At 54.7% G+C, this 53,937-nt stretch carries 47 protein-coding genes, 5 tRNA genes and 1 other RNA gene (1 of these 53 only partly in view); 28 read left to right on the top strand and 25 right to left on the bottom strand.

The genetic code is table 11. The features are described 5' to 3' along the window. On the bottom strand, window positions 1–588 hold the 5' end (the start) of the coding sequence (locus tag D0Y96_RS15830) for an ABC transporter permease (RefSeq protein WP_117301793.1). 666 nt of this gene lie to the left of the window's left edge; the window shows 588 of its 1,254 coding nt (coding positions 1–588); the start codon lies at window positions 586–588; the stop codon falls past the left edge of the window. Window positions 589–597: 9 nt separating this feature from the next. Next, entirely contained in the window at window positions 598–1,824 is a 1,227-nt protein-coding gene (locus D0Y96_RS15835; RefSeq protein ID WP_117301795.1) for an ABC transporter permease, read from the bottom strand. A 207-nt stretch (window positions 1,825–2,031) separates the two neighbouring features. Here D0Y96_RS15835 and ispE point away from each other — a divergent pair, with 207 nt between their 5' ends. The 10 genes from ispE to D0Y96_RS20800 all read left to right on the top strand — a co-directional run bounded on the left by ispE (window position 2,032) and on the right by D0Y96_RS20800 (window position 10,644). Further along, window positions 2,032–3,102, top strand: coding sequence for a 4-(cytidine 5'-diphospho)-2-C-methyl-D-erythritol kinase (ispE, locus tag D0Y96_RS15840; RefSeq protein WP_117301798.1), 1,071 nt, complete (start codon window positions 2,032–2,034; stop codon window positions 3,100–3,102). Window positions 3,103–3,144: 42 nt separating this feature from the next. Further along, window positions 3,145–3,218, top strand: a tRNA-Gln gene (locus D0Y96_RS15845). Window positions 3,219–3,407: 189 nt separating this feature from the next. Then, the gene (locus D0Y96_RS15850) at window positions 3,408–4,415 is read left to right on the top strand and encodes a ribose-phosphate diphosphokinase (protein ID WP_434090780.1); all 1,008 of its coding nucleotides are present in this window, start codon (window positions 3,408–3,410) and stop codon (window positions 4,413–4,415) included. A gap of 183 nt (window positions 4,416–4,598) precedes the next feature. After that, the gene (locus D0Y96_RS15855) at window positions 4,599–5,279 is read left to right on the top strand and encodes a 50S ribosomal protein L25 (RefSeq protein WP_117301803.1); all 681 of its coding nucleotides are present in this window, start codon (window positions 4,599–4,601) and stop codon (window positions 5,277–5,279) included. Between the two features lie 33 nt (window positions 5,280–5,312). Further along, complete coding sequence (gene pth, locus D0Y96_RS15860) at window positions 5,313–5,915, top strand: aminoacyl-tRNA hydrolase (RefSeq protein WP_117301967.1); 603 nt, start codon at window positions 5,313–5,315, stop codon at window positions 5,913–5,915. 83 nt (window positions 5,916–5,998) lie between these two features. Next, entirely contained in the window at window positions 5,999–6,421 is a 423-nt protein-coding gene (rpsF, locus tag D0Y96_RS15865; RefSeq protein WP_117301805.1) for a 30S ribosomal protein S6, read from the top strand. An 84-nt stretch (window positions 6,422–6,505) separates the two neighbouring features. After that, window positions 6,506–6,856, top strand: coding sequence for a 30S ribosomal protein S18 (gene rpsR / locus D0Y96_RS15870; protein ID WP_117301969.1), 351 nt, complete (start codon window positions 6,506–6,508; stop codon window positions 6,854–6,856). Between the two features lie 100 nt (window positions 6,857–6,956). After that, complete coding sequence (gene rplI / locus D0Y96_RS15875; protein ID WP_117301971.1) at window positions 6,957–7,415, top strand: 50S ribosomal protein L9; 459 nt, start codon at window positions 6,957–6,959, stop codon at window positions 7,413–7,415. A 353-nt stretch (window positions 7,416–7,768) separates the two neighbouring features. Next, window positions 7,769–8,434, top strand: a complete 666-nt coding sequence (locus D0Y96_RS15880) for a thioredoxin domain-containing protein (RefSeq protein WP_117301808.1) — start codon at window positions 7,769–7,771, stop codon at window positions 8,432–8,434. A 101-nt stretch (window positions 8,435–8,535) separates the two neighbouring features. Further along, a complete protein-coding gene (locus D0Y96_RS20800) occupies window positions 8,536–10,644 on the top strand; it encodes a tetratricopeptide repeat protein (RefSeq protein WP_158562429.1) in 2,109 nt (702 codons plus the stop codon). A 266-nt stretch (window positions 10,645–10,910) separates the two neighbouring features. Here D0Y96_RS20800 and D0Y96_RS15890 read toward each other — a convergent pair whose 3' ends face one another. From D0Y96_RS15890 to D0Y96_RS15900, 3 genes are all read right to left on the bottom strand, one after another. Then, window positions 10,911–11,711: a WG repeat-containing protein gene (locus D0Y96_RS15890; protein ID WP_158562430.1), complete on the bottom strand. Its 801-nt coding sequence runs from the start codon at window positions 11,709–11,711 to the stop codon at window positions 10,911–10,913. A gap of 104 nt (window positions 11,712–11,815) precedes the next feature. Then, window positions 11,816–12,745 carry a WG repeat-containing protein gene (locus tag D0Y96_RS15895; protein WP_117301816.1) on the bottom strand — a complete coding sequence of 310 codons (930 nt, stop codon included), beginning with the start codon at window positions 12,743–12,745 and terminating at the stop codon, window positions 11,816–11,818. Between the two features lie 129 nt (window positions 12,746–12,874). Next, window positions 12,875–15,865, bottom strand: coding sequence for a TonB-dependent receptor (locus tag D0Y96_RS15900; RefSeq protein ID WP_117301819.1), 2,991 nt, complete (start codon window positions 15,863–15,865; stop codon window positions 12,875–12,877). A 265-nt stretch (window positions 15,866–16,130) separates the two neighbouring features. Between D0Y96_RS15900 and D0Y96_RS15905 the strand changes: the two genes are divergently transcribed. Together D0Y96_RS15905 and D0Y96_RS15910 are read left to right on the top strand one after the other, a co-directional pair. Next, on the top strand, window positions 16,131–16,799 hold the full coding sequence (locus tag D0Y96_RS15905) for a response regulator transcription factor (protein WP_158562431.1): 669 nt from the start codon (window positions 16,131–16,133) through the stop codon (window positions 16,797–16,799). Window positions 16,800–16,993: 194 nt separating this feature from the next. Next, window positions 16,994–18,199, top strand: a complete 1,206-nt coding sequence (locus D0Y96_RS15910; RefSeq protein WP_158562432.1) for a sensor histidine kinase — start codon at window positions 16,994–16,996, stop codon at window positions 18,197–18,199. A 292-nt stretch (window positions 18,200–18,491) separates the two neighbouring features. On the opposite strand, the gene ssrA is transcribed toward D0Y96_RS15910, so the two are convergent. Together ssrA and D0Y96_RS15920 are read right to left on the bottom strand one after the other, a co-directional pair. Next, window positions 18,492–18,841, bottom strand: a transfer-messenger RNA (tmRNA) gene (ssrA, locus tag D0Y96_RS15915). A 141-nt stretch (window positions 18,842–18,982) separates the two neighbouring features. After that, on the bottom strand, window positions 18,983–19,429 hold the full coding sequence (locus tag D0Y96_RS15920) for a CYCXC family (seleno)protein (protein WP_117301826.1): 447 nt from the start codon (window positions 19,427–19,429) through the stop codon (window positions 18,983–18,985). A 974-nt stretch (window positions 19,430–20,403) separates the two neighbouring features. Here D0Y96_RS15920 and D0Y96_RS15925 point away from each other — a divergent pair. Then, window positions 20,404–22,650: a hypothetical protein gene (locus D0Y96_RS15925; protein ID WP_147325096.1), complete on the top strand. Its 2,247-nt coding sequence runs from the start codon at window positions 20,404–20,406 to the stop codon at window positions 22,648–22,650. Window positions 22,651–22,812: 162 nt separating this feature from the next. Continuing rightward, on the top strand, window positions 22,813–23,664 hold the full coding sequence (locus tag D0Y96_RS15930) for a class I SAM-dependent methyltransferase (RefSeq protein ID WP_117301834.1): 852 nt from the start codon (window positions 22,813–22,815) through the stop codon (window positions 23,662–23,664). 114 nt (window positions 23,665–23,778) lie between these two features. Here the strand turns inward: D0Y96_RS15930 and D0Y96_RS15935 are convergent, their stop codons facing one another. Further along, on the bottom strand, window positions 23,779–24,711 hold the full coding sequence (locus tag D0Y96_RS15935; protein WP_117301836.1) for a hypothetical protein: 933 nt from the start codon (window positions 24,709–24,711) through the stop codon (window positions 23,779–23,781). Window positions 24,712–24,945: 234 nt separating this feature from the next. Between D0Y96_RS15935 and D0Y96_RS15940 the strand changes: the two genes are divergently transcribed. Genes D0Y96_RS15940 through D0Y96_RS15950 form a run of 3 tightly spaced genes read left to right on the top strand, consistent with a single transcriptional unit; the run spans window position 24,946 to window position 28,246 of the window. Beyond that, window positions 24,946–25,323 (top strand): hypothetical protein, encoded by a 378-nt coding sequence (locus tag D0Y96_RS15940; RefSeq protein WP_147325097.1) that lies wholly within the window; start codon window positions 24,946–24,948, stop codon window positions 25,321–25,323. Next, complete coding sequence (locus D0Y96_RS15945; protein ID WP_117301841.1) at window positions 25,320–26,705, top strand: class I SAM-dependent methyltransferase; 1,386 nt, start codon at window positions 25,320–25,322, stop codon at window positions 26,703–26,705. Before D0Y96_RS15940 ends, D0Y96_RS15945 begins: the two co-directional genes overlap by 4 nt. Further along, a complete protein-coding gene (locus tag D0Y96_RS15950) occupies window positions 26,702–28,246 on the top strand; it encodes a sulfatase-like hydrolase/transferase (RefSeq protein ID WP_117301844.1) in 1,545 nt (514 codons plus the stop codon). The genes D0Y96_RS15945 and D0Y96_RS15950 overlap by 4 nt, the downstream gene beginning before the upstream one ends. Window positions 28,247–28,267: 21 nt before the next feature. On the opposite strand, the gene D0Y96_RS15955 is transcribed toward D0Y96_RS15950, so the two are convergent. The 8 genes from D0Y96_RS15955 to D0Y96_RS15990 form a co-directional block, all read right to left on the bottom strand. Then, a complete protein-coding gene (locus D0Y96_RS15955; RefSeq protein ID WP_117301846.1) occupies window positions 28,268–29,767 on the bottom strand; it encodes a GH39 family glycosyl hydrolase in 1,500 nt (499 codons plus the stop codon). A gap of 127 nt (window positions 29,768–29,894) precedes the next feature. Continuing rightward, window positions 29,895–30,809: an acyl-CoA desaturase gene (locus D0Y96_RS15960; protein ID WP_117301849.1), complete on the bottom strand. Its 915-nt coding sequence runs from the start codon at window positions 30,807–30,809 to the stop codon at window positions 29,895–29,897. Between the two features lie 87 nt (window positions 30,810–30,896). Next, window positions 30,897–31,925, bottom strand: a complete 1,029-nt coding sequence (locus tag D0Y96_RS15965; RefSeq protein ID WP_117301851.1) for a PIN/TRAM domain-containing protein — start codon at window positions 31,923–31,925, stop codon at window positions 30,897–30,899. 164 nt (window positions 31,926–32,089) lie between these two features. Next, the gene (locus D0Y96_RS15970; RefSeq protein WP_158562433.1) at window positions 32,090–32,569 is read right to left on the bottom strand and encodes a nuclear transport factor 2 family protein; all 480 of its coding nucleotides are present in this window, start codon (window positions 32,567–32,569) and stop codon (window positions 32,090–32,092) included. Between the two features lie 101 nt (window positions 32,570–32,670). Further along, complete coding sequence (moeB, locus tag D0Y96_RS15975) at window positions 32,671–33,852, bottom strand: molybdopterin-synthase adenylyltransferase MoeB (RefSeq protein WP_117301855.1); 1,182 nt, start codon at window positions 33,850–33,852, stop codon at window positions 32,671–32,673. Window positions 33,853–34,036: 184 nt separating this feature from the next. Next, the gene (locus tag D0Y96_RS15980; RefSeq protein ID WP_117301857.1) at window positions 34,037–34,330 is read right to left on the bottom strand and encodes a ubiquitin-like small modifier protein 1; all 294 of its coding nucleotides are present in this window, start codon (window positions 34,328–34,330) and stop codon (window positions 34,037–34,039) included. A 76-nt stretch (window positions 34,331–34,406) separates the two neighbouring features. After that, the gene (locus D0Y96_RS15985) at window positions 34,407–34,859 is read right to left on the bottom strand and encodes a M67 family metallopeptidase (RefSeq protein ID WP_117301859.1); all 453 of its coding nucleotides are present in this window, start codon (window positions 34,857–34,859) and stop codon (window positions 34,407–34,409) included. Window positions 34,860–34,924: 65 nt separating this feature from the next. After that, entirely contained in the window at window positions 34,925–35,869 is a 945-nt protein-coding gene (locus D0Y96_RS15990) for a PLP-dependent cysteine synthase family protein (protein ID WP_117301861.1), read from the bottom strand. 123 nt (window positions 35,870–35,992) lie between these two features. On the opposite strand from D0Y96_RS15990, the gene D0Y96_RS15995 reads away from it, so the two are divergent. After that, the gene (locus D0Y96_RS15995; RefSeq protein ID WP_199480377.1) at window positions 35,993–36,445 is read left to right on the top strand and encodes a hypothetical protein; all 453 of its coding nucleotides are present in this window, start codon (window positions 35,993–35,995) and stop codon (window positions 36,443–36,445) included. Between the two features lie 47 nt (window positions 36,446–36,492). Beyond that, window positions 36,493–37,134 (top strand): hypothetical protein, encoded by a 642-nt coding sequence (locus D0Y96_RS16000; protein ID WP_147325098.1) that lies wholly within the window; start codon window positions 36,493–36,495, stop codon window positions 37,132–37,134. Between the two features lie 28 nt (window positions 37,135–37,162). Here D0Y96_RS16000 and D0Y96_RS16005 read toward each other — a convergent pair whose 3' ends face one another. From D0Y96_RS16005 to D0Y96_RS20480, 3 genes are all read right to left on the bottom strand, one after another. Beyond that, window positions 37,163–38,008, bottom strand: coding sequence for a carbohydrate-binding family 9-like protein (locus D0Y96_RS16005; protein ID WP_252263831.1), 846 nt, complete (start codon window positions 38,006–38,008; stop codon window positions 37,163–37,165). Window positions 38,009–38,133: 125 nt separating this feature from the next. Further along, on the bottom strand, window positions 38,134–39,018 hold the full coding sequence (gene rsmI / locus D0Y96_RS16010; RefSeq protein ID WP_117301868.1) for a 16S rRNA (cytidine(1402)-2'-O)-methyltransferase: 885 nt from the start codon (window positions 39,016–39,018) through the stop codon (window positions 38,134–38,136). 8 nt (window positions 39,019–39,026) lie between these two features. After that, complete coding sequence (locus D0Y96_RS20480; RefSeq protein ID WP_252263832.1) at window positions 39,027–39,743, bottom strand: CBS domain-containing protein; 717 nt, start codon at window positions 39,741–39,743, stop codon at window positions 39,027–39,029. Window positions 39,744–40,232: 489 nt separating this feature from the next. On the opposite strand from D0Y96_RS20480, the gene rsmD reads away from it, so the two are divergent. After that, entirely contained in the window at window positions 40,233–40,814 is a 582-nt protein-coding gene (rsmD, locus tag D0Y96_RS16020) for a 16S rRNA (guanine(966)-N(2))-methyltransferase RsmD (RefSeq protein ID WP_117301872.1), read from the top strand. Here the strand turns inward: rsmD and D0Y96_RS16025 are convergent. The 3 genes from D0Y96_RS16025 to thiL all read right to left on the bottom strand — a co-directional run bounded on the left by D0Y96_RS16025 (window position 40,778) and on the right by thiL (window position 44,088). Next, a complete protein-coding gene (locus tag D0Y96_RS16025; RefSeq protein WP_117301874.1) occupies window positions 40,778–41,359 on the bottom strand; it encodes a hypothetical protein in 582 nt (193 codons plus the stop codon). The genes rsmD and D0Y96_RS16025 overlap by 37 nt on opposite strands. Further along, window positions 41,356–42,858 (bottom strand): glutamate--tRNA ligase, encoded by a 1,503-nt coding sequence (gene gltX / locus D0Y96_RS16030; RefSeq protein ID WP_117301876.1) that lies wholly within the window; start codon window positions 42,856–42,858, stop codon window positions 41,356–41,358. The genes D0Y96_RS16025 and gltX overlap by 4 nt, the downstream gene beginning before the upstream one ends. Window positions 42,859–42,960: 102 nt before the next feature. After that, window positions 42,961–44,088 (bottom strand): thiamine-phosphate kinase, encoded by a 1,128-nt coding sequence (gene thiL / locus D0Y96_RS16035; RefSeq protein ID WP_117301878.1) that lies wholly within the window; start codon window positions 44,086–44,088, stop codon window positions 42,961–42,963. A gap of 274 nt (window positions 44,089–44,362) precedes the next feature. On the opposite strand from thiL, the gene D0Y96_RS16040 reads away from it, so the two are divergent. Then, window positions 44,363–45,319, top strand: coding sequence for a M23 family metallopeptidase (locus D0Y96_RS16040; RefSeq protein WP_117301880.1), 957 nt, complete (start codon window positions 44,363–44,365; stop codon window positions 45,317–45,319). A 22-nt stretch (window positions 45,320–45,341) separates the two neighbouring features. Here the strand turns inward: D0Y96_RS16040 and D0Y96_RS16045 are convergent, their stop codons facing one another. From D0Y96_RS16045 to D0Y96_RS16055, 3 genes are all read right to left on the bottom strand, one after another. Next, entirely contained in the window at window positions 45,342–46,148 is an 807-nt protein-coding gene (locus D0Y96_RS16045) for an FkbM family methyltransferase (protein WP_117301882.1), read from the bottom strand. A gap of 106 nt (window positions 46,149–46,254) precedes the next feature. Further along, a complete protein-coding gene (locus D0Y96_RS16050) occupies window positions 46,255–47,490 on the bottom strand; it encodes a PQQ-dependent sugar dehydrogenase (RefSeq protein WP_117301975.1) in 1,236 nt (411 codons plus the stop codon). Between the two features lie 187 nt (window positions 47,491–47,677). Next, the gene (locus D0Y96_RS16055; RefSeq protein WP_117301885.1) at window positions 47,678–48,682 is read right to left on the bottom strand and encodes a hypothetical protein; all 1,005 of its coding nucleotides are present in this window, start codon (window positions 48,680–48,682) and stop codon (window positions 47,678–47,680) included. A gap of 286 nt (window positions 48,683–48,968) precedes the next feature. On the opposite strand from D0Y96_RS16055, the gene D0Y96_RS16060 reads away from it, so the two are divergent. The 7 genes from D0Y96_RS16060 to D0Y96_RS16090 all read left to right on the top strand — a co-directional run bounded on the left by D0Y96_RS16060 (window position 48,969) and on the right by D0Y96_RS16090 (window position 53,788). Further along, window positions 48,969–52,394: a TonB-dependent receptor gene (locus D0Y96_RS16060; protein WP_199480393.1), complete on the top strand. Its 3,426-nt coding sequence runs from the start codon at window positions 48,969–48,971 to the stop codon at window positions 52,392–52,394. A gap of 213 nt (window positions 52,395–52,607) precedes the next feature. Continuing rightward, a tRNA-Thr gene (locus tag D0Y96_RS16065) sits at window positions 52,608–52,683 on the top strand. 182 nt (window positions 52,684–52,865) lie between these two features. Further along, window positions 52,866–52,953: transfer RNA gene (locus tag D0Y96_RS16070), tRNA-Tyr, on the top strand. Next, the gene (locus D0Y96_RS16075) at window positions 52,946–53,194 is read left to right on the top strand and encodes a hypothetical protein (RefSeq protein WP_252263833.1); all 249 of its coding nucleotides are present in this window, start codon (window positions 52,946–52,948) and stop codon (window positions 53,192–53,194) included. Before D0Y96_RS16070 ends, D0Y96_RS16075 begins: the two co-directional genes overlap by 8 nt. Window positions 53,195–53,205: 11 nt before the next feature. Next, a tRNA-Thr gene (locus D0Y96_RS16080) sits at window positions 53,206–53,281 on the top strand. A 68-nt stretch (window positions 53,282–53,349) separates the two neighbouring features. Continuing rightward, a tRNA-Gly gene (locus D0Y96_RS16085) sits at window positions 53,350–53,424 on the top strand. Window positions 53,425–53,476: 52 nt separating this feature from the next. Then, window positions 53,477–53,788 carry a hypothetical protein gene (locus tag D0Y96_RS16090; protein ID WP_117301891.1) on the top strand — a complete coding sequence of 104 codons (312 nt, stop codon included), beginning with the start codon at window positions 53,477–53,479 and terminating at the stop codon, window positions 53,786–53,788. The last annotated feature ends 149 nt before the right edge of the window (window positions 53,789–53,937 follow it).

The following is a 53,937-nucleotide window of genomic DNA, read 5'->3' on the forward strand; positions in this document are numbered from 1 at the left end:
TACCGTGAAGATGTCACCATCGATCTCGACTTCCTTGTTGATAGGGTTTTCGTTGTCAAAGAGTTGCTTTGCCGCGTCGTAGCCCAGAACCGTGACATTTGACCGTCGGAAGTCATCCGCTTCATTGAACATGCGCCCGGCAATCAGATCAAAATCATTGGTAATGTTGACCGTCGGCGAATCGCCTTCAAGAATCGTGTGCTGAATCTTGCGCCCCTTGTATTTCACCGCCACATTGCCGAGATTCAGATCGTAATTGGCATATTGAAGCGCAGGATTGACGGCGACGACATGCGGAAGGGTGCGCATGGCCTCCGCATCATCGAAAGTGAGTTGCTTTCGAGCCAGCATTTCAGTCGTCGGACGCACGCCAATGACGGGAAAGCGAAAGCACCAGAAAACATTCGTGCCAAAAGAGCGGGCCAGAGCCTCGACTCGATTATTGACGCCGTTAATCAGAGACGAAATGGTGATGACGGTAGCAACGCCAATGACAACACCAAGAATCGTAAGTCCGGAGCGTAGTTTATTGCTGCGCAGCGTTTCGAAGGCCATCCTGACCGACTCACGCGAATCGCTGATACTCATAATCTGCTCCTACATCTCCGAGCGCAGGGCCACAATCGGATCGAGCATGGCGGCCTTGCGTGCGGGATAGACTCCGAAGAAAATACCGACTCCGCCGGCTACGAAGAGCCCCAGCAGCACGGACCAAAGCTGAACAGAAGAGGGCCAGCCAATCGCATACGTAACGGCCTCGGCCACGCCTGCGCCACCGGCCACTCCAATCAGGCCGCCAACCAGAGACATCGTGGCTGATTCGATCAGAAACTGAAGCATCACATCGTTACGCCGCGCACCGAGCGCCTTGCGTACGCCAATCTCTCTCGTGCGCTCAGTAACCGAGACCAGCATGATGTTCATGATCACAACACCGCCAACCACCAGAGAGATCGAAGCAATTCCCACCACAACCGTGGCGAATGTCGTGGTCAGCTGTTTCCAGAGGCTAACGAAAGTGTCATTGGTCGAAATAGCAAAGCTGTCATCGGCGCCAGGCATATCGTGACGCCGGGCGCGCATCAGAGCGCGAACTTCATCGATGGCATTGTCCAGAGCCCCTGAAGCGGTACCTGCTTTCGCGTAGATGTCGACGCTCTGATGTTCGCCATGGGTGTGCATGTATGTGGAGAGAGGGATGTCCACATAATTGTCCTGGCTTTGTCCAAGCGTCTTGCCCATCCGCTCTCCGACACCAACGACGGTATAAATCTCGCCGTCAACCCGGATCTCTTTGCCTACAGGGTCGGTGTTGGGCAGCAGATTGTCCACAATGTCGTACCCGATAACTGCGACATGGGTGCCATGATCATCATCGGACGGAGTAAGCGACCGGCCCTGCACCACATTGAGGTTGGTCATCTCCGGCATGTTCGATGTCCAGCCGTTAATCGATGTGTTCGTGCTCGACTGCTTGCCGGATACGACTTTGCCCGTACTCGATATCTGTGCCCCAATAAGAATGCAGCGCGTGCAGGTTTGCTCGAGGTATTGATAGTCCTCGAAGGTAATATCTTTGCGTTTCTGATATTTCAGGTAGTCTTCCCCACTGAAAATGACGGAAGGCATCTTCGTCACAGTCAATGTGTCTGATCCGTATCCTGAAATCTTGGTGGCCACAAAACGATTCGCACCATTGACCAGAGTGATGACGGCGATGACAGACGCGACGCCGATCACAACGCCAATCAGCGTGAGTACCGTACGCAGCTTGTTGGCCCACAAAGACTGAAGCGCGAGCCTGACCGCTTCTTTGAATTCCATACGGTGAGACGCCTGATCCTCGGAGGATTAGTTTATCCGGTTCCCGCCTGGACAGTTTCGATTTGTTCTGACCGGCGGTTATCCGCTGCGGATTGATTCCGCAGATCAGGAATACGCATTCTGAGGATCGGCGGTTCCGCAGTAGCCGAGTCTTTCTGAACGGTGAAAGCAAATCGTATAAAGTCGAAGACAGACTGTTAACCTGCCATGTCTATTGTTCTTCGCTCATTCTCCAAGATCAATCTTGGTCTTGCCATAGGTCCCACCCGCAGTGATGGTTTTCATCAACTGGCAACGCTCTACCAGACAATTGACGCCCATGATCGGGTCAGGGTGGAAGCTGTTCCCGCCGACGCAACCCATATCGCTCTCACCTCCAGCGATGAACGTGTTCCCACCGATGCGCGCAATACAGCCTGGAAAATTGCCGCTCTTGCGCTGAAAGAGTGGAATATTTCGGCTAAGGTACACATTCATATAGAAAAACGGCTCCCGGTACAGGGAGGGCTTGGCGCCGGTTCTGCGAATGCAGTTGCCGCGCTTATTGGCCTCGAGCGTGAGCTGGCGGCACACGGTATCCCTCCTCTGCCGGGAGCGAAAAAGAGAGATATTGCTGCAGGTGTCGGCTCGGACGTTCCGCTCTTTCTGGTGGGCGGCTCTGTTCTCGGGATGGGTAGAGGAGAGATTGTCTCTCCCCTGACCGATTTTCCGGTCATGGAATGCGTTCTGGCTTTGCCGGAAATCGGCGTCTCCACTCCTGAAGCTTTTCGCAACTGGGACCGGCTTCATCCCGGTTCCACCGCGGCTACGGCCGCAGATAATCCTTCATTGACCACATCGAGCGGGTCCTCTAAACTGGATACGTTGAGTCAGACTCTCACGGTAACACTTGGTGAGTCACACTCCTCCGGTGTCTTCTCTTTGGAGGAAGACCTGGCCGGGGATACGGGATCTCCATCGAGTATTTTTGATGGAGGGAAGAATCCGCTTTCCGCGCTTGTCCGAACCGGGATTGAAAACGACTTCGAAGAAGTTGTCTTTCCTAAGTATCCCTTTCTCGGCGAAATCAGGCGCGTTCTTGCGTATTCTCTCCACCCGGAGCATGCGGCTCATTATGCTGCACTTTCTGGTTCCGGATCGGCCCTGTTTGGGCTTTACGAAACTTCGGAAGCTGCAGAAGCTGCGGAAGTCCGGCTGGCAGAATTAGGAGTTCGATCGTTACGGGCAAAGACTTTACCCCGTGATCGCTACTGGCGCACCATGATTACAGAAAGCTGAGAAGCTTCTCTGGGTAATCGTTTGGAGTGGAAGGTCAATTACTGGGCGATCGACTAACGGTAGGTCAAGTGCCTTTGGAGCACTTTGTCCAGGTTCGAATCCTGGTCGCCCAGCCAAAAGGCTGAAATTGCATTTGTGGGCCGGATAAACATATCCGACAGGCGCAGGCAGGAAAATACCGGCGATTGTTATCGCCGGATAACGAAGATGCAGGGCAACCAGGAAAACCAGCCTGGGAGGATCTTGTGAAGAATGAATCGGCGGAAGAGGTATCAGCAGAGCTGGCGAGCACAACTCACATACCGGTGGCGGACAGTAATGGCAGCCGTCCAAGGCAGGCAGCGGAGCGCAGGCGTTCCCGGGGATTGGCCGAAGACAAGCATTTCAGAATATTTTCCGGCAGCGCAAACCGCGCTTTGGCTCTTGAAATCTGTAAGCACATTGGTGTGCCGCTGGGTGAGACCCGAATGCAGCGTTTTGCGGATGGAGAGGTGTATTTCCAGCTGCTCGAAAATGTTCGCGGAGCAGATGTTTTTGTCGTGCAGCCTACCTGCAATCCGGTCGACCAGCATCTGGTGGAGTTGCTCATTATGATCGATGCGCTCAAGCGAGCTTCGGCCGGCAGAATCACGGTTGTCGTGCCCTACTACGGTTATGCTCGGCAGGATCGCAAGGATCGTCCACGTGTGGCGATTTCCTCCAAGCTCGTTGCCGACCTGTTAACCACGGCCGGGGCTAATCGCGCTTTGTTTATGGACCTGCATGCGGCACAGATTCAGGGTTTTTTTAATATTCCCGTGGATCATATGTTTGCAAGTCCCGTCATGGTGAGTTATTTCCGGGAATTGAATCTTCCAAATCTCACCGTCGTTTCGCCGGATGCAGGAGGAGTAGAGCGGGCACGTTTCTTCGCAACCAAAATGGGAGCCCCGCTGGCTATCGTGGACAAGCGCCGCACCGACATTAATGTAACTGAAGTGATGCACGTCATCGGTGATGTTAAGGGCCGCACCTGCCTCATCATTGATGACATTGTGGATACTGCCGGCACTCTGGTTAAGACAGTCGATGCACTGCTCGAACAGGGTGCAACAAAAGTATTTGCATGTGCTTCTCATCCGGTTTTGTCCGGTCCGGCAGTTGAACGCATTGCCAATTCCAGATTGGAGGAGTTGGTCGTGACTGACTCGATTCCTCTGGCCGAGGAAGCAGAGAAGACAGGGAAGATTAAAGTTCGTTCCGTATCAGGTTTGCTGGCAGCGACCATTGAGAGTATTCATATGGAAACCAGTGTCAGCTCCCTGTTCAACTGATGCGGAAGTAGTACGTTGACGTTGATAAATTTTGTTTAGGCTCGGGTAAGACCGGGAATCTCAAAACTGCGGTGCAAGCCGCAAATAACGGAACCACTGGTTCAGAAAAGGGAGCGGGAAACAGGAACAGGAGGATTGGTAAAGTACCTGTCTCTGCTATGCCGTGCCCGAAGGAAAAGACAAATGATTGCACAGGAAGTTGTAACGGCCACCCCTCGCGAAGGCAAATTTAACAAGAACGCAGCCCGCCGCGTACGGGTCGCTGGCAAAATACCGGCGGTTGTATATGGAGCTGCAGAGCCTTCAGTGGCGATAGCCGTCGACCCAAAGCAGATTCAGCGCATTTTGCATTCAGAGTCAGGTCACAACTCGATTTTTGACCTGGAAATTGCTGGCTCTCCAGCCAAAACAAAGGCAATGATTGTTGACTGGCAGTACGAGCCGATTAAGGGCACACTCATGCATATCGACCTGAAGCGTATTGCCCTCGATAAGGCAATTCGGGTGGAAGTGCCGATCCAGCTCACCGGAACGCCGGTAGGCGTCAAGACGCAGGGAGGCATTCTCGATCAAGTGCTTCGTGAGGTCGAGATTGAGTGCCTGCCCGGCGACATCCCCAGCCACATCGATGTGGATGTTTCGAATCTTGCATTCGGTGATGTGCTGCGCGTTGCAGATTTACCCCATACCGGAAGTTTGAAATTTGTCAGCGATGAGAACAGCACGGTGGCGCACGTTATTGCTGTTAAGGAAGAAGCGGCACCAGCTGCCGAGGCGGCAGCAGCTCCTGCTGAGCCCGAGGTAGTGAAGAAGGGTAAGCAGGAAACGGCTGAAGCGCCTGCTGATAAAGGCGGCAAAAAGTAAGTGCACGCCGGGATCGAAGAGAGCAGCCGGGATGTGTTTCTGGTGGTGGGGCTTGGTAATCCGGGAATTGAATACCAGTTCACCCCCCATAATGCTGGCTTTCTTGCGATCGATCGCATTGCCGGTGAGTACAGCGTGGCAGTAGCGAACCGCCGCTGCCGCGCTCTTACCGGAAAGGTGCGAATGGCGGGCCGTGAGGTCATTCTGGCGAAGCCGGAGACTTTTATGAACCTTAGCGGAGTTTCTGTTGGTGCCCTCGTCGACGAATTCGATGTGGATTCCTCAAGAAATCTGCTGGTGATGTACGACGAACTGGATTTACCGCTTGGGGCATTGCGCGTGAAGCAGCGCGGCAGTCCGGCGGGTCATAACGGAGCGAGGTCTGTTTCATCTGTTCTTGGTGGTGGTGACTGGCCTCGTATCCGGATTGGCGTGGGGCCGGAAGAAGGAGTACGGGAAGATGCTTTCCGACGCGGGAAAGATTATCTTCTGACGCCGATGAGTAAACGGGATCTGGCAGCGCTGGACTCGGTTCTTGATCGAACCGTGCAGGCAGTGCGGCTTGTTGTGGAGCAGGGTGTGAGTGTTGCCATGAATGAATTCAACCGCCGTGACCAGAATGGTCAGGTGGAGTAGTAAAGGGCAAGTTACAGGGCAGAAAATTCAGACTGACCAGAACTGCAGACAGCAGTTGTGGCGGCTACGAAAAGAGAAGCAAAATGGAACGTTTCTACGAAGTAATGTTTATCGTCCGTCCCGACATCGAGGATGAGGAGCTTGACAAGCTGATCGCGGGCCTGGAGCAGACAGTGGTAAATGGTGGCGGAGTGGTCCGCTCTACCGAAAAGCTGGGACGCCGCAAGCTCGCATATCTGGTTCGCAAGTTCAGTGATGGCAATTATGTGCTGCTCACGATCGATGCCGATGGCGCACTCGTTCATGAAGTTGAACGCCGTCTTCGCGTTTCAGAGCCGGTGATCAAGTTTATTACCGTGCGTATGGACGAGGAAGAAAAACGCATTGGCAAGATCAAGGCAATTCGCGCGACGCGCAGGAAGCTCAGCGCAATTGCTCCGGCAGCTCCGGTAGTAGACGCGGTGGAGAGCTCCCCGGTCGCCGAAGTAACTCCGGCCAGTGCTTAAAACATTGCAGGAATCTCCGGCGTGCAGCCGGACATGAAAATATATCTTCGCAATCAGATTGTTGCGAAAAAGGACAGGAATCACATGGCTGATGAAACAACGATACAACGTGCTCCCGAGGGTGGAGCTTCCTCTTCAGGTGCTGGACCTCGTACAGGTGGGCATGGTGGACCGCGCGCTGGTGGCCCCGGCAACGCTGGAGGGCAGGGCGGCCGCAAATTCTTCCGTCGGAAGAAGGTTTGTAAGTTCTGCACCGAGAAGATCGACGCGATTCCTTACCGTGATGTGCGTCTGCTTCAGCAGTTCGTCGCTGAGCGTGGCAAGATCGTACCTCGTCGACTGACTGGTGTCTGCACGACACATCAGCGCAGGCTCACGAAAGCGATCAAGCAGGCACGTAATATCGCTCTGCTTCCTTTCGCAGCACGTTACTAAACGCTGGGCGAAAAGAACCACGCATAACCGGGAGAAAGAGCTCAGGGTTTCTCGATTGCCTCAGAGCTCATCGTTCTTCCTCGATTTTTCGGAGATGCAAATGGAAGTCATTCTGAAAGAAGACGTATCAAATCTCGGTCATCGCGGCGACGTGGTGAAGGTCGCCGATGGGTACGGTCGCAATTATTTATTGCCAAAAAAACTTGCTCTGGAAGCCACAGCAGCGAATAAATCAGTTGTCGAGCAGATGAAAGAGTCTGCTGTTCGCAGGTCGGCAAAGGAGAAGGGGGAAGCGGAACAGCTTCTCACTCTGCTTAATGATGTTGCACTTGTGTTTGAACGGCGGGTAGGCGAGAATGAGCATCTTTTTGGCTCAGTTACCTCGTCCGATATTGCTCATCAGCTTGAAGAAAAGGGATTCAATATCGATCGCCGGAAGGTGCAACTCGATGAACCGTTGAAATCGGTGGGAGAGTTCCACATTCCGGTTAAACTTCATCGCGAAGTGACGGCGCATATCAAGGTTACCGTTAAAGGCGAAGAGAAAGCCGAAGCTTAGTAAGTAAAAGATCGGAAAATGCGGGGCGATGGACCATCGCTCCGCATTTTCATTTCCAACCCTCATCGTTCGTGCGCATTGATTCAAAGCGTGATTCGTATTTTCTGCTGCTCAAAGATGCCCTTTCAGGCACGTAAGATCAGCCTCCCGACTTTCCACAGGATTTCGCTGATGCACTGCTGCCCGTCCTCACAGATACTTCAAAAACCATGAAAATTGATTGTGAGCGTCCTTGGTCCACGCAAACGGCCATTTTTGCAAGGTGCGGCAGATATTTTGAGGAATGGCATCCCTTATAAGATTTGTTAACAAGTCGAAGGCATGCCGGGGTACTATGCTGTGGCGGGAAAATTATGCTTCAGAGCTTCCGCAAACCACAGTCGGAGATCGACTCGAGATCAGAAAAGTACTGCTCATTGCAGTATCTGAGTATGAAAAGATCTGTGTGGAAGCGAGCAGCATGGATCATCTTTGTTTCACTGTACTGCTCAGGATCTCCTGCGATCGCCGTCAATCAGTTCGGCGTAGACCTTAATGGTCGCCCCATAAACAATCTCATGTCTGCGGGCACGCATGCAGTTGTGTTGCTTTTCGTTGCATCAGATTGCCCCATCGCAAATCGATATATTCCGGAAATCAAGCGTCTGAATCGGGAACTCGGTACGGCCAGCGTACGTTTCTGGTGGGTCTATCCCAATCCCCAGGACACAATGAACGTGGTCCGGCAGCATCAGAAGCAATTCGGCATTCCGGGCGACGCGGTATTGGATATTCATCAGCAGCTAACCCACATGGCTCGTGCAACAATCACGCCGGAAGCAGCGGTATTTGTTCCTGACGGAGCAGGAATGCGCGAGGTATATCTCGGACGCATTGATGATCGATATCTGGCGCTGGATAAGGAACGTCCTCATGCATTGCAACATGATCTGGAGCGAGCCATTCAAGCCGCCCTGGGCCACGAACAGATACCCCAGCCGAACGGTCCACCAATCGGGTGTTCCATCGTACCTCGTTAATGGAAATGAAAGCTTTTCGATGCATATTCGTGGTGCTGATTTGCAGCGTACCGGCCATTATGCCGGTCGCGACTCAGGCAAATGACACAGCGGAAACGTCGGTGACCTGGAGCCGTCAAATTGCTCCCATCTTCTATAAAAACTGCACTTCGTGCCATCATCCAGGCGGAGCCGGACCATTCAGCCTGCTTCAATATCAGGATGCTCTTCGCCATGGTCTACAGATAGCTGCGGTAACTCGGTCTCGTTATATGCCCCCATGGCTTCCAGAGCCGGGTTATGGCGATTTCGTAGAGAATCGCCGACTTAGCGATAGTGATGTGATGCTGATACAAAAATGGGTGCGGTCTGGTATGTCTCCGGGATCTCTCCAGGAGGCTCCGGCGCCACCTCGCTATGTTTCAGACTGGGTGCTTGGGAAGCCCGATTTGATTCTGTCAATGGAGCGGCCATTCGTCCTGAATGCTTCGGGAGCAGATATCTTTCGCAACTTCATCTTCTCTTATCCATTGCGGCAAACGCATTTCATTCGGGCAATGGAAATTCGCCCTGGAGTACCGCAGGTCGTGCATCATGCGAATGTACTCATCGATCGTACTGCTTCATTCAGGCATGAACATCCTCACTGGGAAGACGGCATTCCAGGCATGGATATCACAATGGATGCGGGAAATACGTTTGATCCCGAAGGTCATTTCCTGTTCTGGAAGCCGGATACTCCAGCTCTTATTGAAGAGCCGGAAATGCCCTGGCGGCTCGATCCAGGAAATGATCTCATTCTCAATATGCATCTGAAGCCCAGCGGGAAACCGGAGACGATCGTAGCCAGCATAGGCTTATATTTCTCGAAAGAATCAGCTTCAAAAAAGCCGATGCTGTTGCAGCTTGAGGACGATCATGACCTGGATATTCCGGCTGGGAAGCGCGATTTTATTGTTCAGGATGATTTGACTTTGCCTGTGGATGTTAATGTGCTCGGCATTTATCCACATGCGCACTATCTTGGGAAAAAACTTGAGGGATGGGCAGTACTGCCTGATGGCCGAAAGAAATGGCTTATTCGGATCTCTGACTGGGATATCGATCGACAGTCGGTATATCGGTACCGCAAGCCTGTTTTTCTGCCAAAGGCGACAGTACTCCACATGCGCTATCTCTATGACAATTCCGCCGAGAACGTTCATAATCCCAACTCCCCGCCAGTGCGGGTGAGAGCAGGAAACCGTTCTGTTGATGAAATGGCTCATTTATGGATTCAGGTCCTTCCCGCGAATGCCTCTCCAGGAACTGATCCTCGTCTTCTATTGGAAGAGGCCTGGATGAAGCACCGTCTGCAAAAGGAACCTGCAGATATAGTGGCTCTTTATAATCTGGCCTCAGCTCTTGTTGCATTGAGAGAGTATGGCCAGGCGACCTCGGCATATCGCAGATTGCTGGTTATAGAGCCAGACTCTGTGCGAACTCTGAATGGTCTCGGGACTGCACTTGAAAATGACGGTAATCGTGAAGAGGCAATGAAAGTTTACCGGCAGGCTGTTGCTGCTGACCCAAAGGCCTGTGATGCCAGATTTAATCTGGGAACACTTGAACTGAAAAGTGTTCAGTTGGCCGATGCTGAGCGCCAGTTTCTCGAGGACATTCATGATTGTCCCGAAGATGCAACCGCGTATAGCGGACTAGGTGTAGCTCTGGCCGGCGAAGGTCATCTCGATTCTGCTCGGGATCAGTTTCGGCATGCGCTGGCTCTGAATCCGCAGGAGTTTACTGCGCTATATCAGCTGGGAGAAATGGCTATCGAATCAGGAAAGCCGATGGAAGCAGCAGTCCTGCTTTCGGACGCGGTGAAGCAGCACCCTGACGATCTTGATGCGCGTGAACATCTGGCGCTGGCTTATGCGCAAAGCAATCGACTGGAAGATGCATTAACGCAGTTGCGTGTGGCTGCTGCGTTTGCGCCTTCGAATGCAGATCTTCATGCGCTGCTGTCGCAGGTGTTATCAGAAGCAGGCCAGCTGCAACAGGCAATCAAGGAGCAGAATATAGCGCTTCACTTGCGACCCGATGATGTTGATGGCTGGAACAATCTCGGTGTACTTGAGGCACGCACCGGAAGATCCATTGCTGCACGGTCTGATTTTTTGCGCGCGTTGCAGCTTGCACCGGATGATCCGCAGGCGCGTTCGAATCTCACCCATCTCCCTGCACACTGAACCTGATTAACCAACAGGGGGAGTTTCTTCGCAAAACTTCATGACAGCAGGAATTAGAAAGATAGAGATGAGGCCTGAAAGCTATTCAGTCTGTTCTTTCAAAAGAACAAGCTTCTATACATCTGTTTGTCAAATAAAACAGCGGTTGGTAACAAAGTCATTGGTGGAGGCGGCGGGAGAATGCAGAATCGCTTTGACCTGCTTAAAGAATCAGCCGATATTAAGGGGTAGCTTCTGTAGGCCCAATCGCGGAACAAATAAGTGCTCTAGGCACAGTGCTGTTCGCTCACCCAGACAACATCATCTTTATGGTCGATGTACTTGTTTGCTTTCCCGATCGTGACAGGCGCCAAACTATCTGCGAAGTGATCCGCCTGATCGTAATGAGGACGGATCATGAGTATTCCCGATTTGTCGATATAACCCCACTTGCCATTGAGGCGAACGGGACAAACGCCTTCGGAGAATTCTCCCACTTCTTCAAATCTGCTTTCTATGGAAAGTACGCCATCTCTTGTGATGAAGCCCCAGTATTTGCCTGTCTTCACAGCCGCCAGTCCATCACTGAAGATCCCTGCTATGGGATATTGGACGGGAATTGCGAAATCTCCAGCCTTGTCAATGTAGCCCCACTTCCCGTTGATTTCTACGGGAGCCAATCCTTCGTTATAGCCATTAGCGTTGTCATATAATGGTTGAATTGCGAAGGCTCCATTTGTCTCGATGAATCCCCACTTTCCTTTGAGTCGAACGCGAGCGCGTTCGTCCTGGAAGCTTCGTGCATAGTCGAACTGCAACGGTATGCCCAGGCCCGCATCCGGTCGAATGAAGCCCCAGAGATTACCTATCCTGACAGGGGAAAGCCCATAGCGGAAATTGCGAGCCTCATCAAACCGGGGCCGGATCGTCTCCACGCCCGATCTGTCAATGTATCCCCAATGGCCGCCCACCTCGACTGCGGCAAGATCTTCAGAGAAAGCCCAGGCATCGTCAAATTTGGGCTGTATGACAATCGTACCCTTGCGGTCGATATATCCCCATTTCCCGCATTGTTCTACTGGATACAAATGGACCTTCGTCCTTGCCCCACTGAGTCTCGTCGCACCAGAGGCCAGAAGCAGAGCAGAAAGACGAACAAAGTCGCGGCGCGTTGGTACGGGAACTTTCATCTTTAGGAAGGTTTGATGTAGTCGCCGGTTGGACTTCCGGCTGGGCACTGCATCGTCTGCCTCCAGAGTACGTGATTGCGATGATCGATGTAGAGAGATTGATCCCCTTGCTTGGCTGGCGCGAAGCCATCGATAAAGGAGTCCAATTCAGAATAAGACGGCTCCAGTACCAAAGATCCAGAAGGATTGATACACCCCCACAGCTTGTTCTTTCGAACCGGACAGACACCCTCACTGAATTCAGCGGTTTTTTCCCACTCCGACCTTATCGCAACCGAACCGTCCCTGCGCAGGAATCCCCACTTATCCTCAATCTGTACCGCGGCGAGCCCTTCGCTAAAGCTTCCAGCAGCGGTATATTGGAAGGGAATGACCGTTTGCCCTCTCTTGTCGATATAACCCCATTTCCCATTCAATGCCACTGGCGCCAGGCCATCGCTGTAGCCGCCTGCGCCATCGTATTTTGGCTCGATGGTGAACTTGCCGGCAGTGCCAATGTAACCCCATTTGCCATTTATCCGTACCCGTGCGCGCTCGTCCTGAAAACTCCGGGCGAGCTCAAACCGTTCCGTAAATGCATACTCTCCGTCGGGCCTGATAAAGCCCCACTCGCGCCCCATCCTTACCGGACTGATACCAAAATGAAAATTGCGCGCCTCATCGTACTTCGGTGGGAGAACGAAACCTCCGGAATAATCGATGTATCCCCAAAGCCCTTTCATTCTGACGGCGGCCAGGCTGCTGGCGAATGTGAAGACAGCTTCATAACGGCTTGCCACAGCCATAGTTCCCTTTGCGTTGATGAATCCCCAACGTCCACAGTTGTTGACCGGGAGTAACACTTGCGCTTCCTCGCCGTGGAGGGGGAGTTGTGAAGCCAATCCGGTTGCAAGGGCGAATTGGACGAAGCTACGGCGCGAGAGTGAAAACATACGGCATTCCTTTTATGTGTCGTGTGTCATTTTCATGACAATTGTGTGCCGGCCGGCGCATCCGTGATGTGTGGCCGTTCTTTAACAAACGGCCACGCTTGGAATATTCTCCCGATGAATACCTAAGCTTCAATAACTGAGCCGGAGACTCATCTGGAAGACACGCTGGGTGGCAGTACCCGTAGCTCCAGCGTTCAACTGCGTCGTGATTACACCAAAGTTGGTAGCGGACCAATTGGTGACCGGCAAGCCATACTGTGCGCGATTGAATATGTTGAAGCCGTCTGCTCGAAATTTCAGCGAGAACTTCTCGATACCCAGCAGTTCCTTTTCGAGAGAGGTATCCAGCTGCCAGGTTCCCGGCCCGCGGCCAGGATTTCGGCTCGCGTCTCCCCAGGTGTCCTTCGCCGGTGTCGCGAAAGCCGCGGGATTGATCCAATGCAGTGGAGACTTGCCTTCCGGAGGAGTGAGGGAGACACCCGCCACTCGGTCGGGACGTTGCGCCGAAGTTGAGTTCCCATCCAGCATCGACGAAGCGCTGCGAGAGACCGTCACGTTAAGCGGCAGGCCAGTCCGCGCCGTCGCCAGACCACTCAACTGCCAACCGCCCAGGATACGACCGCCTGCACCATGGGTGAAGTATTTTTGGCCATGGCCGAAGGGCAACTGGTAGACGGCGCTCGAGGTAAAGGAGGATCGGATGTCCTGGTCGCTGCTGCCGTACTCACAAATGCGGCAAGCCACATTCTGCGGGTAATCCTGCTCACCGCCGCCGGTTGAACCGTCATTCGTTGAGTGGGACCACAGATAATTTGCTCCAAGCAGCCAGCCTGAAGCGAACCGCCTGTTCAGAGTGGCCGACAATCCGCTGAAGTTGCTGTTGTTGCCCATCTTCTTGTAGTCCACCTGGCCAAACCCTGCTAATGGTCGCGTGCCTGTGGCGGGATTGATTACGTTGACATAGGTTCTCGAAGTGATGTGCGCCCCATGATTACCGATGTAGCCAATGTCGGCAAGCATCTGGAGTGGCAGCTGTTGCTGCACGGAGACTCCCCACTGATCGAACTGTTCATTGCGCCGATCGCGGGCAAGACCATGCGGCGCGTTCGCGGTGGAGGCGCCGAGAGGGATGAATGTATCAATGGGATAGCTCAAGGTAGGAAATTGGGTGCTTGAAAGAGCAAGGCTTGTGGTCAGATTGTTCAATGGACCTGTAAGATCGCCGAGCTGTCCCTCCCCGTAGTAAAGACCGTAGCCTCCACGCAACACGGTCTTGTCATGCAGAAAGGCTGGTGCCCAGGTGACTGCCAGGCGAGGGCCGATATCGAGGGGATCGGAATTGTAAAAGGCGCTGCCGAGAGGACACGAGCCACCGCAAGTGTATGGGTCGAACGGCTTGTCACGCCCCTCTACCTCTGAAAACACCCCGTAGTAGTCATAACGGAGACCCAGGCTCAGAGTCACGTTGGGGCGAAACTTGTACTGGTCCTGAATGAAGCCGTAGTACTCAGTCTTACGCACGCCCTGTGTGGGTACAGCAGCCGCCACGCTGGCGGAGTTCATCGAATTTACGGAGAACTTCGCAATGCTGCTGTAAGAGAACACCGTCGTGGCGGAATTGCCGAGATTGATCTCGACGCGCCTCAAGCCCGCGCCGGTTGTGATGCTGTGCCTGCCGAACGAGCGGTTGACCGTATCTCCGAATGAATACGCTGTCGAGCTTTGTGTTTGTTCCAGGTTATCCTGCAAAGTCGTGAACCCGGATACCTGAAGCTCGTTTGGAAATATGCTGTTGTTCTGTGTGACAAAGGGTGTGCGGTTGACTGAAAACCTGGTTTCATTCAGCAGGGAAGATCCGAAGATGTGCTGCACGGAAATCAACCCGTTTTTAGGGGCGTCCAGCGTATTCACCGTATCGCGCAAATACCCGCTGCTGTCCCCGAGTGGCGCCTGCAGCCGGCCCTGGTCGAAGTTGATGCGAAGGAAGGCTGAAGTCTTGCTGCTGAATTGCTGGTCGATGCGAGCCAGGCCGAAGTCTTCGTTCTGAACCTGACGGCCGCTTCCCGTCCAGTTGTTCACATTGAGATTGCTCGTGGGCGCTGTCCCCGCGGGATAGGCTTGCAGAAGCGGTTGAAGCTGCGGTTCGACCTGCAGAGTTTGTTGGATAAAGGAAGAGCTCGGCACAAGTCCTGTCAACGGTTGCGCGACCATCTGGCGTAAACCTTCGTAGTTCAGGAAAAAGAAGGTATGGTCTTGAACGATCGGCCCCCCAAGGCTGGCGCCGAATTGGTTGAGCCGCAGAGGAAGTTGTGATGTCGAGAAGAGAGCGCGCGCGTTCAATGCATCGTTCCGCAGGAATTCGTAGAGACTGCCATGCCACTGGTTGGAACCGGACTTCGATACAATGTCTCCCTGGCCTCCCCCAACCCCTCCGAACTCTGCCGAATAAAGGGCCGAATTCACGCGAAACTCTGCGATCGATTCCGATGAAATCTGAATGCGAAGATCGGATTTTTCCGACTGCCGCAAAATGCCCGTTGCGTCCACTCCATCGAAGAGGATTTTGTTGTCGTCGAGGCCGTGTCCGGCAAATCGGATGCTGGTCTGGTTTCCGCTGCCGGTATTGATGGCTCCAGGAACGAGGACCATGAGCCCTGCCCAGTTCCTGCCGTTAATGGGAAGATTCTGCACTTGCTCCTCCCCAATGACTCCGCCTGTACTGGCGTAGTCTCTGTCGAGGGCCACGTCCGAAGCGTTCACTATTACTGTTTCAGCGGCCCTGACTACGCCGAGCGCAACATCCAGCGTCCTCGTTTCGCCGACGGTGAGCGTGGCGTTGTCCACTTGCTTCTGCTCGAGTCCGGTCGCACTCACGGTCAGCGTACACTCACCCAAAGGCAAGCCTGATAACACGTACTCGCCCTCACTGCTGGACTCTACGGTGCGGGTAAAACCAGTCTGTGGAAAATGTACAGTCACGGTCGCCCGAGGAACAACGGCCCCGTTTGGGTCCGTCACTGTGCCCTTCAAATTGGCGCGGTCAACCTGGGCTGGCAGCGGAAGAGCGGAAAGAATCGCTCCCAGGAGGATCAGCGCGAAATAAAGGCTGCGTGGCTTCATAGGGTCACCTCGTCGAATGTTGTTGTTCTCTCGAATTGCGGCCCGCGCGAACAGACCGATGATCTATTACATGAAGGTCGCTGCCTGACTATTCAACACGGCAGGCGACGAGCTTTCTGTGGAAGATTCGCCGTCGGCGTTGTGAATCACTGCAATAACCAGGACTCTAGGCTACGTACCTCAAGACAACCTCATTTTCTGAAGTCGTAACCAAACATTAACGACGCGCACGGCGATGTACGCCTACGCTCTCGTCATGCGTATCATGATCGTCGATGACAAAGTGCGGATGGCTTCTCTTCTGCGGCGTGCGATGGAACGCGAGGGCTATCTGACGGTGGTGGCCCACGATGGTGAGACAGCTCTCAAGCTTGCATACGAGCATCATCTGGACGCGATAGTCTTGGATGTAATGTTGCCCGGGCTGGACGGTTTTTCTGTCCTGCAGCGTCTCAGGGAAAGCGCGGTCGATACGCCTACTATCTTTCTTACCGCCCGCGACACCAACGGAGACATCGTGCACGGGCTCGACCTGGGAGCAGACGACTACCTGACAAAACCTTTCGACTTGAAAGTGTTGCTTGCCCGCCTCCGCGCGCTGACGCGGCGAAAGGCGCCCATACATCCAGGCTTGCTCCATGTAGGCAATCTGGTTTTGCGGAGCGACCTTCACAGCATCGAGTGCAGCGGCGAAATGATTGCCCTTACTCGCACCGAATTCGCTTTGATGGAAACTCTCATGCAGAACGCAGGACGGATCGTTAGCAAGGAGATCCTTGTCGAAGCAGGTTGGGGACTCGGCGGAGAGATGAATGAACACAATCTCTATGTCTTCATTGCATCGCTTCGAAGCAAGATACAACTGTCCGGTGAAGCTGTATCGCTGCAGACAGTACGGGGCGTCGGCTACCTCTTAAGATCCGGTGTCGCTTAATGCGGGGCTTTTCTATTAGCCTTCGGCTTGCTGCGTGGTATTCCTGCATTCTCTTTTGTGGCCTGGCGATCTTCGGGGTTGTCATGTGGTTCATCCTGACGGGTTCGCTCACTGCATGGAAAGACCGCACTCTCGAAGAGCGAGCCTCGCGGGTAGAATCACTCCTGGGAGCGCTTCCACCCAGGCGGTCTGATATGGCCCTGCCCGAGTTGGATGAGCTAGTGGGCATCCTTCCAGAGGGCCAGCTCATTCAAATTGTAGGTATAGACGGAAGGCGTCTCTTTCCGCTCGATCCGAATCTTCTTAGAGACTCTCTTGGTACTCTGATTTGCCCGGCTCCCTCGATTGACAATCCTACCGTTGGCAATGGGATGTATCGCAGACTTTGCCGCCCCGTGAATTACGAAGGAAAACCCAGCTATCTCGTCGTCAGTAGTTCGCTACTCGAGGACCAGACTCTACTGCGCAGTTTCACATTCTGGCTGTTCGAGATGATTCCGGTGTTGCTGGCTGTTTCAAGCCTTGGTGGATACAGCCTGAGCCGTAGAGCATTGAAACCTGTTGCCCTCCTGATCTCGGAAGCCCAGAGCATCACGGCACAAGATCTCTCACGCAGGTTGCCAGTGCCCCAGGTCAAGGACGAATTGCAGCTGCTCGCCCACGCCTGGAATGAGCTGCTTTCCAGGCTCGAGGTGGCTATGCGCAGGGTCACACAGTTCACAGCCGATGCATCCCACGAACTTCGTAACCCAATCGCATATATTCGCGCTACAGCCCAATTCCATTCGCAAAATGTCGACTTGGATGAGATCAGCCGCGACGGCTTCCTGGAAATAATGGAAGAAGCGAGAAGAGCGGGAGAGCTACTTGAGAATCTTCTGTTGCTGGCGCGCGCAGATGTAGGTCAGATCTTACCGGAAGTATCCGATGTAGACGCGCGCCCCCATCTGGAAGCCGTTTGTGACCGCATCGAGCCATTGGCCAGAGCAAAGAACCTGAGTCTGGTCATGGGATTTGCGGCTGCTGACCATCCTTTGATCCTTTCTATCGATGTCTCTCATCTCCGTCGCCTGGCCCTGATACTGCTTGACAACGCAGTGAAGTACACCCTTCCAGGTGGAGCAATTCGTATTGATTGTGAAATTGCAGACGGCTTCCATTTGCAGGTATCGGACACGGGGATCGGAATACCTCAGGAGGCTGGGTCACGTATCTTTGACCGGTTCTATCGAGTTGATACATCTCGCGCAGACGACAATCCAGGCGCTGGTCTCGGTCTCGCCATTGCCAAGTGGATCGTTGAGCTTTATAGCGGTGAGATTACGGTCCAAAGTGACCTGGGACGTGGAGCGACATTTCGGGTTCGACTACCACAGCATAGCGTTAGCCCTGCTGAGTGATTCTGATCGTTGCAAACCTTCCCGCGTCTGCCTTGCAAGCTGTCGGCGGTCCTGCCTGCAGACCGAACAGAATCGCGAGAAGCGCTCGATTATGGTTGTCGGCAGGGATTTTGACCGTTGGGCACCGTAATAGTGCGGAACGCACGAGCTACTATAAGCCGATTATCTTAAAAGGGTGCATGATCGGCTTTGTGGCGGTCTCTTCTTCTCGCCTCGCGCGTCTCTGGCAAAAACTGTACAAAGAACGAAGCAACTTAAGAGAGTTAAATTATTTAATTTATGAACGTTAGTATGGTGGAGGCGGCGGGAGTCGAACCCGCGTCCGAAATCGCAGTCAAAAAAGAGACTCCATGCTCAGTCACGTTCCGAAGATGTCGCGCAGCGCGCTCAGAACGGACAAGATGCGCGCATTGCCAGACCGTGAATTTCATTCTCTCGACCCGGTCCAGCCGGGAGAACCAGCCTGCTGTGCGACGTCCTCTCGAAGCCCACAGGCGAAGCCGCGGAAGACGGCAACTTAATTAATTAAGCTGCGTATGCGAGTTGATTGTTCGCAATTATTGTTTTCCAGGCGATTACGGGTGCCCAGACCCCGGCATGCCTCTTTCCCGCAGACGATCCCGTCGAAACCGTGACGCCCCCAGACCTGTCGGGCATGAGGATGGATGTTTGCCGTACTATCTCCATTCTACTCCTAAAGCAATTCAACGTTTCGCAATAGCAGCAAAAGGACATGGCATCTGTACATCGTGGACTGAAACTCCCGGGATCAAAAGTCTGCGATTACATTCCACTCAGGGCATCAAGATCGATGCTTTCATAATCCTGATGTTCGATACCTTCGCGGATCTGCTTTGGGCTTTTGCCAAGCTTCGTCATTTTATAAGCGTAAGCACCCTCTTTCGCGCAGGTAGAGCAAATGGCTCCGTGGGTTCCCTCAAAGCAGCTGTGCAGACTTTTGTGACCTAGAGCGCGGTCGCAGCGGCAGTAACAGGGCAATTGATAAAGAACGCCCGGTACCTGAGCTGCTTCCTTATAAACAATGGTCTGCCACTTGTAGTGGAAATAAGGTCCCGTGAGCTGCCTGCCTGAGAGGATGTGCGGAAGCTCCTGTCTGCTGGTCGGAGGCTGCGGATGATACGCCGGGATGTCGTCTGCTGGATTAGACCACTGGGCATAACCTGCTATGGTCACCAGACCCAATGCCAGGCTGACGAGAAGGCGCTTCATGGGTTTACTCCTGTAACAGCGTCTTGGAAGATATTACGCTATGCGGGCATATCTGATTGCGGAACGATTTCGATCCTGTCCAGCGATCAAAATTCTTCTTTAAAGAAAACCATACTTCATCCGTTTTGTCGTTCAATTGTCGGAAAAAGCGACGGCTGAAAAGAAAGTTCTTTTTCATTACTGAGCCCGAATGGTCCTTCTTAAATTTATATTGAGATGTATTTGCCTTAATTGTCTTATTTTGAGCAGGTTGCATGGAATACTCCCCGCAGTGCAAGCCTGTTTTTGTACCTGAAACGGTCTGATCTTCACGACCTTTGTCGATGGAGAGGGTCTATTTTTATGGAAATTGCTTTAAAGTTCATCGTTCTCGTTATTCACGGCATCACCGGCGAGACGAGCCTCATCCCAAAACATGCATATGGCTCCCAAAGTGCACTCCATCACGCCAGGAAAATTAGAATACTGATATGGCCTTACGACTTCGTCCTCTGCGCGCAGTTTTCAGTCTGTGCCTTGTTGCCACCGCCCTGGCGCATGCCGATTCAGCACAATTTGATTTGGCTGGTCCGAAGCTGGACGTAAAGGTAAGCCGGGCAGGGAAGACGCTGCCCATCGGGGAAGTGCCGAATCTTGAAGCCGGAGACCGGTTATGGATCAAGGCGGATCTGCCGGATGGGCAATCGGTACGCTATCTGATGGTGGCCGCCTTTCTGCGGGGATCGACGAATCCTCCTCCGGAGGATTGGTTTTACCGTTCGGAGACATGGAATCGGAAGGATGCGGAGGGGCTGAACATCACCGTACCGACAGGTGCGCAGCAGGTGCTGGTTTTTTTGGCTCCGGAGACAGGTGGAGATTTCAAAACGCTGATCAATGCTGTCCGGGGGCGTCCCGGTGCATTTGTGCGGGCGTCTCAGGACCTGAATCAGGCATCGCTCGATCGTGCGCGGCTGGATACCTATTTATCCGCTGTGCGCGCGGTGAACTCCAGCGATCCGGAAAAGCTGAAAGATACTTCGGAGTTGCTGGCGCGAAGCCTGGCGATAAAGCTGGACCCCAAATGCTTCGATAAGGAAACGGAGCAGCAGGCTCCCTGTCTCATGCAGGATCAGGATTCGCTGATTCTGAACGATGGCCACAGTACATCGATTGTGGAGGCGCTGACATCCGGGCCGGCCGGCGATCTGGGGATGCAGCTGAGCTATACGCCGCAGGCAAATTACGGATATTACAGTCCATATATTGCATCCGCTATGGATATCGCGCGGATTCTGGATAGCTTTCACACGGCGCAATATCAGTACATACCCGCACTGGCCACGCAGCATGGTGACCAGCTTTTTCTGATGCTGAATACTCCACCGTCCTTTCACAATCCAAAGTCGGTACTGGTGGTAGCACTGCCTGCGGTGGAATCGCCGCAACCGCCGCCATTGCATCCGGTGGATCCGAAAGAGGTCTATTGCGCTGAGAAAACTTCATTGATATTGCCGGTAGAGGGGGCGCCGCTCGTCTTCTCGACGGGGTATGCGCATGATGTAACGCTGCACCTGACAGGCAAAGACGCCAAGGTAATCGATATTCCCGCAAAGGCCGACCCGGAAAAAGGTGGCTTCGTGGTAGATACAAAGGGATTGAGTTCCGCGAAGTTCGGTGACAGTGTGAACGCGTCAGTACATGGGTTCTGGGGATTCGAGAAATATGATGGACCGGCTTTCCAGCTCGAGAGTTCACATCCACAGAAATGGGAACTGTCCTCTGCAGATGAGGGCTCGTTAATTGTAGGCAGAGAACAGGTCGTGCATTTGCAGGCCGAAAATGCAGGCTGTGTGGACAGCATTCTGCTGAAAGATCCATCAGGCAAAGAATTGAAGGCCAGCTGGAAGACAACAAAGCCGAATGAACTTGAGGTGACGCTGCCGCTTAAGGAAGCGCATCCTGGAGCATTGACGTTAATGGTGCAGCAGTTTGGTGTGGGACAGGCTGAAAATGTGCCGTTGCATGCTTTCTCGGAGGCGGGGCATCTCGATAATTTCACGCTGCATGCGGGTGATGTCTCTGGTTTGCTGAAGGGCAGTCGCCTGGATGAAGTGGCAGGATTATCGCTGAAGGGAATTGAGTTTACGCCTGGAAAATTCACATCAGCGAGTGCAGGTGATGAGCTGCGGATGACGGCGAAAGACGGCAAGGCTGCGGCCGCTCTGAAGCAGGGCGACTCTGTTACGGCCAAGGTGACACTGAAAGATGGCCGAACACTCGATCTTGCTGCGACGATTGATGAGCCCCGGCCAAGCGTGGCATTGATCGGTAAAAGCGTTCAACCTTCGGCGGCCAACGCGGGTAGTAACATCCAACTCGCTGATCAGGAGGAACTACCGCAGGACGCCAAACTGACGTTTTCGGTGCGTGCACAATCTCCGCCCGCGTTTGCGCGTGGAGAAAAGCTGGAAGTGGCGACAGCAGATGGAACTTTCACGACGACTCTGAGTCTTGAAAACGGTGGTCTGACGCTGGAAGATGCAAAGGTCGCGCTGGCAACACTGGATCCGGCAAAACTCTTTGGGCCGTCTGCATTCGGGCCGCTGCAGTTTCGTGTAGTAACAGGCGGAGCGACGGGGGACTGGCAGCCTTTGGCGACGCTGGTTCGGCTGCCTGTACTGCGCGATCTGAAATGCCCGTCTGAGCCTGATCAGGCGTGCAGGCTGAGCGGCTCGAACCTGTTTCTGGTGGACGCAGTGGCGAGCGATGCGAAATTTGACCATCCTGTCGAAGTTCCTGAAGGTTTTCCGGGATATGTGTTACCGGTACCGCATCCGGTGGGCGGACAGCTTTATGTGAAGCTGCGGGATGATCCGTCGATTGTGAATCAGGTAACTCTGGCGGCGCAGGAGCCTCCAAAGCCACCGGTGCATGCGGAAAAACATGCTCCGCCTCGCCCGGCTTATAACGGCGATCAGGCGATATCAGGAAATTCGGAGGCCGAGTCGCCATCTCCCACTGGTGCACAGACAAACGGCAATGGCTCGTCGAAGGGGGAAACAGCGAAGCCGGAAACCGTCCAGCCACCCTCCGGCCAGGCGCAATCACCGAGTCCCAGTCAGCCGCCCCAGAGTATTGCACAGCCTTCAGGAGCGCCTCAGCCGCAAGGTAATTACCAGCAAAAGCAGACCACTCAGCCTGCTGCGGGTTCGGCGTCAGCCCCGGCCCCACAGTTCTGATTCGACCCTGATTCGGCCTGCAATGGCCCTGCCCGCTGGTTCTCTGTTTACCAGGGTTTTTCGTCGTTCCTGAAAAGCTTTTAGCAGTGCGGAAGGATAGTGTGAAGGGCCTGAGATGATTCCGGTGCTGCCATACCTTCAGGCAGTAAGTAAGATGAGGGCATGCAGCAAGGTCGAGCCAGCAGAACAGCGCTGCGAGTGGCAATGCGGCGTGCCGCCCATCAGTTGTATGACGAACCGCTGGTGTTTCATGATCCGCTGGCGCTGCGCGTTCTTGGTGAAGAGGACGCTGCCAGGGTTCTGAGTGAGACAGAAGCGGAACGGAACACTCCATGGGTGCGGGGAATGCGCGCATTTATGGCTGTGCGCAGCCGCTTTGCGGAGGATGAACTGGCAACGGCCATGCTGCGTGGCGCACGGCAATATGTAGTGCTGGGGGCAGGGCTGGATACCTTTGCCTGTCGTAATCCTCATGAAGATCTGATGGTATTTGAGGTGGATCACCCGGCCACCCAGGCATGGAAGCGATGCATGATCGATGCCGCAGGATTTCAGATTTCACATTCTGTGCGATTTGCTCCAGTTGACTTCGAGCGTGAGACGCTGGCGGAAGGTTTGGCTGCAGCCGGGTTTTGCGCAGACAAGCCGGCTTTCTTTTCATGGCTGGGCGTGATCCCATATCTGACAGAAGCTGCAGCGATGGCGACGCTGGCCTGCATAGCGGGATTACCGCAGGGCAGTGGTGTGGCCTTCGATTATGCTATGCCGCGGGAAAGTCTGGGCGCAACGGAGCAGTCCACATTCGATGCCCTGGCGGCGCGAGTGGCAGCCGCAGGGGAACCATTCCGGCTGTTTCTTACGCCGGAAGATATGGAATTGTCATTGCGGACAGCGGGATTCAGCGCCATAGAAGATCTGAACTCCGTGGCGATCAACGAACGATATTTTGCAGAGCGAAAAGACGGATTGCGGATACGAGGGACTATGGGCCACCTCGTAAGTGCATGGGTATGAGGCGCAATCGATCTGAATTCCACGTCAACGAGTCAGAATGACTCAGTGACGCGTAAAGATTGATCGGAAAGCCCTCCCTGTCAGATATGGAGACAGCGCAGAGAGGGATGCAGGCTACATATTGGTGTGGCCGGCGCGCATTTCCTCATTGAATGTCGGCTTTATAAAAGCAAGCGCTTCCGTGAGTTTTGCTCTGTACTCATCGGAACGGGTAAGAAGTTGCGGCGTGGCGGATGCAAAATCGCCGGAGAGAGTGATGAGGCCTCTTCCGGAGAGATCAGCTGCCATGCGGGTCAGTTCTTCTGAAGTAGTGTTGAGATACTGCGCGTCGCGCGGGTCCGCAATCCAGACCGGCCGGTTTCCACCGAGAACGCCGGAGAGCCAGTATGCCTTGAGAGCGAGGAAGTCAATGCGGCTCTGATCCGTCGTATCGGTGAAGAAGAATTTCTTCTGCCAGCGGCTATAGTAGCGCGTGGTAACCGGAACCGGCTGCCGATTACCGCTCTTCAACAGCTCAAGCTGGCCCTGATCGAAGGTTTTGCGGATGGCATTATAGATGAAGCTCTCCGCGTACGGCTGTTCAGGTGCGGGGACAATCTCAGCGAAGGTCACGGTCATGCTGGCCGAGATGAGTGTATGAAGCGGCGAGCCCTGACCATCTTCGAGACGCGCAGTACCGTGAACGATATACGTATCGGCTCCCGAGGAAGAGCGATGAAATGGCCAGTGGAAATCACCGAGACTGATAGGCAGGCCGGCGAGAGTGACATAAGCATCAGGCCGTGGATTGCGCAGCCGCAATGCGGCATGACGCAGATGGCTGATCATCTCCGGAAGCAAACCGGGCTTATGGAAATCAAAGGTATCGCTCAGCTCGAGCTGCAAAGTGTGCACAGCTGGTGCATCAGCGCTTAATCCGAGACGGAACCGGGCGGTTGGGCGCTGGCTTAGATCAGCTCCGGCTTCGGCGGAGAGAACGGTAAGTCCGGCTTCGCGCGCTGCAGCGCTCAATGTGTCAGTCAGAGAGGTCTGGAGATTGGTGCTCATAGTCTTTCAGATTGAACTATTCCATTTTAAAGCGTTTTGATCCTGCTGTATTCCACTGATATCTGCGCATGACACAACTTCCGGAATAAAAGTGTGTTCAAAATTGTGGCTACATATCCAGGCAAGGGGGAACAGATGGAGAAATGCTCTCTCTCCGGAATAGTGATGAAGCGCGCTGTAAGCACTGGCTGCTGTTTATGATTTAGTAATCTTAGTGATGTACAGGCTCAGCTGATGCGAATCGCACATCGTGCCACACTCGCAGGACCGGAACATATATCCAAAGTGACACGGCTGCAACTTTTTCCGCCAGCGTTCGTCTGGAGTGTTGTGAGTTTTCAGGCAGGCAGAACCAGAAAATTTTTCAGATACTCCCTCCTTATCGCACTCGGTGCGATGCAGTTCTTTATGCTGCTGGCGGCAGTAGCCAGACCTGCGTACGGATATATCGATCCAGGCTCCGGACTGCTCTTTTTTCAGGTTGGTGGTTCAATGCTGGCCGGAGCAGTTTTTATGCTTCGCGCAAAGATCCGTAAGCTCCTCCGACTGAAGCCACCGGAGTCCGACACCATATCTGCTGATGCGAATGCAACGTCTGAAGCAGGTAAATGATGGCGACGGCGCCCGCTCTTCTTGAGACTTTTCGCGATCCGGCAGGCTCTCTTCGGATTGAAGGGGATCGAGTTCTCCGCCATGTAAAGCCCGGGCATGCTTCTGAGACCATTCGCTTTCTGCAGTCGGATCTGGCCCGTAAGTGGGTTGCGGATGGTCGGCTGATATCGACGGAAATTGCCGATCGGGCGGACCGCGGCGATCTCTTTCTGGAACATCCTCGGATTTTCTTTCCATCTTATCCGTGGGAGTGGACGCCGGGCGCGTGGATGGCGGCAGCAGAGTTGACGCTGGACCTGTGCGAAGCGCTGCTGGATCAGGGTCTGATTCTGAAAGATGCAACTCCATTGAATGTACTTTTTGACGGTGCGCGACCGGTATTTGTAGATGTTCTCTCCATCGAAAAGCGCGACCCGGAAAGCCCCTTGTGGCTGGCTTATGGGCAGTTTGTGCGGACTTTTCTGCTGCCGCTGGCTGCATATCGATATCTGGGATGGCCATTAGCCGCTTCTCTGCAGAAGCGCGACGGCTATGAGCCTTCCGATCTGTATCCATGGCTGTCGCGAATGCGGCGCTGGGGTCAGCCATTGCGCTCTCTGGTGACACTGCCCTATCTGCTTGAGCGACGCAATACCGGAAAGGCAACTGCAGGATCAAAACTGCGCCAGGCTCCGGAGGTTGCTGCTGCTGTCCTGCGACGAAACCTGCATGTTCTGCGCAGCAGGCTGAAAAAACTGACGCCGGAGAGCCGTGAATCGCGCTGGAGCAGTTATCCGAATTCTGCCGGCCATTACAGCGAAACCGATCACGAACAGAAGCAGCAGTTTATTCGCGAGGCCCTTTCTCTGGCGCATCCGAAAAAGGTGCTCGATCTGGGAGCGAATACCGGTGTGTATTCCCGTATCGCAGCAGAGCAGGGCGCTACTGTGATTGGATGGGATACTGACGCAGAGGCAACGGAGCATAATTGGCGCGAGGCACGCAGCCGCAAGCTGGATATCCTTCCGCTTATAGCCGATCCGGCGCGTCCCACACCGGCAACCGGCTGGCGCAACGCGGAAAACCTATCGTTGCTCCATCGCGCACAGGGCCGTTTTGACTGCGTGATGGTGCTCGGCTTCATCCATCACCTTCTTCTTGCAGAACAGATTCCACTTGGAGAGGTTGCAGGCCTGCTGCGAGAGCTCACCACGGCGTGGACGATCGTCGAATGGGTTCCTGCCACTGATCCCAGATTTGAAGAGCTGGTGCGCGGACGTGATGCGCTCTATGCGCATCTGGACGAGAATGCATTCGTTCAGGCAATCGATCCTTACTTTTCCTGCATGCTGCGCAAAGAGCTTGCCAATGGGCGCGCTCTCTTTTTGCTGCGGGCTCGGTGACAGCTATAAAAAGCAGGCTGTGGCTCGAAGGCGCAGGCACGGGTATCGTGTTCTCGCTCGGCATTTGCTGGAACCAGATTTCCCCCACACATATTTATCTCTACCATCGCCTGCTGCCGGTGACGACGGTGGTGCGGGCAACCGTCATCGATCTGGTGCTGGCGTGTTTGCTGGGAACGGCGCTGGTGTGGCTGCTGGATCGCATCGATGCGAAAGGACGCACGCTGCTGTGGCTGATCTTCGCAACGCTGCTGGTGGCGCGTGTCGTCGGCGGGCTGATGGCGGCGGAGGTGATCCTGCGCCTTGCCATTGTCCCGATTAAATTCTGGCTGCCGGTCGCGATCGTCGGCTTGTTACTCTGGATATTCGCGCGCAATGCGTATGCGGCCTCGGTGCGCGGCCTGCGCGTGCTGCTGCTGCTGCTGGGCATTTGCATTTTCTGGATGCTGCCGGAGCTCATTGTCCTGAGCATGACGCACGGCGGGCCGGAGACGGCGAGCTTCTCGAAGCCACTGCCGGAGTTCGCTGCGCCGCATCGGCGTGTGGTCTGGCTGCTCTTTGACGAGATGTCTTACGACCAGGCCTTCGTGCACCGCTGGCCCGGACTCAACCTGCCCAATTTCGATCGGCTTCGTGGACAGAGCGTAGTCTTTTCAGACCTGCAGCCGGCCGGTTTTTATACCGAGCAAATCGTGCCTTCGCTGTTTCTCGGAAGGTCGATCGTCGAAATCCGCGCCTCTCCGCAGGGATGGCTGCATTACCGCTCTGTCTCCGGCGGCCATTGGCAAATCTTCGATGGAAATCAGACCGTCTTTGCGGACGCGCAGCGACAGGGCTGGACGACGGGGATCGTCGGGACCTTCAACCCCTATTGCCGCCTGATGACAGGGGCGCTGGATTTTTGCTGGTCGCAGCTGCTGCCGTTTAAGGATCACTTCGTGGCCGATCAGTCGACGTTTGAGAACGTGACGGCGCCGGTGCGCGCCGAGTGGGGCCGGCTGACGCACCATCCTTTCAGGACGCCGTCGCCGGAGGAAGAGTTTGCGGACATCCTGAGCCAGTCGCGCTCGGCGATTGCCAACGAGAAGCTGGACTTTGTTCTGGTGCATCTGCCGCTGCCGCATCCGCCGGGAATCTACAACCGCCAAACCGGCCGGATTGGACCCGGCGGAGGCTACGTCGACAATCTCGCTCTTGCAGACCGGACGCTCGCGGAGCTGCGACAGATCATCGATCAGACACATTCCGCGCAGCAGACGACGCTGGTGATTTCGTCCGACCACAGCTGGCGCATTCCGCTGTGGCGCCATCAGATTGGTTGGACAAACGAAGATGAAACCGTAGCCCGCAGCCGGGGCTTTGTTTTCGATATGCGTCCGGTGCTTATTGTGCGTTTTCCGGGAGAAATCACTCCGACTCCTGTGAATCGTGCGCTGCCACTTCTCGACATGCACAATATGCTGGAGCAGATCATCTCGGGGCAGATCGCTTCACCGGAGCAACTCAAACAGTGGGCCGTAGCGCAGCCAACCGGTCACTAAGTCCGCACTATTGCCGCGGACTCAGTGGATTTCGATGACAGCCAGCCCCATGGGCGGAAGCGCGATGGTAAGCCGGCCATCGTGAATCGGCTGGACCTCTGGTACTCCGGGATTCGCATCCTTACGCAGCTCAATAATCTGTGCGCGTGAAGGCCAGGCCGGGCTACCCATATTTTTCCATGCGTCGAGCGTGTCTCCATGCTCGGCATCAACGCGATGAATCGTAGCGCGAGCATCCGCTGCGATCCCTTTCAGGTCGAGAACGAGCATTCTGTTTCCCGCGGTCGCGCCAGGTTCGACAAGATTCCATGCAGCGATGACCAGGGTTCCGTCTGCGCGGCGGGTAACGAGAGCTTCGTTCTTCGGCGCGGGAAGGCGCTCATCGCCCAGCTCGTGCAGAGCGGCAAAAGCGTTGTAGGCCGGCTTGGGTATATCGTCTTCGGCGACAATACCGTAACCGCCATAGAATGGCGTTTTGACGATACCCTGTTCCTCGAAGACATCGGAAAAGCTCCAGTAAGACATGATCTGCACGAGACCGTCACACCGGCTGATGGTCTCGGCAAGCCAGGGCCCCATGTAAATGGAGTCGGTGATCTCCTGCTGATTCATATAGGTCGCATTGAACTCGCTCCAGATGAGTGGGATATCGGGACGCGCGGATGTCTTGATCTCGTTATGCACCTTTTCAACCGCGGCACAGACCATCTCGTGTGGCTCGATGGAGCGGCTGTCGTGGAAGACATCCTGCGAGGAATCATTTCCATAGACATGGGTCGAGACGAAGTCGAGCGGGACGTGATTTTCGGTGGCATGGGCGATCATGTCGCCAACCCATACAGCCTGTGCTGTCGCCGGCCCGCCAACGCGAAGAAGCGGGCTTACAGCCTTAAGAGCGAGGGCAGTGTGGTCGTAAAGCTCGAAGTATGTGGACTGAGCAGGCTTGCCCATCCAGAAATCGAGATTGGGTTCGTTCCAGACCTCAAAGTACCACTGCGAGACTTCGCCAATGCCGTAGCGGTCAATGAGGTGTTTCGCAAAGGCGGTGATCAGAGCATCCCATTTGCCGTAGTTGGCTGGAGGCGACGGGTTGGGGTGATACCAGAAGGCTTGCGGCGCGGGGTTCGATGCGAGCTTTTTCGGCATGAAGCTGAGCTCTACATATGGACGGACGCCGCTCGCCAGCAGGCTGTCATAGATCTGATCGACATAGGACCAGTTGTAGACCGGATTGCCCTGCGCGTCCTCGTCGTAAACGCCGTTGTCGTCATCGAAAATGCCGTGAAAGCGGACGTACCGGAAATCGGCGGCCTTCTTCACCAGACGGATGTCATCGGTGTAATGGCTGCGGAGTACAAGGTTGGCCCGGCCAGAGCCAAACATCTGCTCCCAGAAGTGGGGAAAAGGTGTTGCGGCGGCATGAGCGTCGATGGAAAGGTGCTCTGAGGTAGTTTGCGCAAACGTTTGCGCAAAGCAGACAAGAAAAATACCCAGAAGCACGGAAAGAACTTTATCGCGCATGGCTTTTCTCCGGAAGGCAGTCCGAAAAGAAAGTGTAACCCGTCCAGCCTTGTTTTTGGATGCGCCGAATTGAGACAGGGGAGTGGCCGAAAAGGGCAGGCTTTAGGTGCACTAAGCTATTTTCTGCTTATCCATGGAGAATACGCGCAGGGCTATGATCGGAGCTCTGCACCTTGATGCGCTTCGCCAGGCCAAGAAGGCCGAGGATTCGGATGCCCCAGTAGTTGAAATCAAGCTCATACCAGGCCATCCCATGAGCAGCGGAGACAGGATGAGCATGATGGTTATTGTGCCAGCCCTCGCCGCCGGTGAGCAGGGCAATCCAGAGATTATTGCGCGAATCGTCACGGGTATCGAAGCGGCGCGAGCCCCACATATGTGTCGCCGAATTCACCAGCCAGGTAGCATGCAGACCGAGGGTGACGCGCAGAAATATACCCCAGAGAAGCCAGGGCCATCCGCCGATAAGAAAAAGTGCGAAGCCAAGGAGGGAAACAGGTATCCAGTGCCAGCGGCTAAGCCAGATGTAGAAAGGGTCCCGGGCAAGATCAGGTACATAGCGAGTGAGCAGGCCATTCCGGTTGCGGAGAGAGCCATGGAGTATCCAGCCCATGTGTGACCACCATTTTCCATCTCGGGGCGAATGCGGATCGCCGGGTCTGTCGGTGAGCTGATGGTGCAGGCGATGCACGGCGACCCAGTAAATGGGCCCGCCCTGCAGGGCGAGGGTGGCGCAGACGGCCATCGTATATTCCAGCCATTTAGGCGTGGTATAGCCACGATGTGTGAGCAGTCGGTGATAAGTCATGCCGATGCCCACATTTTGTGCGAGAACCCACAGTACAACAAAGACAGCCAGCGCCGACCAGCGAAAGAAGAAAAGAGCCGCGACTGCTCCAATATGAAAAATGATCAGCGTAACAGCAAAGATGAGGTTGAGCCGGGCGGAGCGAGTCTGGGTTACTGCCTGGGAATCGGCCTCAGCCTGAGACTCGATCCGGATCTGAACGACGGCTGTAGCATTTTCAGCGGCTGCAGACATGAATGGAACACTCCACCTATGATCTGACTGAGCGTAAATCATTCATCTGACAGTAGATGTAAGAATTCAGTAATACCTGATACCAGATCAGGAATTCGACATCTCAACCGTGCGAATCGGTTCTGGGCGAGCCACTTCTTCTATACGCCCGAAGATCATTTTCCCGGAAGCGGTCTGCAGAACCGAGGTGACGACGATGTCAATCGTTCGGCCGATCATACGGCGGGCATGATCGACAACCACCATGGTTCCATCATCGAGATAACCAACGCCCTGGTTATATTCTTTACCTTCCTTGAGAACCAGAATATTCATTTTCTCACCAGGAAGCACCACAGGCTTCAGCGCATTGGCAAGGTCGTTGATATTAAGCACTGAAACCTGGTGCAGATGCGCCACCTTGTTGAGGTTGAAATCGTTGGTGATAATGCGCGCCTCGAGATTTTTGGCCAGTTCGATGAGCTTGAGATCGACTTCGCGGATCTTTGGGTAGTCATCTTCAACAATCTGGATAGTGATAAGAGTGTTAGCCTGCATACGCTGCAGAACGTCGAGCCCTCGACGCCCGCGCTGGCGCCGCGAGGAATCAGAGGAGTCAGCAACCATCTGCAGTTCGCGAAGGACAAATTCAGGAACGACGAGAACGCCCTCGAGAAAGCCTGTCTCGGCCATATCGGCGATGCGGCCGTCAATGATGGAACTGGTATCAAGAAGCTTCACGCTGCGCCTGGCAATACGCTCGTTGCCGAAGAGATCGCCGAGGGCGGCAAGGTTAAGCAGATCGCCTTTGCTGGCTCCAACGACGAGTCCTGTATAGGTCATGAGCAGCAGAACGGAGATTTCGAGCAGGCTTTGAGCATGGCCGCGCGGAAGGCTGTTGTGCAGCACCAGGGAAAAAAAGAAGGCACCGATAATACCGAGCAGACTACCGGTAATAGCTCCAATGAGCCGTTTGAGGCTAAGTGCCCGGACACGCAGCTCAAAAAAAATCACCAGAGCCGCTGTAGCTCCTCCGGAAAGCGCGGAAACCCAGCCATTCAATCCAAATGGCTGAAGAAAGTAACCGGCGGCAGCAAAGACAAAGATGAAAACAATACGCAGAAGAACCAAGTCCATCCGAACAGAGCCCCCTCAACGACATCGGCGTTCGGCCACTGGGGAGTATACGCACGGAAGGGTGAAAGCGGCAAAGGGCTTCAAAGGCGCAGCGTGAAATAAGCGCAAGGGAAGTATCAGGGATCAGTACCGATACTCCCCTGTAAAGGAAAGTTGGTGAAGCGTCAGTGCTTCATTTTTAGCTGGGTGGCGTCAAAAGTGGTGACCTGAGCGGCCATCAGTCCATCTTTGGTCTCATAAGCGTCGGCGCCGCGGTAGGGCTCGGCAAGAAATGGAGCATCGGCTCGCCACTGCACGTTAATGACATTGCCGACAACAAATATGTGCTCAGGAGTGATCTTCAGGCCGCACGTACCACCCTCAGAGGGTGGTTTAACGACCTTGGCGAACATTTCACCCAGAGCTTTGCGGCCACGCACGGTCACCCCCTGAGGAGCAAAAAATTCTACATTCTCGGGAAATTGCTGCATAAGCCGCTTCCAGTCACAGGAGCTGAATGCCGCGAGATGCTCCTGGACAACTTTTTGCGGGGTAGCCTGACGAACCATCGGAGGCAGGGGAAGTGTCTGAGCAAGCACCGTAGGCAGGCAGATTGCGGCTGCGGCGAAGAAGCACAAAGAGGAGCGGAGATCGAGGAGTTTCATCGGGAACATTATGACATTAAGCTGTAAGGCAAAGCCTTTAGCAACCCCCTCAACTACCCGCTACAGGCAGTTGAGGGGTGTCCCGATGAAGATTGTAGAAATTAGTATTTGGGAACTGTGGGATCTACATCTGTGGACCAGGCAGTGATACCGCCCGCGAGATTGTGCAGCTTTTTGAAGCCAGTCTTCGCCAGGAATTCCGCAGCGCGCTGGCTGCGGCCTCCGGACTTGCAGTGGATGACGATTTCGCGACTGCTGTCGAGTTCACCGAGGCGGTTTGGAAGGTCGCCAAGCGGGATAAGATGGCCCCCGATTTGTGCGATCTGATACTCGTGCGGCTCGCGAACATCGAGGATAAAAAGATCCTCGCCGGCATTGAGACGCTGGTTCAGCTCTTTGGCGCTCATCTGTGGGATACCGTTCTGCACGGCAGTAGCTTCCTTCGGCTCGGGCGTAATCCCGCAGAACTGCTGATAATCAATCAGCTTCGTCACGGTCGGGTTCTTGCCGCATACCGGGCAATCGGGATTTTTGCGGAGCTTCAGTTCGCGGAACTTCATGTCGAGCGCGTTGACCAGCAGCAAGCGACCCGCGAGAGGCTCGCCTTTACCGAGGATGAGCTTAATGACTTCAGTCGCCTGAATGACGCCGACGAGTCCTGGAAGAATTCCCAGAACTCCGCCCTCTGCGCAGGAGGGGACCAGGCCCGGCGGCGGGGGTTCGGGGTAGAGGCAGCGATAGCAGGGACCTTCCTCTGTGGCAAAGACGCTGGCTTGCCCTTCAAAGCGGAAGATAGAGCCATAAGCGTTCGGCTTGCCGGTCAGCACGCAGGCATCATTCACCAGGTAGCGCGTTGGAAAATTGTCGGTTCCGTCGGCGACGATGTCGTACTGAGAGATGATTTCGAGCGCGTTGGCGCTGGTGAGCATCGTCTCGTGTTTCACAATCTTCATGTGCGGATTGAGCGCCTCAAGCTTCTCCGCTGCCGAATCGATCTTGGGACGGCCGACATCCTTCGTGCTGTGAATGATCTGACGCTGCAGGTTGCTCTCGTCGACAACATCAAAATCAACCAGGCCAAGCGTGCCGATGCCGGCTGCGGCCAGGTAGAACGCGAGTGGTGCGCCAAGTCCTCCCGTGCCCACGCAGAGGACTTTGGCCGCCTTGATCTTCTGCTGGCCCTCCATGCCGACCTCAGGCAAAATAAGATGCCGCGAATAGCGAGCAATTTCGTCGTTGCTTAAGCTGGGGAGGCTTGCGGGTTCTTCCAGTGTCGTGGCCATGATTCTCTCTGATGAATGCGGCAATGAAGCGCGTTATTGCTGGTTTTGTTAACCAGGCTGAGGCATATTGCTTTTGCCCGGACTCTTGAATGGCGAAATCGTATCAGCCGTTTCAGGCTACTCTTCGGAACATGTGAAATGCATTTGTGAAAAATACAGATTCTTTAATCTTGCTCCCGATGGCTCAACTGTAAAAAAGGCACCCTCCTGCAATGGAAGGGATAATGGAAAGCGCATCGGAGTCACCGATTTTAGTCGCATCCTTTTCCGGCAGATAGCGAATATCTTCATCGTTCAGATAAACATTGACAAAGGAGCGCAGCTTGCCTTCTTCGGAATAAAGATGCTTCTTCAGTTCGGGATGCTCGGAGACGAGTGCATCGAGCGCCTCACCAACAGTAGATGCATGAACGTTGACAGTGTTCTGCTTGCCGGAATAAACGCGGAGTGGAGTCGGAATGTGAATCTGCACAGACATGACAGGTCCTCTTCAGATGCTGAAAACGAGTTGAAGTTTCAGGCATACGCCTGACGTTCGGCACGGAAGCGCACCGTCAACATCGTTCAGCTGCAAACCGAGAGACCGTGATTTCTTCGTCCTGAAAGGATTTGTCTTCTTCGGTACTACCCGCAAGGAAGAAAGAGTTTGTTTTCTGGGCCACGCCTTTTTCGACTGCTGTAATGACATAGGAGCAGCTGAGCCAGTGGGCTTCGGCAAAATCGGTCTTTGACCATTGCGCCGGATGGTCCGGATGAGAATGGTAGAAACCTACTATATCCAGTCCGCGCTCGCGGCCCATGCGCTGAATCCGTACCAGCTCCTGAGGAGCAATTTGATAACGGTTATGGGCTGAGTCAGTGCGTGTATTCCCGGCACGAATGGCGGCCTCAACTTCCTGGAGAGAGTCTGTTGAACGGCCGAGCAGGACGCCGCAACACTCATGAGGATAGGTCTCCTCTCCGTGTTGCCGAATAGCGTCATATAACTGCTGGCTCAGTTTCAACATCCGTCACTCCTTCCGCTTAATTTTTTTCTGCTCGATTCAGAGTTCTTTTGCCGCTTCGTCCAGCGTTAGTCTTCCCAGAATCTTTCGCTCAGATACTTATCCGCTGCATCGCATAAAATTGTAACAATCACCGCTTCCTCTCCTCTGGCAGCCAGCTCCTCGGCGATGCGCAGGCAAGCCGCCACGGCTCCGGCAGCAGAGATGCCGACAAGCAGGCCCTCGGTACGCGCAAGGCGCTTTGCCATCGAATAAGCCGCTTCGGTTTCCATTTCAAGATTGCGGTCGGCAAGCGCCGGATCGTAAATCGGTGGCACAATAGCCGTCGCCATATGCTTCAATCCCTCAAGGCCATTAAACGGTGAATCCGGCTGCATGGAAATGCATTGAATGGCCGGATTAAGCTCTTTCAGTCGTCGAGTCGTGCCCACGAAAGTGCCACTGGTGCCGAGGCCGGCAATGAAATGAGTCACTCGACCGGCGGTCTGCTGCCATATTTCATTTGCGGTGGTGCGATAGTGCGCCTGCCAGTTAGCCTGGTTGCCGTACTGGTCAGCATAAAAGTACTTTTCAGCCTCGGTGCGGGCCAGTTCGCGAGCCTTGCGGATAGCTCCGTCAGAGCCATCCGCGGGATCGGTCCAGATGACATGGGCACCATAGGCTGACGTGATTTTTTTCCGTTCGGGTGAAACATTGGCCGGCATGCAGAGTGTGACCGGAAAGCCCATTGCTGCACCCAGCATGGAATAAGCAATACCCGTATTTCCGCTGGTAGCATCAAGCAGGTGTTTGCCCGGCGTAAGCAGACCGCGCTGCTGCGCGTCTAGAACAATGGCAGAGGCGGCGCGGTCTTTCACGGAACCACCGGGATTTACCCACTCTGCTTTGCCAAGAATCTGAATACCTGGAAGATGAGAAACGACGCGATCAAGACGTACCAGCGGCGTATTGCCGATGCGATCGAGCATCGAGAGGCCTAAAAGGCCCGCAGAAGATTGAGTAAGAGTCGCCATTGGTCTGTTTACCGCAAAATTGCAGCCTGAGCCCTGTTATGCGAGAGTAAAAACATCGGTGACAGCGCCTGGGCCGTTGTTCCCAGTGTAGCGTTTCGCCGGAGAAAGTCACAAATCATTGCCATGCCAAAAAAAATAAGACAGCGTACGTTCGATGAGGTGTTGAGCGGGCTTCGCAGCCTTCAGTTTGATGTCCGTGAAGTGCCGGGCGTCGCAAATCAGGTGCAGGTGTCGAAGCATGGCTGCGCCGCCGTGCTCGGTCGACCGCAGAACGGTCCGGGTGCAGTGCTGATTACACGGCCGGGCGTGGCCATCGGTGGTGAGATTGCTCATCTGCTGGACCGCGGCTTCCAGAAATTCTTTAAGACCAGCCGTGTGGAATTGCCGGCGACTGCAGATCACCTTAGGGCGCTGCACCGTTTTTCGGAGGAACTGCGGGAAGCAGAGGGGCTGGATAGTCTGTACAATGAGTCGCTCGGTACGGTAAGCGATGAATATATGTACGACCGTGTGAAAGGCCGGGATCTGCCATTGGCTAAACGGCCTCTGAAGGCGTGGGAGCTGATCCAGGGGTAGTGAACGCTGTGCGGGCTTTTCGCGTCTAACGTCCAGCGGAGGAGTGAATGCGGTTTCATCGCTTGTGTGCCGTTACAGCAATGCTCGTGCTGGCTGGTATGGCGGCCTGTTCTGCATTAGTGGCGCAGACGGAAGACGCCATTCCAATGCCTTCTGATCGTGCACAGGACTCTTACCAGATTTACTCAATGCTGCTGCCGGGGGAGCCCTTTGCGCAAATGTCGGCACAGCAGACGCAGCGCTGGGCGATTGCAAAAATTACCATTAATTATGAAGACATGAATCCGCGGATTGAACCGGAAGCGCAGCTAAAGGCCCCTCCGGAGAGCCTCCGGGCGTGGCGAGAGACGGTTCACGACTATCAGGTGAATAAGTACATTCGTGTGCAGCTTACAAACGAGCCAATTCGGGTAAACCATTCGTTTACTCTGCTCTATCCGCCGGAAGTGAGCGAACTACGCCAGGCAAAGAGCTCGACAACGGCTGATATGGCAATTCAGACAAAATGGGCTGCATACCCAGGGGTAACGTTCTTCAGCGAAGTGTATTTCAATCCAAAGCACACCTCTGCGCTGGTATATATGAACAACTGGTGCGCGTCGCTCTGCCAGGCAGGAACCTGGGTCTATCTGGAAAAGCAGAACGGGAGCTGGGTGCGGCGATCAGGAATCGCTGTGCCTGGAGCATGAACAGAAATCACCGCAGCCGAGGTTGATTTCAGGGAGCTCCTTTAAAGCGCAGATAGCCCCATTTTCCCGGCACATGCATGTTAATGACGCCCTGTGGGGACCAGACCCAGTTATCCTCTTTCGGGTTTCCGGGCTTCCATTCGACGCGGCTGAAGTTGATACGCATCACGCTGCCGGGTTTCGGCGAAACGACGGGCTGGCGCGACGTGTAGGCTTTCCACGGAAATGCGATTTCAACGGTCCAGCTACGGTCTTTATCCGTGGAGTTGTTGAGCGTGCCTTCAATGCCCACAGCGGTTTTGAGCCCCGGAATGTTCCAGCTGTTATCAGCCTCGCCGCCCTTGTCGTAAGGCTTGTTGAGATAGAGATCCCAGCTGGTGTTGAGCGCATTGATCTCGAATTCGAAATAGCCCTGCGTACCAGGGATGGGCTTCAGAAAGACTTCAAAATCATTGTCGTGGAAAATGACAGAGTCATGCTGCGTAAGTGTGGCTTTGACATCGGGTTCTTCGAGCTCCGCGGCAATATAAAGATACTGATCATCCCAGAGGATTTTGGCACGAGTGCGAAATCGCGGGAGCGGTTTTGTCGAACCTTTAATGTCGACGAAATCGGTAGTCCACGGAGCAGCTTTCCAGACAGGATCATCGAGTTTGCCATCGATGTGAACAGGTGAAGTAGCGCGATAGCAGTCGTAGCTCTTTGGAGTCGTGGCCGAGGTCTGCGCAGCAGCGATCAGAGTAGTGCAGAAGGTAAGTGGGACAACACAGAACAGGCGGTTCATCACGGTATTTACAATACCGGGTTTCAGGCAAAGTCGGGAGCGCCGCTCCTGTTTCAACCCTTTAACCAGATAAAGATCAGAAAACGCCATGATGCCGGGGACGATTTTGACGGGCCGATGAGCCCAGTTGCATTGCGAATCACGAAACTGGCGTTTGATCCGGAGCGTAAAGTACCGGAGTTCAGTTGGTGAGAGCTCACGCTGTCAGACCGTGTCTATTTTCCACTGCGCTCACGCTGAAGCTCCCGGTACACTTCACTCTTCGAAATTCCCCGTTCGCGGGCAATCCGTTTAAGAGCATCCATTTCACTCAGACTCTCTGATTTTTCCAGTTCGGAGATTCGCTCTTTCAGGCTGGTTGTGACGGATGGGGGTATCTCTGCCTGAAGCTGAGCATCGAGGAGCAGGACCATCTCTCCCCGAACTCGGTCTCTCTCAGAGAGAGCCTTACGTACTTCCTGTACTGTCCCGCGCAAAAATTCCTCGTGGAGCTTGGTTAGTTCGCGGGCAAGAACGACGTGGCAGTTCGGTCCCTGTATGGATTCAACATCAGCAAGTGTTTCTAGAATTCGGTGTGGCGTCTCGTAAAAAATGACAGTCATCGGTTCTACGAAAGCAGTGACTGTTTTTTTCAGGATCGCGCGGCGTTCACCTGCCTTTGATGGCAGAAATCCGGCGAAGAAGAAACTTTCTGTATTAAGGCCAGAAGCTACCAGAGCGCTGATGACAGCACTGGCCCCCGGAACAGGATAGACGGGGATTCCGGCCGCAACAGCAGCAGCAGCAAGTATCATGCCGGGATCGGAGATTCCCGGGGTACCCGCGTCTGAAACAACTGCGATCCTTTTACCCTCATGCAGCATGGCCAGCAGCTTCGGCATGCGGGCGGATTCATTGTGCTCATGACTGCTGAGGGTAGGTGTAGTAATGCCGTAATGGTTCAGCAGCTTCTGCGTCTGGCGGGTATCCTCGCAGGCGATCCGATCTGCGGAGCGGAGGACACGCAGGGCTCTGAGAGTGATGTCTTCAAGATTGCCGATGGGTGTCGCGACGAGATAGAGTCCAGGTGCGAGTGGTGGTAGTGTTTCGTCGGAAGACATTCGCTATATCAGCTCTCACGCTGGAGACGGCGGTGTTCGGCGAGCAGGCCCATCGCGCTGCTCAGGTTTTGCCAGGTAACGATTCCAACGATGCGTCCTTCTTCGGCGACAGGAACCAGCGACATCCGGCCAGCGCCGATGCGTCGAATCATAAGGCCCAGGGAATCATCAGGTCCGGCAACCTGGAAGCCACGGGCCATGATGCCCTGGATATAACCGTTGCCTTCGCTGCGCAGAGCCTGAACAATGCTTTGCTTGGATACAACACCTACGAGATTCGGTCCTCGAACGACAGGAAAGTCCTCCTGCAGGCTGTGGATAACGCGATAGAGAGCATCTGTAAGGGTGTCGGAGGGGGAAAGCGTATCGAAGTCAGTAAGCATGACATCTTTCATGCGGACGGTTTCAACGACAGATTGAAAAAGGACACCCTGATCTTCAAGCTGAGCCCCAATGAAGATGAAAAAGCCTCCAAGGATAAGACCTGGAGTGAGATCCGCGCTGAAATGCGAGTTGGGCAGAGCGAGCAGGCCCAGCCCTGCGACAACGGCAGCGAGACCAATCATCTGTCCGATACCTGAGGCGGCGCGGGTCGCTTGTGCGGCGTCGCGCGTGCGGGTGAAATATGCGTGAAGAAGGCGCCCGGCATCAAGCGGATAAGCGGGTAGAAAGTGAACAAGACTGATCGCAAGACTGAGCCAGACAGTGGAACGCATCAGATGCATGGGGGTCACCAGCGGACGCGCAAGCAATGGAACCTGCGAAGTAGCTCCTGTGATGAGACCCGCGACGAGTCCCGCGAAAAGAAGGCTGGCGAGAGGGCCAGTAACAGCGAGAGCAATGAGCGGTGAGCCAGTGGCGGAACGCTCGGCGCTGTCGGGACTAGCCCAGGAGAAAAGTCCTCCAATAGGAAGCAGAAGAATGCTGCGAATCTCGAGCCCATGCCAGGCGGCGACGATTAACCGTGCAATCTCGCGCACCATGACGACCATAAGGAGCACAACCCACAGCATGACGCCCCGCCAGGCAGAAAGACTGGCCAGGTTGGACGAGAGAACACAGAAAACCAGCAGCAGAAGAAAAAATGAATGGATGCGGAGGTGCACTCCAAACCATCGTCCTAATGGGAATGACCATGCGCGCATCGTAAGTGTGCCTTTCCAGCTTTTATTGTAGAGGGTTGGCGGGATTCGCGGTTGTTAGGATAAAACGCGATGCGGGTAATTGCGGGAGAGTTCCGATCACGGGCGCTTGAGGCTCCGCGAGGTATAAAGACGCGGCCCACGAGTGATCGTCTGCGCGAGACATTATTTAACGTACTGGCGCCGTTTCTTGAAGGCGCAGTGGTGGCCGATCTGTACGCCGGGTCTGGTGCCATCGGTATCGAGGCATTAAGCCGCGGCGCGCGCAACGTGATCTTCGTCGAAAAGGCAGAACCGGCGCTAAAAGCGATTCGATCCAATCTTTCCGCTCTGGGAATTCGCGGCGGATATGCGATCGAAGCACGCAGCGTGGCAATAGCTCTGCGACGCATGCTCGCGGCCGGAAAGCGGCTGAATGTGGTGGTGCTCGACCCTCCATATGCCGACGCAGAAGAATACGCTCTTACGCTGGGTCTGCTCGGCGAAGAATGCTCCGAGCTACTCGCCCCCGATGCAGTCATGGTTGCAGAACACGAGAAACGTCGCGAGCTCAATGAACGATATGGGCAGATTGTCCGCTATCGGGTGCTGAAGCAGGGCGATGCGGCGTTGAGCTTCTACCGTGTGGAAGCAGGGTTGACGCCGCCGGAATGATCGCCTGTTTTGAGGTCGACAATAAATGGAATCTCGCAGTCGGTCATCAGGTCCCAGCCCAGTCCATGCAACTCATTGCCGACGATTCCCGTAATGGTGAGGCCTTCCCACGAAAGGCGCCTCGTCTGCCAGGCCTCTCCATCTGTGCTCCAGGCGAGAAGTGTGTGATGACCTGCGAAGAGCAGGAGATTCTGCTCGGTCAGTGCGCGAACTTCAAGAACCGGACGTAGTGGCAAATGGGTGAAGTGCTGTGGATTCGTCGTATCGATCAGATAGGCATAGCCTCCGGAGACAGCGCATATCTGATGCGGATCAGGACAGCTCCACAAACCGGCGGATGCTGACGGATCGGTGAAGCCCAGAGCGCACGTAGCAAGGAAAGGCTCATCTTCTGCCGGGCAAATCATCACATCGAGCGCACCACGCTCGACCTCCTCTGCTTCGCGCGGATAAACAAAGTGACGCGGCGGCAGAATGAGGGGACGGCGGGACAGAATTTCGGCGGTCCAGACATGAGGAAAGGCGAACTGGATCATTGGGTTCATATCTGAAGAAATGCATCCACCCGTTCACGGACGCTTGAGATATGGACAGGCAGTGGCAGCCGGCTACCCTCTTCGATCAGAGGGATCAACTTATCGAATTCAGGGCCGGAGTGGGCTCCGGTGAGCGCAATACGCACGGGATGGAAAAGCTCTTTGCCCCTGGCTCCCGTCTCGGCTTTGATCTCGTTCATCCATCGTTTGAATTGCTCGGAGGTGACTGGATCTGCCATGTTGCGTACACGAGCAGCAAAGGCATCGAGAACCTTCTGCGCGGTTTCCGTAATGAGAAGCGGAACATTCTCTTCGCTGGTACGTGCTGCAACAGCGTTGAAGTGAAAGAGGAAGTCGGCTTTGCCGGAGATCTGATCGAGACGGTCCAGTGACGGTACAAAAAGCGCTGTGAGTTTGCTGAACCATGTTCTGGTTCCAGAAGAGACGGAGCCAGGGGGAGGCAGCAGCCCCGCTTTTTCGAAATACGGCCATGTAAGATCGGCAATACGCTCCGGATCGGCCAGTTTCAGATAGTGCCGGTTGAGCCAGTGAAGCTTATCGAAGTCGAAGATGGCAGGCGATGCGGTGACACGCTCAATTTTGAAGACCTTCGTTAGCTCATCGAGAGTGAAGGTCTCCGACCTGCCGTCTTCAGCGCCCCATCCCAGCAGCGCGAGATAGTTCACAAGGGCTTCAGGCAAAATACCCATATCGCGAAAACTGGCAATGGAGGTCGCGCCATGGCGCTTCGACAATCGCTCACGGTCGCTGCCAAGAATGGTCGAGAGGTGCGCGAACTGCGGCACAGGCCAGCCGAAAGCCTCGTAAACAGCTACCTGCTTAGGTGTGTTGGAGATGTGATCATCGCCGCGAATGACATGGGAGATCTCCATGAGCGCATCATCGACCGTTACAACATAGTTGTAGACTGGTACGCCGGAAGAGCGCACAAGAATCGGATCGCTGACCGTCTCGTTTGGAAATTCAACTTCGCCGCGCACAATGTCATGAAAGCGGAGAGGATGATCCGGTATTCGCAGACGAACAGCGAAGGGCTCTCCAGACGCAGCACGAGCGGCGGAGTCTGTTGCAGAGACCGCACGGCATCTGCCGGAGTACACCTGAGGACGATGCTCGGCCGCAGCGCGCTGGCGCTCGGTCTCCAGCTCTTCGGCAGTGCAGAAGCACCGGTAGGCTTTACCTTCTGCCAGCAAACGGTCTGTATGCTCACGGTAAATACCAAGGCGTTCGGACTGGCGATAGGGTGCATGAGGGCCCTCAACGCCGGGGCCCTCGTCCCAGCTGAGGCCCAGCCATTCCAGATCGGCAATTAGCTGAGTTTCATGCCGGGCTTCGCTGCGATCGAGGTCCGTGTCTTCGATACGGAGGAGGAAATCACCTTCGGTGTGACGAGCAAACAGCCAGTTATAGAGCGCTGTCCGGGCGTTGCCGACATGAAGCAGCCCGGTGGGCGATGGTGCGAAGCGGACACGATTCTTCTCGGGCATGACTGCCTTGATCGTATCAAGCCTGCCTGATGAGACGCGCCCAACCGACACCCTAGGAATGACGGAGTGATATACCGGCCAGGCATCAGGACATGTTGCCTTTTACCGCGTGAAATGTTCCCACCCGCCGGCTTCAACCGGAATATGCTTGCCAGCCGGAGTATTCATCACCATCATTGGATGGCGCTGGCGGCGGCTTTGAATCAGACCAATGGGATGAATGCTGACGCCGGCAATGCTGCGAGGAATGCGAACGCTGCGATTCGCCGTAAACAGAAGCTCATAGTCCTCACCACCATGCAGGGCCAGCCCAAGTGCGGAGGGAATCCATCCATCATGTTCTGCCTGCCTGGCAAGCGGATGAATGGGAAGCGCAGCCTCGTCAATTTCCGCCGCAACATCCGACGCTTCGCAGATGTGGAGAAGATCGGTCGAAAGGCCATCGCTGAGGTCGATTGCCGCACGCGCCCATTTTCTGGCTGCAAGAGCTTCGCCGGCACGAAGACGAGGTTCCGGAAACAGGTGTGGGTGACCGTAGTTCATGCCCTTGGTTAGGGTTGCAAACTGGCTGGGATCGCGACCTAGCGCCAGCAGCTCTGCAGCCGAGCCTCCCAGAGAGCCCGTGACATAAATAACCTGTCCAGGCCGCGCTCCTGAGCGGAGCAGGGCCTGCCCGCGGCGCACCTGACCAATCAGCACAATATCCGCGGCAGCCAGTCCGGATTGCCTGCGGCCTTGTTCATCGAACTGCGGAGACTGCGCCGTATCTCCACCGGCCAGAGGTACTTTGTACTTTGCTGCCAGTTGAAGTAAACCGTCGAGGAAACGATCGGTCCAGCTGACGTCGCGTTTGGCTGGCTTCCGTCGTCCGGCTGTTCGGGAGGTATCTTCAGGAGAAATCAAGTCACTGGGAATAGAGAGGGAGAGGAAAGCTGCCATCGGACGCGCCCCCATTGCTGCGAGGTCGCTGAGGCCACGCGCCAGGCACCGGTGTCCGGCGGACTCAGGTGTATGCCAGTCGCGGCGGAAATGGACCTGTTCAAGGGAGAGATCGGTAGTGACGACAATTTCAGAGCCTGGAGCTGGGCGCAATATCGCGCAATCGTCGCCGATACCCAGTGGCACTCCACGAAAGCCACTGCCGGCGCGGGCGCGAATAGCTGAGATCAGTGCCCGTTCGCCGAACGGGACCGAGTGAGGCGCAGGCGATGTTCTCGGATTGCGCGGCATGCGAGCACCCAGAATACCTCTGCAAAGCCATTATGCGATGGAATATGGATGTCTCTGCCCAATTTATGGAGCAAAAAATACATTTTCTGAAGAATACGAGGCAGCTGTAGTTCGAAAATGGCGGATGAAGATTCGTTGACCCTTTATCGTCAACCTGTTAGGCTCCTGAAAGGTCGCCGAAAACCATAAATTACTTTGGATGCCTCCGGAGAGTTAGTAGAGGCCTGCAGGCGAAAAAACTACATATCCTGGGTAATCAGGCAGCGAGACAGTATTGCGAAAACGTTACTACATTATTTTTGTTGCTCGGGAAGAAGATGGACGGCTCCGCAAGATTCCCGTCCCGATGCACTATGCGTACGTTTTTGTTGCGGCAGCGATTGTAGGTGCGTTTACGCTGACCGGAATGGCCGGATCATACACGCGCATGCTGCTGAAGACGGCGAGCTTTAACCAGGTCCGCTCACAGCGTGAGGCGCTTCGCAAGGATTACCTGCAGATGCAGCAGGTTGCGCGTGAAAAAGAAGTGCAGGCAGCATCGCTGGGATCATTGGCAAGTGAAGTAACGGCGCTGTACGGACTGCGGCAAAGCCGGTTGTCAAAGTCAGCCGTGAATGCTTCCTCGGCAGTAGTGCCAGGCAGTACCGATGGGTTCAGCCAGGATGCTTATACCCAGTCACTCGATCAGCTGAGTTCTCTTCGCACCACCGCGCTGTCCGGCCGCATCACTCATGCGCTGGAATTGAGTGTAGGCGCGGTTGGACGTGACAGCGGATGGCTGGATATTGCCGATGCGCCTTCATTATGGCCGGTAGTAGGAAAGATTACGAGCTCCTTTGGAGAGCGCGAAGATCCATTCAATGGCGAGGGCGCTTTCCATTCGGGAGTCGATATTTCCGGTTCTTTTGGCGATCCTGTGCGAGCAACAGCGGATGGCACAGTCATGATGGCCGGGTTCGGCAATGGGTATGGACGCGAGATCGTAATCGATCACGGAAATGGAATCGATACGGTATATGGGCACCTCTCCGGCTTCGCAGTTACCGATGGGCAGCAGGTGAAAACCGGGCAGGTGATCGGCTATATCGGGATGAGCGGGCGCAGCACAGGTCCTCATCTTCACTATGAGGTACGGATTCACAATACCCCCGTGAATCCTCATAAGTACCTGCGAGAGACGATGACGCAGCTGGCGCAGTCCGGTGATTCCAGCGGATCACAGGGAAATTGACTACAGGTTTATCTCGCTTTCGCTAAACTGCTCCCTTTTTTATAACCTCACGGATGCGAGTATCAGGGACGGCTACCCAGTTGAGCGCTTTGAACGGGAAAATCAGAGCAGCTTCAAAGGCATCTCGACTGACTGGTGAGCCACCTTCAAGAGCATCTTTCAGAAAGAAAACAGAGTAATTCTGAGCGACAAAGAAATCGTGCAGATCGCCGGCGGTATAGCCGAAGGCTGGAGGGCCTGAAGGCCCGCATTCAAACAGAACGATGGGTTGATCGCGCTTCAGAAACTCAATTGCTCCCCGAAAAAGTGGAAGTTCCGCTCCTTCCACATCGACCTTGAGTACATCGAAGTGCCGGTCCTGAGAAGCAACCCGATCGAGGCGCTCGCAGGTGACTTCAATTTTTTCAAAGTTACCGGTCGTATGTTGGGCAAGCCCGCTAAAGCCTGTCTTTTCAAGATCGATGTAAAAGCTGGCAGTGCCGGGAGTGTCGGAGAGCGCTAAATGCCGCACATCCACTTCGGGGAATTTGCGGCGCAGGAAAGCAATTTTATTCGGTATTGCTTCTACCGCCAGATGCTTTCCCTCTGGGGCAAGGCCGCAGAAGCGGCTAAGCATCGAACCATAGTGGCAGCCGGCATCGATGCAATTGCTGTCCCTTCGAAGGATGCGCTTCCAGAGTGCCTCGATGCGGTCGCCTTCCAGAAAAACTTCGCGCAGTTCAGGGTGTTTTCTGCGATGGAAATAACCGGCTGCTTCGCGCAGGCGCATGAGCGGCTGTTCGAGAGGAGTGCGAATAAATTCGTATTTAAAATTGCTGAAATGTGCCATGCAGGGAAAGAGAAAGGGCTTGTGCTGACTATGCTTTGCGCTGCTCGCTTTGTCAATCCCTCGAACGAATCAGGCTAAAATCGTTCTTCGTTGCATGCGTAGATCATCATTTCCCGTCGTAGATGACATGCCATATAGAGCCGGATCCATCATCTGTAACGAAGAGTGAGCCGTCGGAAGCAACAGTGACCCCCACGGGCCGTCCCCAGACGCCCCCGGATGAGGTCACGAAACCGGTGAGGAAGTCTTCGTATCCTCCGGAAGCATGGCCATTGTGCATTGGGACACGGATAATTTCATAACCAGCGAGGTGGGCCGCATTCCATGATCCATGCTCGGCAGCGAAGGCATCGCCCTTGTATGCAGCGGGAAATTGTGAGCCCTCATAGAAGGTCATTTCGAGCGAAGCGAAGTGAGGTTCTAACAGCACATCGGGAGTGAGAACTTTGCTCTGAAGTTCAGGGTGTTTTCCTTTCTGGCGCGGATCCTGGACGCCACCATGAGAGCCCATGTAATACCAGGGCCACCCATAAAAGCCATCTTCCTGAAGATGGGTGATGTAGTCAGGAACAAGGTGATCGCCGAGATCATCGCGCTCGTTGGTAGAACACCAAAGCTGGCCGGTTGCAGGGTTTATAGTCTCGCCGACACAGTTGCGAATACCTGAAGCATAAACTTTTATGAATTTCCCCTCAGGGGTGAATTCAAGAACATCCGCACGATGAAGCTCCTGAGGATGAGTATCGACGTCATCATCGTTCGAGCGTGAGCCCACGGAAACAAACATCTTTGTCCCGTCTGTTGAGAAAGCAATGTCGCGTGTCCAGTGACCGCCGCCGGTCGGCAGATCAGTGAGCTTTTCGCCTGGTCCGCGGGCCTTCAGATCGCCGCTCTGATAGGGGAAGCGCATAACGGAATCTGTATTGCCAACATAAACCCAGTGCGGATTCGGTCCTGCCGGATAAAATGCGATACCGAACGGCTGAGTCAGCCCGCTGTCAGAGAAAACAGAGATTTCTTTCGGTTTGCCGTCCTTATCTGCACCGCGAAAAACCATAATCTTATTGCTGTAACTGAAGGAAACGAAGAGGTCGCCGTTGGGTGCAGTCCGGATAATACGAGGACGGTCAAGCCCGCTCGCATAGAGTTTGACGTGAAAGCCGTTTGGCGCCTGAGGCCAGGCATCGGCAGGACGCGACACCATATGCGGTGTGTTGTCCACTCCCGGCGTAGCATAGGGCGGCGGGAGATCTGCCGGAGTGAGTAGATGGCTGGCTCCAGGATGCTCTTTAGTGTAATCGGTAAAAGCATTTTGGCCGGCTTGACCATTATCTGTGGCCATCTGACTGCCTGCGTAGATGGGGGCGCTAAAGCTTACAAGAGCCGTAAGGCAGAACAGTGTTCCGGTTCTGCACAGAGATCTTTTCCGCTGCACATTTCCTCCGAAGATCCGAGAGCCTTCATTGTATTGCGGATGCAGCAATGGTGCTGTATCTGCCAGCGCTTACCGGGGTTGAAAACAGCACTGTCTACTTTGTGGTTGTGTCCTGTGCAGTTGGCAGGTCCGGTTGCTGCGGATTGCTGATCAGCTTCCCGATGAGATCCGCAGGAAGGGTAGCAGTAAGAACGGCGCGATTCTTCCGATGCACAATCTGGGCACTTGCAAGCATTGCGCGTACGTCAGGATCTCCGAGGCTGCCTGTTGCCGTGCTGTCAGCAGCACGAACGAACGAAAGAATAGCCTGCAGAGCCTGTGCAGCGCCGGCAGCGGCAGCATCGCTCGGAGCGATATCTTCAATCCGCAAATGGATTCTGCCCACCCAGCTCAGCGATGCGATAAAGGTGGAATCTGCGGCAAGAGGAAGCCGCATACCAAGCACACTCACGCCGCCATTGTCGCTGAGAGGCAGAGCGATCTGGCCTATACCCCACGCAAAAGAAAGCAGCGGTACATCGGAATAATGCTCGGCGAGAAGTGAGGAGCCGGAAAAGGGTAGTGCAGCGGTGCGATATCGATCCAGCATGGAATGGATCTGTTCAGCTGTTGGTGCATTGCTGGCGGCAACGATGTCGTAACCAATTACAGCAACCCGCACGGTCCGGCTATCGCTCGGAATGCTGTAAATTGTGTGGCCGGCATAGGTTTCCTGAGAAGCAGCTGCTGAGGAAAGCCACTTCATGAGGCGGCGGCCATCGAAGTGGCCAACAAAGACCTCAGAAAAAGCGACGGCTCCATTCGGGCCTTTAGGGTTGGGCATGCGGTGAAGCGCAAAAGCCGCTTCATCAATATCACGCTCAAAAACTATGCCCGTGGCATCAATGAAGCGCTGATAGTCAGGGCTGTGGGCCACCGGATGCTGTTCGAAGTGGGTGCGCGCCCGCAGAGGGCGAAGGTTCAGATAAACAATGCCTTCGGATTCAGGCAGAAGACGGGCAGCCTCAGGTGGCGCGATCCTGCGAAGGTAAATAGCTCCTGCAAGCAGCAGCAGAACAACGATGACAACGGCGATGGTGATTCTGGTGCGACGGTGCATACGGGCTGTCTTTTATCTTCTCATTTGAGACAGGAGGCGGAGCTTTAGCCCTGCCCGCAGGGTTTTTACAGGACGCCCAGAATATTATTAATAAGGAAATTCCATTAACTACAAAATAAATACAAGATAATTAATTGACAACCAATACATGAAACAGGTACAAAGCTGGCTGTGGAAACGATACCATCAATTGATTAATGAATATGGTATCGATTCCGCCTCAATCCCCGGAGGCTAAATGTTCACTTATTTGAAGGCCAGTCGTTTATCTTCCTTACAAACATTGATGCTGGCGTTGTTGCTGGCATTCATTTTTCCCTTTCTTTCGCCCTATGCATTTGGTCAGGCGGATACCTCTGCGGTATCCGGCACGGTTACGGATCCAAGCGGAGCAGTGATCCCGAAAGCGAAGGTGACAGCCCATAACGATGCGACCGGAGCTGACCGCACAGCCCTGACCAATGGCAGTGGGTATTACACCGTTACAAACCTGCCGACTGGTGTTTACACCATCCGCGTGGAAGCATCGGGATTTCAGACCGCAGTATTAAGCGGCAATCGGCTCGATCCGAATATCGGTAGCAGAGTCGATGCATCGCTGAAGACCGGAAGCACAAGCAGCACCGTAACGGTAGAGGCGGATGCCAATGTTCTGCAGACAGAGTCCGCGGCGGCGGGACAGCTGGTAACGAGTGATCAGGTCAAAACGATTCAGCTGAATGGACGTAACCCGCTGTACTTGTCTCAACTGGAACCTGGTGTGACACGTAACGCATCCATCTCCGCATTCAATTTCTCCCCGGATTTCAGTGGCCCGACGATCAATGGAGCGCGCTCGAATGAAAGTGTCCTGACGCTGGATGGAGCGCCGATGGTGCGGACGCGGGCTGACGGCACACAAGTCGGTGTAGCCGATGTGGATTCGACTTCCCAGGTACAGATTCTGACCACGGGGTATCCGGCAGAATACGGTGGAACCTCCGGTGGCCAGATTCGTATGGTGCCCAAGAGCGGGACAGGCACGTATCACGGAACCGTATATGAATATCTGCGCAATTCGTTTTTCAATGCGAACACCTGGGCAGGGAATGACTCGAATCAGCCCTCGATCGCAGACCATCCTCCGGCATTCCGATATAACCAGTTTGGCTGGAACCTGAATGGACCGGTGACGATTCCACATCATTTCAACACGTCGCGCCAGAAACTCTTCTTCCTCGCAGGTCAGGAGTATATCCGCTACCGGCAGTCACCCACGAAGACCGGAATTGTGCCTACGACGCTGATGCGTCAGGGCAACTTCAGCGAGTTGCTTGCGCCGAATATTTTTTACAAGAATCCAGTGCAGCTGGTGGATCCGAACACCGGGCAGGACTATCCGAACAACAACATCACGAACGGTCTCAGTCCGAATGGTCTGGCGCTGTTGAATGCCTATCCGGCGCCGAATGCTAATAATTCCGGCTTTAACTGGCAGGAAGAGGCTGCCTATCCGCAGAACCAGCGGAAGGACACTCTGGTGATCGACTACATTCCCGCCGACGCGCACCACCTGCGCTTCTCTCTGCTCAACTACAACTATTACCAGGATAACCCCTTCGCGGGGAACTTTGACCGCACGCCACAGATATGGAACTGGCCGAATCAGGTGGCGGTGCTGCATTACACGTGGACGATTAACCCTACTACGGTAAATGAAGCCACCTTCTCTGCTTCTGCAGATCATGTGACTATCACCGACGACCTGACGAGTGGACGGTACAACCGCACAAATTACGGTATTAACTACCCGTACATTTATCCGGCCAGCCAGAAGCTGATTCAGGACAAGATTCCGACGATCGAGATCGCCAATTTCACAACGCTGGACGGCGGTCCTTATCCGTCGCACTCGGGTGGTCCGATCTTCAACCTGATGGACAATTTCACCAAAGTGATCGGTACCCACACACTGAAGGCAGGAGTGCTATGGCAGTATTCGGGCGAAAACAACTTTGACCAGATCAGCGTAAGCAGCACGACACCGGGATCGACGAATAATCAAAACGGTCAGTTTATCTTTACCGACACGCGCACCGGTCATCCGACATCGAATGCCGCGGTAGGCAATGCGGCACTGGGACTATTCGATACCTATGGGGAGATCGGTCAGAAATCCTATACGTTGTTCCGCGGCAACATGTGGGAAGGTTTCGTGCAGGATTCCTGGCAGGCCACTTCGAAGGCCGTCGTGGAGTTTGGTGTGCGTTACAGCGTGATGCAGCCGTATTACGCACCGTGGGGTAATCAGTCGGTCTTTTCCCAGTCCTCATGGGACCCTGCTCTTGCGCCAAATGTAGACCCCAATACCGGCGCGCTTTCCGGAGGGGATCCGCTGAATGGTGTCGTGATTCCTGGCAGCCATTTTCCCAGTGCGGCGAAGGGGCATGTTCCGGACTCTATTATTGGTGGTCAGTACAACCGGCTCTTCCGTGGATTCGGACGCGGCTACTCAAAAACGACGTGGACGAATATTCAGCCACGCGTAGGCTTCACCTGGCAGGTAGCTCCCCTGACGGTCTTCCGTATCGGCGGTGGACGGTTTGTTCAGCGTCTTGGCATCAGTGATCAGGTGCAGCTCGGCGGCAATGCTCCTTTTCAGCCGAGCTCAACGGTCACGGCGGGCAGTGTTGATAATCCAGGAGCGGCAGGATTGAACTCGCTGCCATTGTCTCTTTCATCGCAGGCATACATTTTTCCCGACCCGAATGCCTGGGCGTGGAATGTGGCTGTGGAGCAGGAAATTCCGGACTTTGCCACTTTCACTATTCAATATGTGGGCCGCAGAGGGCTGCACCTGTCGCAGCTGGAGAACGTAAACCAGCTTCGTCCCGGTACAGTACAGGCGAATCCCGGGGTGAAAGCGCCCGATGCACTGCGCCCATATCGTGGGTTTTCGGCCATCCTTGAGGACTCAAACCGCGGCAGTTCGATCTATCACGCTATGCAGATCGATCTGAAACGCCGCATGACGAAAAACCTTCTCTTTGGTGTGGCATACACATGGTCGAAGAGCATGGATTTCGGATCAAGCACCGGCTATGAGCTGCCGAACATGTATGACGCCTCTCCGAACTATGGTCCCAGCGATTTCGACATCCGCAATGTGCTGGTGGTGAATTATGTATGGGATATCCCTTATGGCTCGCATCTGAGCAACCGGTTCGAGCGCGGTGCGTTCGGCAACTGGGAGATCTCGGGCACAACACAGGCGCAGTCAGGAGAACCATTTTCGGTGGGCACCGGAGATGACTTTGCAGGAGTCGGCCCGGCGGCCGGCGAACAGTTGTGGGTGATGACGAAGAAGCCAACGGTCTTCAAAAACTTCGTGGGTCACGGAAACGGCTATTGGTTTGATCCGACGGCGTTTGCGCCACCGGCTCCCGGTACACTGGCGCCGCGTGGTACTCGCAATGAGATCTATTCCCCGGGATTTCAGAGCTGGAATATTGCGATGCTGAAGAGCTTCCATGTCATTCCGGGGCACGACAATCATGTACTGGCCTTCAAGGCGGAGGCGTTCAACTTTACGAACCATCCAAACTTTGATACGCCATCCAATGATTCTGGTATGGATAATCCCACCAGCGGCACATTTGGACAGGTCACCCAGAAGGGAAATACCTATGCATCGGATCGCGAACTGCAGTTCAGTCTGCGATACGAATTCTGATTCTGTGCAGCCGATCCGGAGACCCTTCTGCTGGTCAGCGTGGAAGGTAGGTGGTATTGCTCCGGAAGAGCTCTTCGGTACGCATCTGCCGGCTCCGAAAGGGGTCGGCAGCGCATTGCGGAGCGCCTCAGCGTGTGCTAATCTTCCTTTCGTATGCCCTCCGGTTTTTGATGCTTTCGTGTGTTCTGAATCGACAGGGATAAGTGGTTTCGAGCTGGCGTAGCTCAGCTGGTAGAGCATCTGATTTGTAATCAGACGGTCGGGGGTTCAAGTCCCTTCGCCAGCTCCAGACTTTCCAGTAAGGAACGGGTTGTAGCAGGGGAAGTCGGTCACCCTCCGCAGCGAATTTCCTGACCAGCGCATGTTTTTTTACCGGATTTTTGATCCGGCATGCTGGCAGGTGTCCTGACGCGGGTGTTTCGATGGCTTTTCCCGGAGAATGGCGGTTTTCGCCGATCTCCGGAACGGGATGCACAGGTGGCCGAGTGGTTAATGGCAGCAGACTGTAAATCTGCCGCTCCTTGGAGCTACGGAGGTTCGAATCCTCCCCTGTGCACCAACGATTGTTTTTGGGTGGATGTAGTGAGGTGCCGGAGATGCAGGTCAAGGGCGGAAAGCGCAAGTGGATCGCGCTCGCCGGCTTGGCGATTCTGGCGGGTTTGGCCTGGAGCACAATGGATGCGGGGAAGTTTCGCATCCTGGTGATGGTGCTGCTGGGTGGGTTCGCGCTTCGGGTGCTGCTGACGCGGGGGCGTTCGCAGTACGATGAAGCGGAGCGGGCGGAAGAACAGGGTTTGTAGTTGCTGTACAGGCTGATGTAGCTCAGTTGGTAGAGCACTCCCTTGGTAAGGGAGAGGTCACCGGTTCAATCCCGGTCATCAGCTCCAGTTTTTTCAGCGGGGCAGTGAGCAGGCTGGCCTGCTGTCGCCAAAAGCGGGCTGACCTGCTGGGTAATGCGGGAGTAACTCAGTGGTAGAGTCACAGCCTTCCAAGCTGTTGGTCGCGGGTTCGATTCCCGTCTCCCGCTCCACGATGAAATTGAGGGATGCGCGGCCAGTTGAAGACGGCCGCCGGCGGAGAAAATGACGTTTGAGCAGGCAGTGCTTCCGATACAGGACGAGAAGACCTTTGCCGAAGTACGGCGGGCTCTTGCCGATACCTTTACCGCTTCGCGTGTAACGAATTTTCTTCGGAAGGTGACACGAGCAAAGCTGCGGGTTCGGCAATTTGAGGCAATCCTTGAGAATGGGTTTCTGGGTGCGGAAATGCCTGCGAAATACGCAGCGCTGAGCGATGCGGATCGTGGCCAGGTGCGAGAACAGTATCTGCGGCGGGTAGAGCAGGTGGCTCCTGAGCTGCGTGCAAAGTTTTTGAAGGTATACGCGTACTACTGAGGCGCGACAGGTTTACAGGCAGTCATTTGATAGATTTGCCGACCAATTTTGCAACAGGGAGAGTAAGCGATGGCGAAGGAGAAGTTTGACCGTAGTAAGCCGCATGTGAATGTGGGGACGATCGGTCATATTGATCACGGGAAGACGAC

Source organism: Paracidobacterium acidisoli, from assembly GCF_003428625.2.
Lineage (GTDB): Bacteria > Acidobacteriota > Terriglobia > Terriglobales > Acidobacteriaceae > Paracidobacterium > Paracidobacterium acidisoli.

Excerpts from the sequence above, each read along its gene's own strand:
- D0Y96_RS15835 (WP_117301795.1), bottom strand. The coding sequence starts at position 1,824 with ATGGAATTCAAAGAAGCGGTCAGGCTCGCGCTTCAGTCTTTGTGGGCC.
- ispE (WP_117301798.1), top strand. The coding sequence starts at position 2,032 with ATGTCTATTGTTCTTCGCTCATTCTCCAAGATCAATCTTGGTCTTGCC.
- D0Y96_RS15855 (WP_117301803.1), top strand. The coding sequence starts at position 4,599 with ATGATTGCACAGGAAGTTGTAACGGCCACCCCTCGCGAAGGCAAATTT.
- rpsF (WP_117301805.1), top strand. The coding sequence starts at position 5,999 with ATGGAACGTTTCTACGAAGTAATGTTTATCGTCCGTCCCGACATCGAG.
- rpsR (WP_117301969.1), top strand. The coding sequence starts at position 6,506 with ATGGCTGATGAAACAACGATACAACGTGCTCCCGAGGGTGGAGCTTCC.
- rplI (WP_117301971.1), top strand. The coding sequence starts at position 6,957 with ATGGAAGTCATTCTGAAAGAAGACGTATCAAATCTCGGTCATCGCGGC.
- D0Y96_RS15880 (WP_117301808.1), top strand. The coding sequence starts at position 7,769 with ATGCTTCAGAGCTTCCGCAAACCACAGTCGGAGATCGACTCGAGATCA.
- D0Y96_RS15895 (WP_117301816.1), bottom strand. The coding sequence starts at position 12,745 with ATGTTTTCACTCTCGCGCCGTAGCTTCGTCCAATTCGCCCTTGCAACC.
- D0Y96_RS15900 (WP_117301819.1), bottom strand. The coding sequence starts at position 15,865 with ATGAAGCCACGCAGCCTTTATTTCGCGCTGATCCTCCTGGGAGCGATT.
- D0Y96_RS15905 (WP_158562431.1), top strand. The coding sequence starts at position 16,131 with ATGATCGTCGATGACAAAGTGCGGATGGCTTCTCTTCTGCGGCGTGCG.
- D0Y96_RS15910 (WP_158562432.1), top strand. The coding sequence starts at position 16,994 with ATGGCCCTGCCCGAGTTGGATGAGCTAGTGGGCATCCTTCCAGAGGGC.
- D0Y96_RS15920 (WP_117301826.1), bottom strand. The coding sequence starts at position 19,429 with ATGAAGCGCCTTCTCGTCAGCCTGGCATTGGGTCTGGTGACCATAGCA.
- D0Y96_RS15930 (WP_117301834.1), top strand. The coding sequence starts at position 22,813 with ATGCAGCAAGGTCGAGCCAGCAGAACAGCGCTGCGAGTGGCAATGCGG.
- D0Y96_RS15935 (WP_117301836.1), bottom strand. The coding sequence starts at position 24,711 with ATGAGCACCAATCTCCAGACCTCTCTGACTGACACATTGAGCGCTGCA.
- D0Y96_RS15940 (WP_147325097.1), top strand. The coding sequence starts at position 24,946 with ATGCGAATCGCACATCGTGCCACACTCGCAGGACCGGAACATATATCC.
- D0Y96_RS15945 (WP_117301841.1), top strand. The coding sequence starts at position 25,320 with ATGATGGCGACGGCGCCCGCTCTTCTTGAGACTTTTCGCGATCCGGCA.
- D0Y96_RS15955 (WP_117301846.1), bottom strand. The coding sequence starts at position 29,767 with ATGCGCGATAAAGTTCTTTCCGTGCTTCTGGGTATTTTTCTTGTCTGC.
- D0Y96_RS15960 (WP_117301849.1), bottom strand. The coding sequence starts at position 30,809 with ATGTCTGCAGCCGCTGAAAATGCTACAGCCGTCGTTCAGATCCGGATC.
- D0Y96_RS15965 (WP_117301851.1), bottom strand. The coding sequence starts at position 31,925 with ATGGACTTGGTTCTTCTGCGTATTGTTTTCATCTTTGTCTTTGCTGCC.
- D0Y96_RS15970 (WP_158562433.1), bottom strand. The coding sequence starts at position 32,569 with ATGAAACTCCTCGATCTCCGCTCCTCTTTGTGCTTCTTCGCCGCAGCC.
- moeB (WP_117301855.1), bottom strand. The coding sequence starts at position 33,852 with ATGGCCACGACACTGGAAGAACCCGCAAGCCTCCCCAGCTTAAGCAAC.
- D0Y96_RS15980 (WP_117301857.1), bottom strand. The coding sequence starts at position 34,330 with ATGTCTGTGCAGATTCACATTCCGACTCCACTCCGCGTTTATTCCGGC.
- D0Y96_RS15985 (WP_117301859.1), bottom strand. The coding sequence starts at position 34,859 with ATGTTGAAACTGAGCCAGCAGTTATATGACGCTATTCGGCAACACGGA.
- D0Y96_RS15990 (WP_117301861.1), bottom strand. The coding sequence starts at position 35,869 with ATGGCGACTCTTACTCAATCTTCTGCGGGCCTTTTAGGCCTCTCGATG.
- D0Y96_RS15995 (WP_199480377.1), top strand. The coding sequence starts at position 35,993 with ATGCCAAAAAAAATAAGACAGCGTACGTTCGATGAGGTGTTGAGCGGG.
- D0Y96_RS16000 (WP_147325098.1), top strand. The coding sequence starts at position 36,493 with ATGCGGTTTCATCGCTTGTGTGCCGTTACAGCAATGCTCGTGCTGGCT.
- D0Y96_RS16005 (WP_252263831.1), bottom strand. The coding sequence starts at position 38,008 with ATGGCGTTTTCTGATCTTTATCTGGTTAAAGGGTTGAAACAGGAGCGG.
- rsmI (WP_117301868.1), bottom strand. The coding sequence starts at position 39,018 with ATGTCTTCCGACGAAACACTACCACCACTCGCACCTGGACTCTATCTC.
- D0Y96_RS20480 (WP_252263832.1), bottom strand. The coding sequence starts at position 39,743 with ATGCATCTGATGCGTTCCACTGTCTGGCTCAGTCTTGCGATCAGTCTT.
- rsmD (WP_117301872.1), top strand. The coding sequence starts at position 40,233 with ATGCGGGTAATTGCGGGAGAGTTCCGATCACGGGCGCTTGAGGCTCCG.
- D0Y96_RS16025 (WP_117301874.1), bottom strand. The coding sequence starts at position 41,359 with ATGAACCCAATGATCCAGTTCGCCTTTCCTCATGTCTGGACCGCCGAA.
- gltX (WP_117301876.1), bottom strand. The coding sequence starts at position 42,858 with ATGCCCGAGAAGAATCGTGTCCGCTTCGCACCATCGCCCACCGGGCTG.
- thiL (WP_117301878.1), bottom strand. The coding sequence starts at position 44,088 with ATGCCGCGCAATCCGAGAACATCGCCTGCGCCTCACTCGGTCCCGTTC.
- D0Y96_RS16045 (WP_117301882.1), bottom strand. The coding sequence starts at position 46,148 with ATGGCACATTTCAGCAATTTTAAATACGAATTTATTCGCACTCCTCTC.
- D0Y96_RS16050 (WP_117301975.1), bottom strand. The coding sequence starts at position 47,490 with ATGGCCACAGATAATGGTCAAGCCGGCCAAAATGCTTTTACCGATTAC.
- D0Y96_RS16055 (WP_117301885.1), bottom strand. The coding sequence starts at position 48,682 with ATGCACCGTCGCACCAGAATCACCATCGCCGTTGTCATCGTTGTTCTG.
- D0Y96_RS16060 (WP_199480393.1), top strand. The coding sequence starts at position 48,969 with ATGCTGGCGTTGTTGCTGGCATTCATTTTTCCCTTTCTTTCGCCCTAT.
- D0Y96_RS16090 (WP_117301891.1), top strand. The coding sequence starts at position 53,477 with ATGACGTTTGAGCAGGCAGTGCTTCCGATACAGGACGAGAAGACCTTT.